Here is a 56,164-nt window from a genome sequence, read left to right on the forward strand (position 1 = left end):
CCCGATCTGCTGCTGGAGGCCGAGCCCGCGCCCGTACCACCACCCGCGGCGCCATCGCCCGCCTTGCCGCCAGCGCCGCTGCCCGAACCACGCCAGGCCGAGCCCGCGCCCGCGCCCGAGCCCGCGCCGGCCGGCATGGCCAGGCGCTTGGGTCTGACGCTGCTGCTGGCCGGCCTGGCCGCGACGGCCGGCTGGATGTGGCTGCCTCGGGGTGCAACGCCGCCACCGGCTGCGGTGCCGGCATCCACGGCAAGCGCCAGCGCCGTGCCCGCCGTGATCACCGAGGCGCGCGACGAGGCCGGCGTGCCGGTGCGCACCGGCACGCCGTTGGCGGCCAGCCAGGCCAGGCCGCGTCCGCCGGCGCGTGCCAATGCGGCGTCGGCGGTCGCGCCGCCACCCCAGGCGGCCAGCCGCACCGAATCGGCTGCCGGCCCGCGCGAGGCCTGCGGCAGCCGCAGCTTCCTGGCGCTGGCCTATTGCATCGACCGCGAATGCGAGAAGCCGGTATTCCAGCAGCACCCTGAATGCCTGCGCCTGCGCGAGCTGCGCGAAAACCGGCAGCGCAACCGCCAGTAAGGTGGGGGGCAGGGCTCAGGGCCGTACGGCCGTGACCTCGATCTCCACCAGCCAGCCCGGCAGCACCAGCCCGGCCACCTGCATCACCGAGCGCGCCGGCAGGCGCGGCTGTGCGGCGCTGCCGAAATGCTCGCGGTAGGCGCTCATGAAGCCGTCGAAATCCATCTTGCCGCCCTTGGCCGGGTCGCCCACCAGAAACACCTGCATCTTCACCACGTCGCCCATGGTGAGCCCCAGGCTCTTGAGGCTGCGCTCGATGCCGGCCAGCGTGCCGGCGGTCTGGGTGCGGGTGTCGCCATAGGCGGCCAGGCTGCCGCGCTCGGCCTTCTCGTCCACCACCGGCGGCACCGCGCCGCTCAGATAGACCAGGGTCTTGCCGGCCGGCACCTCCACCGCACTGGCGATCGGGAAGCTGGAGCCGGGCGGGCGGTGGCGCAGCACCTCGTCGGCGTGGCCGAGGCTGCAGCAGCCCAGCAGCAGGGCCAGGGTGGCGATGGTCTTCATGGGGTTTGGCTCCTCTGCTCTTGCTGGATGGCGGCGCGCATGGCGGCCACCTCGTCGTTGGTGATGGCGACGCCGGACTGGCCGGGCGGGCCGAAGCGCCGCAGCACCTCGCCGGCCACCGCGCCGACCTGGCCATCGTCGAGCACGCCGGCAAAGGCCGGCATGGCCTTGCCGCCCTTCAGGATCATGCGCAGCAGATAGGGCGTGGCGGCCAGGCGTGCATTGCCCGCCAGCGCCGGGTAGGCGGCCGCGCCACGGGCACCGCGGCCGTCGGGCATGTGGCAGCCGGCGCAGATCGCGGCGTAGAGGGCCGGGCCGCTGCGCTGGTCGAAGCCCCAGCCGGCCGAGAAGCGTGGCTCATCCATCGCCAGCGCGGGCAGGCCGACCAGGCCGAGCAGCAGCAGCGCCGATCTCATGCGCTGGCCTTGGCGTGCAGCTGCGTCACCGCATGCTGGGCCGAGAGCACTGCGCCCTCCTGCCAGGCCGGCAGCAGCGAGGCATGCTCGCCGGCCAGGATCAGGCGCCCGTCCATCCGCAGCAGCTGCGCGTAATGGCGCTCGCGCGCCGCCTGCGTCCACCAGGCAAAGCAGCCCAGCGTGGCCGGGTGGCGATGCCAGGCCACCGCCATGCCATGCTCGAACTCGGCCGGGTATTGCGGATGGATCTGCGCGCCCAGGCGCAGCGCCTCGCGCACGCGCTCGGCCGGGGCCAGCGCGCTGAACTCGTAGGCATTGGCGCCAAAGGCATAGGCGCCCAGCAGCACGCCCTTGCGCGCGTGGAAATGGTGGCTGGGATAGCCGATCGTGCGTATCGCCAGATCGGTGCTGCTGATGCCGCCGTAGATGCCCTCGTCCTCTTCCCAGAAGCGGCGCCCGAACTGCAGGCCCACCTTGACCGCGGCGAAATAGCTCACCGCATCGATGGCGGCGCGCAGCGCCGGGCTGATGCGCATCTCCACTTGCGAGAGCACCGACAGCGGCAGGGTGCAGATGCACCAGTCGGCGCTCACGCTCAGCGGCGTGCCGGGACGGGCGAGGTCTTCGTATTGCGCCGTCACGCCGCGCTCGTCCTGCTGGATCTCGGTGACGCGCGCCCGGTAGCGGATGCGCGGGCCCACCGCCTTGGCCAGGGCCCGCGCGATCGCGTCCATGCCGCCCACCGGCTGGAACAGCGGCATCTGGTATTCGAAGCCGCTGCCGAGATCGAGCCGCCCGGCCAGGCCGCTGGCCAGCACATCATGCAGGCCCAGCGGCTGATCATGTGGCGGCGCGGCAGACACGCCGCCTCCCGGCTGCGGGCCGAAGCCGCGCCGCTCGGCGGCGATCTCGCCGGCCCGGTAGCGCCCCTGGGCATCCAGGGCGCCATGGCTGCGCAGGGCCTCCAGCAGGCGTGCCTGGTCCTCGCTGCTGAGGGTCTCGTCGAGCTGATGCTGCTGCACCACCTTGGCCAGCAGCTCGCTCACCTGGCCCTGGAAATCGGCCTGCAGCTCGCGCCAGCGCTGCGGCTTGCCGCCGAAGGCCTGCTGGCCATGCACATAGGCGTTGTGGTTGACCTGGATGAAGGGCTGCAGCGCCACGCCCAGGCGCTTGCAATAGCCCAGCACGCCATGGTGGTGGTAGGGGATGCGCCAGGGGCCGGGGTTGAAATACTCGCCCGGCGCGAACTCGCAATGCTGGCTGGCGCCGCCCAGCTCGGTGTAGCGGTCGCCGCCGCGCAGGGTCCAGCAGCGGCCGCCGGGGCGTGCCTGGTATTCCAGCAGCTGCACCTGGTAGCCGGCGCGCTGCAGCTCATAGGCCGATACCAGGCCGGCAAGACCTGCCCCCAGCACCAGCACGCGGGCCCCCTTGGGCGCGCGGCCCAGGCCGAAATCGGCGCGCGCCGGCGAGGCCTGCACCAGGCCAAGCTGGGTCAGCGCCGCATAGACCGCGCCGCTGCCGGCCACGCGGCCCAGCTGCTGCAGCCAGGCGCGGCGGCTCGTGGATGGGCGGGTTTGCCTGCTCATGCGGCCCACCATAGCAAGCCGCCCGGCTTCCGACCAGAGGGCGATTGCCGAGGCAGGGGGCGCGGCGCAGAATCGCCGCATAACAACATGATGGCGGGGGCGCGCTGGGGCGGGTGTGGACGGTCGCCCGCGTCCCTGCGCATGCGCCGGGCCGAACTCGCCGTTGCCTCAGGGAGTTCAGCATATGCAAGCATTGAGAAACCGTTCCATCGCGACACGGCTGCGGCTGGGGTTTGCGCTCCTGATACTCGTCAGCATGGCGGTGGCCCTGTTCGGACGCCTGGCGCTCAGCCAGGTGGGGCTGCGGATGCAGGCGCTGACCGAGCAGCATCTGGTGGTCGTCGGCCTGCTTGGCCAGATCAAGGACAACGTCAACGTCACCGCCCGTGCCGCGCGCAATATCGCCCTGCTCAGCGACGCCGCGGCCAAGCAGGCCGAGAAGGCGGTGATCGACGCCAACCGCAACGACACCCGGGGCCTGCTCAAGCAACTGGAGGATCGCCTCGCGGCGGAGGCCGGCGGGGCCTTGCTGAAGCAGGTCACAGCGACGCGCCAAGCCTATGTGAAGGTGATGGACCAGGCCATCAGCGAAGGCCTGGCCGGGCACAATGAGGCCGCGCGCGACCTGCTGGTGGGTGAGGTCTCGCAGACGCAGACGGCCTACTTCGGCAGCCTCAACGAGCTGGTCAAGTTGCAGCGCCAGCGCATGGATGAGGCCAAGCAGGAGGCCGACGCCACCATCGCGCGCGCCGGCTTGGCGATGCTGGGCCTGCTGGGCTTGGCGGCCATGTGCGGGCTGGTGATCGCCAACTGGCTGGCGCGCAGCGTCACCCGGCCCTTGCTGGCGGCGGTGCAGGTGACCCAGCGCATCGCGCGTGGCGACCTCAGCTCGCGCATCGTGGCCGAGTCGGACGACGAGGTGGGCCAGCTGAGCCGTTCCCTGCATGCCATGCAGGAGGCCTTGCGCAGCCTGGTGGGCGTGGTGCGTGCCAGCAGCGACTCGGTGGCCACCGGCGCCGGCCAGATCGCGGTGGGCAATGGCGATCTCTCGCAACGCACCGAACGCCAGGCCAGCAGCCTGCAGCAGACCGCCGCCTCGATGGAGCAGCTCTCCGGCACGGTACTGGGCAGCGCCGAGACGGCGCGCCAGGCGAATGCCTTTGCCGCCGTCGCGAGTGGCGCGGCCGAGCGCGGCGCGGCGGTGGTGGGGCAGGTCATCAGCACCATGGATGGCATCAACGCGGCCTCGCGCCGCATCGGCGACATCGTCGGCGTGATCGACGGCATCGCTTTCCAGACCAATATCCTGGCCCTGAACGCCGCGGTGGAGGCGGCCCGTGCCGGCGAGCAGGGGCGCGGCTTTGCGGTGGTGGCCGCAGAGGTGCGCAATCTGGCGCAGCGCTCGGCCAGCGCGGCGCGCGAGATCAAGTCGCTGATCGCCACCAACGAAAGCACGGTGGAGGCCGGCTCGCGCCTGGTGGGCGAGGCCGGCCACAGCATGCGCGACATCCACGCGCAGGTGGCGCGCGTGGTGGGCCTGATCGGCGAGCTGGGCGCGGCGGCCGAGGCACAGAGCCGCGACATTGTGCAGATCAACCAGGCGGTGGCGCAGCTGGACGAGTCGACCCAGCAGAACGCGGCGCTGGTGGAGCAATCCGCCGCCGCGGCCGACAGCCTGAGCCAGCAGGCGCGCGTGCTGGTGGATGCGGTGAGCGCCTTCAGGCTGGAGCTGGCTTAGACTGCCGGCGATGTTGCGCCACGGTCTGATCGCTACCCTGTTGCTGGCCGGCTGCGCCGCGATGGCGCAGACCCCGCCCTGCCTGATCGTCTACGGCCATGGCCGCAACCTCGGCAGCGAGGCGGAGAACCTGGCCTGGGACCGCCTCAATCTGCGCTTCAACCAGCAGGTGGCGGCCAGCCTGGATGCGGCCGGACGGCGCGTCGTGCCGATGCTGTTGCGCGTCGGCAGCAGCGATCTCGCCGCCACCCTGGAGGCGGTGCTGGGCGAGGCGCAGCGCCAGGGCTGCGAGTTGGTGGTGGACACCGCCGTGTTTGCCGACGATGCGAACGCCGCCCTGGTATTGCGCCTGCGCGTGCACCCGTTGCTGCCGGCCCTGGGGCCGCGCGCCGGCGCGCGCCTGCCGCGCGTGGGCGAGGCCATCTACACCAGCCAGCGCGATTTCGATTTCAGCCCGCGCGTGCTGGAGCGGCTGAAGCTGGATCAGCTGGCGCAGGAAATGACGGCCGCCTACCTGGCCGACACGGCCGCCAAGCCCTGATCCGCCAGGCCCTCCAGATGGGCCGCGTCGGCCCAGCCGAGGATCTCGAAGCGCGCGGCGCCGGCATCGTCCAGGCGCACGCGTACGCGGTTGATGCCGGTATTCGGAATGGCGCATTCGCGCGCGCCGTGCAGGGGCAGGGCCTGGGCGTGGCGCCACACCATGTCGAGCACGCCGCCATGGGTGACCACGGCCAGGGTCTGGCGCGGGTGCGCCACCGCCAGCTGGCCCAGCGCGGCGATGACGCGCTGGAAGAAATGCTGGCGGCTTTCGGCGCCACCCGGCAGCGCGTAATCGGGCTCATGGCGGGCCCATTGCGCGAACTCCTCGGGATGGGCGCGGCGGATGTCGTCGAAGCTCATGCCTTCCAGAATGCCGAAGCCCTGCTCGCGCAGCGCCGCCTGCCGCTCGGTCTGCAGGCCCAGGGCCTGCGCCAGCGGCGCGGCGGTCTGCAGCGCGCGGCTCAGGTCGCTGGCCACCAGGGCCTGGATGGGCTCGGCGCGCAGGCGCGCCGCCAGGCGCTCGGCCTGGGCCAGGCCATGGGCGTTCAGCGGCACGTCGATCTGGCCCTGGAAACATTGGCGGCGGTTCCAGTCGGTCTCGCCATGGCGTATCAGCAGCAGCTCGGTCATATGACTTCCATTGTGCGACATTGGTTCTTTCTGCTGAAATGCGGCCCATGCAGACACTCACCATCAGCGACGACAAGGCAGCCCTGGACCTGGACCTGCTGCACCGCTTTCTGAGCCAGGAATCCAGCTGGGCGCTGGGCCTGCCGCGCGCCACCATGGAGCGATCGATCGCCAACTCGCTGTGCTTTGGCGCCTATCTGGAGGGCGCGCAGATCGGCTTTGCCCGCGTCGTCACCGATGGCGCCAGCTTCGCCTATCTGTGCGATGTGTTCGTGCTGGCCGAGCATCGCGGCCGTGGCCACAGCAAGGCGCTGATGCGGGCGGTGCTGGCGCACCCGCAGCTGCAAGGCCTGCGCCGCTTCATGCTCGCCACCAGCACCGCGCCCTGGCTCTATGCGCAGTTCGGCTTCACGCCGGTGGCCAAGCCGGAGGCGCTGATGGAGCGGCTGGACCGGGACGTCTACAGCCGGCCGGCCTGAGCTAAATCCAGGGCTGCGGCAGCTGTTCGGTGGCGATGGCGCGCTGCACCGCGGGCCGCGCCAGCATGCGCTGCAGAAAGGCGCCCAGCGCCGGCCAGCTGCGCGCCGGGCGCGCGAAGCCGCGCGTCCAGCGGCACAGCATGAAGCTGAAGGGGTCCAGTGCGCTGTAGCTTGCGCCCAGCGTCCAGGGACCCTGGTGGCGCTGGAACTCGGCTTCCAGGAGGTCCAGCAGGCCGCCGGGCGCGCTGATCTGCGCCTCGGCATGGGCCTTCACCTGGGCCACGCCGGCGGCGTTGCCCTCGTCCACCCAGCGCTCCGGGTAGTAGTAGGCCATCAGCAGCGGCTGCAGGGTGTTGGTGAGCCACATCAGCCATTTGTAGGCCTGCGCGCGTTCGGCCGTGCCCAATGCCGGCAGCAGCCCGGCCGCCGGGTGGGTGTCGGCCAGGTGCAGCAGGATGGCGGCGGTTTCCGACAGCACCAGCTCGCCATCCACCAGGGTCGGGATCAGGCCCATGGGGTTGAGCTTCAGGTACGCGGGCGACTTGTGTGCGCCCTGGTCGCGGTCCACCAGCTTGAGTTCGAAGGGCAGGCCCAGTTCTTCCAGCAGCACATGCGGCGCGAAGCTGGCATTGCTGGGGTAGTAGTGCAAATGGATCATGGTGGCGCCATCCTAGCCTGGACGCGCCGGCATTGCGGCGCCTCAATATGGTGACCATGGCCCGACCTATATTGAATCTGGACCCGCGTCCGGGTCCATGCCCGAAAGGTGGCGACCATGAGAACGCAGATCGCAATTGCCGCATTGATGCTGGTACCCGCATTGGCCATGGCGCAGGCCGCACCGGCCCAGCTGGAGCCCGTGAAGGTCAGTGGCACGGTGGCCAAGATCGTGTTGCCGGGCAAGGCCTACAAGCTGCAGGCGAGCGAATTCAAGAGCCTGGCCGGCCAGTACGAGCTGGCCGACGGCAAGACCCTGACCATGTCCGGCACGGCCAAGCATATGTTTGCGCAGATCGACGGCATGCCGCGCGCCGAGCTGGTGGCGGCCTCGCCCGAGACCCTGGTGGCCAAGAACAAGCAGATGCGCATCGAGTTCGGCACCACCGCCAACGGCATCGTCAGCGAGGTGGTGGTGACCTATATCGCCCCCACCGAAACCAAGGGCAGGCGCAAGGCTTCCTAGAGGCTGCAGCCCGCCTCCGCGCCCGAGCCGGCCGACGAACTGCTGAGCGTGACGCCGTAGCGTTCGGCGGTCATGTGCGCCAGGATGGACAGCGCGATCTCGGGTGGCGTGCGTGCGCCGATGTGCAGGCCCACCGGGCCGTGCAGGCGCGCCAGCTCGGCCTCGCTGAGGCCGAAATGCTCGGCCAGGCGGGCGCGGCGCTTGGCTTGGTTGAGGCGTGAGCCGATCGCGCCGACATAGAAGGCCGGGCTCTTGAGCGCTTCCATCAGCGCCAGGTCGTCGAGCTTGGGGTCGTGGGTCAGGGCCACGATGGCGCTGTGGCCATCCGGGGCAAAGGCCAGCACGCAGTCGTCGGGCATCTCGCGGGTGATGCGGGCGCCGGGGATCTCGGGCTGGTATTCGTCGCGCGGGTCGCACACCAGCACCTGGTAGTCGAGCGCCAGCGCGAAGTTGGCGAGGTACTGGGTGAGCTGGCCGGCGCCGATGACGAGCAGGCGCCATTGCGGGCCGTGGTGGGTGATGAGGGTGGTGGCGCTGAGTTGCACCACATCGGCACCGGCCTCGGGCGCATGCAGGCTGACGGCGCCGCTGTGCATGTCCAGCACGCGCCGCACGCGAGCGCCGGCGGCCAGCTTGGCGAGCAGGGCCTGCACCTGCGAGGCCGGCCCCAGCGGCTCCAGCACCAGTTCCAGCGTGCCGCCGCAGGGCAGGCCGAAGCGCGTGGCCTCCTCGGCGCCCACGCCATAGCGGATCAGCTCGGGCTTGCTAAGCCGCAGCGCGCCCTCGCGCAGCTTGGCGACCAGGTCGTCCTCGATGCAGCCGCCCGAGACCGAGCCGGCGATCTGGCCATCGTCGCGCACCGCCACCAGCGAACCCACCGGCCGCGGTGCCGAGCCCCAGGTGCGCGTGATGGTGCCCAGCACCACGCCGCGCTTTTCATCATCCAGCCATTGCGCCACCTGGCGCAGCACCTGCAGATCCACGTTGTCCATTGCAGCCAACCCCTTGCTATCGCAGCAGTGTGCCAGCTTGACGCACAACCCAGGGGTGGCGGGCTCTATGGATGGGCATACAGGAGGGATAACGGTAGCTGTTCGGGCAGTGAATCCCCGCGAGCATGGGGCTTGTCCGCTGACCCCTACAAGGAGACATCATGAGCCAGAAAACGACGCTCAAGGTCAACGGCAAGACGGTGACGCGCGAGATCGCGCCCGACCGCTTGCTGGTGCAATTCCTGCGCGAGGATCTCGCGCTCACCGGCACCCATGTGGGTTGCGACACCAGCCAGTGCGGCGCCTGCACGGTGCATGTGAACGGCCGCGCGGTGAAGTCCTGCAATGTGCTGGCGGTGCAGCTGAACGGCGCCGAGATCACCACCATCGAGGGGCTCGCGGCCGCGAATGGTGAACTGCATCCCATGCAGGCCGCCTTCAAGGAATGCCATGGCCTGCAATGCGGCTTCTGCACCCCCGGCATGGTGATGAGCGCGGTGGACCTGGTGCAGCACCATGGCTGCAGCAGCGAGGCGCAGATCCGCGAGGGCCTGGAGGGCAATTTCTGCCGCTGCACCGGCTACCAGAACATCGTGCGCGCCGTGCAGCTCGGCGCCCAGGGAATGAAGTGAGGAGCCAGCCACCATGAACGCACCCCAGCAAGGCCTGATCGGCCAAAGCGTGCGCCGTCGTGAAGACGCGCGTTTCCTCACCGGCCGTGGCCAGTACACCGACGACATCGTGCTGCCGCGCCAGACGTATGCCTACTTCCTGCGCAGCCCCTATGCGCATGCGCGCATCAAGAGCATCAACACCGCCGCGGCCAAGGCGGCCAGCGGCGTGCTGGATGTCTACACCGGCGAGCATTTCCGCAGCATCGGCGGCCTGCCCTGCGGCTGGCTTATCAACAGCCTCGATGGCTCGCCGATGAAGGAGCCCAAGCACCCCATCCTGGCCGATGGCAAGGTGCGCTATGTGGGCGACCAGCTGGCGCTGGTGGTGGCCGAGAGCTATGCCGAGGCCAAGGCCGCGGCCCAGCTGATCGAGGTCGACTACGAGGACCTGAGCCCGGTGGTGGATGCGGCGGCGGCCAAGGGCGCGCCGGCCAGTGTGCACGACGAGGCGCCGGACAACGTCTGCTACACCTGGGGCTGCGGCGACAAGGCCGCCACCGATGCGGTGTTTGCCAGCGCGCCGCACATCACCAAGCTGGAGTTCCGCAACAACCGGCTGATCCCCAACGCGATCGAGCCGCGCGCCGCCAACGCCAGCTACAACCCGGGCGACGAGAGCTGGACGCTTTATGTGGCGAACCAGAACCCGCATGTGGAGCGCCTGCTGATGTGCGCCTTCGTGCTGGGCATCCCCGAGCACAAGGTGCGCGTGGTGGCGCCCGATGTAGGCGGCGGCTTCGGCTCCAAGATCTTTCTCTATGCCGAGGAGACCGCGCTCACCTGGGCCAGCAAGCAGCTGGGCCGGCCCATCAAGTGGACCGCCGAGCGCAGCGAGAGCTTTCTGAGCGACGCCCATGGCCGCGACCATGCCACCGTGGCCGAGCTTGCCACCGACAAGGATGGCCATTTCCTGGCCATGCGCGTGCACACCACCGCCAATCTGGGGGCCTACCTCTCCACCTTTGCGTCCAGCGTGCCGACGATTCTGTACGCCACCCTGCTGGCCGGCCAGTACACCACGCCCAAGATCTATGCCGAGGTGACGGGGGTGTTCACCAACACCGCGCCGGTGGACGCCTACCGCGGTGCCGGCCGCCCCGAGGCTACCTATGTGGTGGAGCGGCTGGTGGAAACCGCGGCCCATGAGCTGGGCCTGGACCCGGCCGAGATCCGCCGCCGCAACTTCATCCACAGCTTCCCCTACGCCACCCCGGTGGGCCTGACCTACGACACCGGCGACTACGACGCCACGCTGAATGGCGTGATCGAACTCGCCGACGTGGCTGGCTTTGCGGCGCGCAAGGCGGTCAGCGAGGCCAAGGGCCTGAAGCGCGGCATCGGCTACTCCACCTATATCGAGGCCTGCGGCCTGGCGCCATCGAACATCGCCGGTGCCCTGGGCGCGCGCGCCGGCCTGTTCGAGGCCGGCGAGGTGCGGGTCCATCCGACCGGCAAGGTCACCATCTTCACCGGCTCGCATTCGCATGGCCAGGGCCATGAGACGACCTTCGCGCAGGTGGTGGCCGACAAGCTGGGCATCCCGATCGACGATGTCGACATCCAGCATGGCGACACCGGCAAGGTGCTGTTCGGCATGGGCACCTATGGCAGCCGCTCGCTCTCGGTGGGCGGCACCGCCATCGTCAAGGCGGTGGACAAGGTGATCGCCAAGGGCAAGAAGATCGCCGCGCATCTGCTGGAGGCGGCCGACACCGACATCGAGTTCGAGAACGGCGTGTTCAAGGTGGCCGGCACCGACAAGAGTGTGCCCTTCGCCTCGGTCTCGCTCACCGCCTACGTGCCGCACAACTACCCGCTCGACAAGCTCGAGCCCGGTCTGAACGAGAACGCCTTCTACGACCCCACCAACTTCACCTACCCGGCCGGCAGCTATGTCTGCGAGGTCGAGGTGGACCCGGCCACCGGCCAGGTGCGGGTGGACCGCTTCAGCGCGGTGGACGACTTCGGCAACATCGTCAACCCGATGATCGTCGAGGGCCAGGTGCAGGGCGGCATCGCGCAGGGCATCGGCCAGGCGCTGCTGGAGCATGGCATCTACGACGTGGAGAGCGGCCAGCTGCTCACCGGCAGCTATATGGACTACGCCATGCCGCGCGCCGACGACCTGCCCAGCTTCCAGATCAGGACCGCCAAGGGCACGCCCTGCACGCACAACCCGCTGGGCGTGAAGGGCTGCGGCGAGGCCGGCGCGATCGGCTCGCCACCGGCGGTGATCAACGCCATCTGCAACGCCATCGGCGTCAAGGATGTGCCCATGCCCGCCACGCCGCATGCCGTCTGGCAAGCCATCCAAGCATCGCGTTGAAGGAAAGGGGATCACTCATGAGCTTCAACTACACCCAAGCCGCCACCCTGGCCGATGCGGCGCGCGCCGCCGCCGCCCTGGATGCCAAGATCATTGCCGGGGGTCAGTCCTTGCTGGGCGCCATCAAGCTGGGCCTGGCCGCACCGGCCTCGCTGGTGGACCTGAGTGCGCTGGCCGATCTCAAGGGCATACGCGTGGACAACGGCCGCGTCGTGATCGGTGCGATGAGCACCCATGCCACCGTGGCCGCGTCCAAGGAGGTACAGCAGGCTATTCCCGCGCTGGCCGATCTGGCCGGCCATATCGGCGATCGCCAGGTGCGCAACCGCGGCACCCTGGGCGGCAGCCTGGCCAACAACGATCCGGCGGCCTGCTACCCGGCGGCCGTGCTGGCCCTGGGCGCCACCATCCACACCGACAGGCGCAGCATCGCCGCGGATGACTTCTTCAAGGGCCTGTACGAGACGGCGCTGCAGGAGGGCGAGATCATCAGCTCGGTGAGCTTCCCGGTGCCGCTCAAGGCGGCCTGGCAGAAGTTCAAGCAGCCGGCCTCGCGCTTTTCCATCGTCGGCGTGTTCGTGGCCAAGACGGCAGCGGGCGTGCGGGTGGCTGTCACCGGGGCCGGGCCCTGCGTGTTCCGCGCCAGCACCATCGAGGCGGCGCTCGCCAGCAGCTGGAGCGAGACCTCGGCCAAGCTGGTGTCCATCAAGCCCGACGGCCTCAACAGCGATCTGCATGGCTCGGCCGCCTACCGCGCCGCGCTGATCCCGGTGCTGGCCGGTCGCGCCGTGGCCGCCGCAGGCTGATGGCGGCGCTGCCCTCCAGCATTGATGACTGCGCGGCCGGCCTGCTCGCCCACGACTATGTGGCCGAGCGCGAGCTGGCCTGCGCGGTCTTCCTGGCCTTGCGCCTGCAGCGCCCGCTGTTCCTGGAGGGCGAGCCCGGCACCGGCAAGACCGAGATCGCCAAGACCCTGGCGGCGCTGCTGGACCGGCCCCTCATCCGCCTGCAGTGCTACGAGGGCCTGGACATGGCCAGCGCCGCCTACGAGTGGAACTACGCGCGCCAGATGCTGGAGATCCAGGCGGCCAAGGAGGGGCAGCCGCTGCATGCCGACGAGCTCTTCACCCGCCACTTCCTGATCCCGCGCGCCCTGCTGCAGGCGCTGGAGATGCCCGGCCCGCCGGTGCTGCTGATCGACGAGCTGGACCGCGCCGACGAGCCCTTCGAGGCCTTTCTGCTGGAGCTGCTGAGCGATTTCCAGCTCACCATTCCCGAGCTCGGCACGGTCAGCGCGGTCGCGCCGCCCATCGTCGTCATCACCTCCAACCGCACGCGCGAGATCCACGACGCGGTGAAGCGGCGCTGCCTCTACCACTGGGTGGGCTTTCCGGATGCGGCGCGCGAGCTGGCGATCCTGCAGCGCCGCGTGCCCGGTGCGGGCGAGACGCTGGCGCGCCAGATCGTCGGCTTCATCCAGGGCTTGCGCGGCATCGATCTCTACAAGCTGCCCGGCATCGCCGAGACCATCGAATGGTCGCGCGCGCTGCTGGAACTCAACGCCCTGGTGCTGGACCCCGAGACCGTGCACATGACCCTGGGCGTGCTGCTCAAGTACCAGGACGATATCGCCAAGGTGCAGGGCTCGGAGGCAGCGCGCCTGCTGGAGCAGGTGCGCGTGGCGACGCATGGCTGACCATCTGGCAACAAACGTCGTGCACTTCTCGCGCGTGCTGCGCGATGCGGGCCTGCGCGTGGGCACCGATCGCATCGAGCTCTGCCTGCAGGCCCTGCAGCTCGGCGGCATCGCCTCGCGGCGGGATTTCAAGGCCACGCTGGCGGCCTGCCTGCTGGACCGCCAGGAGCACCGCGCCCTGTTCGAGCAGGCCTTTCACATCTTCTGGCGCGACCCCGACCTGATGGGCCGGGTGATGGCGATGCTGTTGCCGCGCGCCCAGGCCAAGCCGGGCACACCGCCACCGCCCGAGAACCGCCGCCTCGCCGACGCGCTGTTCCCGCAGGCGGCGAAACTGCCGCAGCCACCGGCGGCGGAACAAGCACGCATCGAGCTCGACGCCACGCTCACCTGGAGCCAGCGCGAGCTGCTGCGCCAGCGCGATTTCGAGACCATGACGGTTGCCGAATGGGCCCATGCCAAGCGGCTGTTGGCCCAGCTGCAGACCCTGTTTCCGCGCCGCCCCACGCGCCGCTGGGCACCGGCCGCGCAGGGCCGGGTGGCCTGGCGCGCCAGCCTGCGCGCTTCGGCCCGGGGGCCGGGTCTTGCCCTGCGGCGTGAGCGGCCGCGCCTGCGTGTGGCGCCGCTGCTGATCCTGGCCGATATCTCGGGCTCGATGAGCCGCTATTCGCGCATGCTGCTGCACCTGGCCCATGGCCTGGCCAACCCGCAGCAACAGCGCCATGCGCCGCGCGTCGCGAGCTTTGTGTTCGGCACCCGGCTCACGCCCATCACCCGCCTATTGCGCCAGCGCGACCCCGATCTGGCGGTGGCCGCGGTGTCGCGCCGGGTGGCGGACTGGTCGGGCGGCACGCGCATCAGCGCCTGCCTGCACGAGTTCAACCAGCATTGGGCGCGGCGCGTGCTGCCCGCCGATGCCACCGTGCTGTTGATCACCGACGGGCTGGAGCAGGGCGCTGACGACGACCCGCGCTGCGAGGCCCTGGCCCGGGAGGCAGCGCGCCTGCGCCTGCGCTGCCGCCAGCTGATCTGGTTGAATCCGCTGCTGCGCTATGAGGGCTTCGAACCCAAGGCCGCCGGCATCAAGGCGCTGCTGCCCGAGGTCAGCCTGCATGTGCCGGCCCACAATCTCGCCAGCCTGGAACAACTCGCACGCCTGCTCAGCGCCTCATCTTCGTCATCCTCATCATCATGCATTTGACCGGACAAGAAACCCTCCCAGTCACCCAGGCCCAGGCCTGGGAGGCGCTCAACAACACCGAGATGCTGAAGGCCGCCATCAGCGGCTGCGAGGCGCTCACACCCGTCAATGTCGAGGGTGGCGAGCATGAGTACGAGGCCCTGGTGGCGGTGTCCATCGGCCCGGTGAAGGCCAAGTTCAAGGGCAAGTTGAGGCTCTCCGATCTACAACCGCCCAACAGCTACCAGCTCGCCTTCGAGGGCTCGGGCGGCGCCGCCGGCCATGGCAAGGGGCAGGCCCAGGTACGGCTGGAGGCCCAGGGCCCGGCGCAGACGCTGCTGCACTACGAGGTGCAGGCCAGCGTGGGCGGCAAGATCGCGCAGATCGGCTCGCGCCTGGTGGACATGGCGGCGCAGAAGATGGCGGGCGACTTCTTTGCCGCCTTCAACGCCGCGCTGCAGGCGCGCTACGGTGTCGCGGTGGCTGTTGAAGCGGCAGCGCCGCCCAGAAGCCGCTTCCAGCGCCTGCTGGACTGGTACCTGGGCTGGCTGGGCCGCATCTTCACCGGCAAGCTCTGAGAAAGGCTCAGGGCAGCCGCTCGCGCAGCACCGGCGTGGCCTGCTCGATCGGTGCCAGCAGCAGCGGCCAGATGCGTTCGCCCAGCTCGCGCCTGAACATGCCGAAGTGGCCGATCGCGCGTAGGCCCAGGCTGCGTGGGTCCAGGGTGTGGCGTTGCACCGCGGCGCTGCGGAACTGGCGCGCCAGATGGTCCACCGCGGGGGCGGGGCCGAACAGGCTGTCGTCGCTGACGTTCCACAAATGCACCGGGCCGGTGTAGCGGTGGTGGCCCAGCTGGCCCTGCAGGCTCGGGTCGCTGAACATATAGCCGCGGCGCCGGCCCCAGCGCGCCCAGTCCAGCGCCGCCGCCTTCGGCAATGCCTGGGCGCGCGCGCCCAGCAGCCAGGCCGGGCCATGGCCCAGCAGATGGCTCAGGCCGGGCAGCAGGGCGTGGAAGAACAGCATGGCCTTGGCGCGCTGCAGGCCCGACCAGAAGCGCCAGTCGGCCGCCTGCGCCGCCACGCCCAGCAAGGCATCGGCGCACTCGAAGCCGGGCGCCATGCCCACCGCGTTGCCACCGAAGGAATGGCCGATCGCCAGCAGCCCCAGCGCCTGGCCCTGGCTCTGCTGCGCCTGCTGGCGGCGCTTGTCGGCGGCGCGCAGCGCGGCGGCCATGTCCAGGCCGGCCCAGTCGCGCAGGCCGGCGGCCTCGTCCCTGACGCGGCCCTGCAGATTCGTGCCGATGCCGCGGTAGTCATAGCTCAGCACCGCATAGCCGCGCCGGGCCAGCCATTCGGCAAAGCCGCGGTAATAGGGGCTGGCCACCGCCATCGCCGGGCTTACCACCGCCACCGCGCGCAGCGGGCCGGCCGGTTCATGCCAGGTGGCTTGCAGCAGGCGGCCGTCGCTGCAGCGCAGCTGGGTGGGGGTGGTGCTGATTTCCGTTTCATTGCGCATGCAGACAGTCTAGGTTGGTGACAATCAAAGGAATAGACTCGCATCCGACGACACATTGATTCCGGATTGTTGACAGTGGCCACCCAACTCTCGCCCCATCGCCGCCGCAGCGCCGCCGACCAGGCCCTGGACGCCAACGCCCTGGAACTGTTTGCCCGCATCGCCCAGGCCGGCAGCTTTGCACGCGCCGCGCGCGAGCTGGGCCTGACGCGCGCCGCGGTGAGCCGGCGCGTCGCCGCCATCGAGGCGGCCGTGGGCATGGCGCTGTTCGCGCGCAGCACCCGCAGCCTGAGCCTCACCGAGCCCGGCCGGCGCCTGCTGGCGCGCGCCCGCACCGTGCACGAGGCGGCCGAGGGCGCACGCCTGGCGCTGCGCAGCGAGCGCGACCAGCTCGGCGGCACCCTGCGCATCAGCGCCGCGCCGGTGTTCGGCGTGCATGTGCTGGCGCCGCTGCTGGCGCGCTTCCAGACCCTGCATCCCGACCTGCGCTACGAGCTGATCTTCAACTACCGGCGCGTGGACCTGCTGCGCGAGGGCGTGGACCTGGCCTTTCGCGCCACCGCGCGCCCGCCCGAGGACTGGGTGGCCCAGCCGGTGCTGCGCTATGCGGTGCGCCTGTATGGCCGCGCCGGGCGCGCGCCGCTGGAGGGGCCGCAGGCCCTGGCGGCGCTGCCCTGCCTGCTGGTGGGCCAGCACGAGGATCCCACCGAGGCCTGCTGGCTGCACGAGAGCAGCGGCGCGCGCCATGAGATGGCCCTGCGATCCGCCGCCTGGGGCAACGATCTCGACGCCTTGCTGCAGATGGCGCGCCATGGCGATGGCCTGGTGCTGAGCCCGGATTTCTGCGTCGGCCCCGAGGATGGGCTGGTGGATCTGTTGCCCGGCTGGCGCCTGCAGCTCAGCGAGGGCGAGGCCATCCAGGCGCTCACCCTGCCGATGCCGGCCGGCTCCGAGACCGCGCGCGCGCTGGTGCGCTTTGTGCGCGAGGCGCTGGGCAGCGCCGCGCCCTAGCGGGCGGGGTCAGGTCTTGCGTCGCGCCTCCCTCCCTAATGCTGGGGATCCGGGCGGCTCTTGAAAGGGCCATGGACGCTCCTATTTCAGGCATCGACCAGCCGGTCATTCATCTCAAACATCCTGAACGGAGCTCAAGCCATGTACCAATCATTGCTGAACTATCCGAGCAGCCTGTTCGGTCAATTCGAAAGGCTGCGCCGCGACCTTGACGACGCCTTCGGCATCTCGACCCTGCCCAGCAGCATTCGCTCGGTGGCCGCAGGTAGCTTGCCGATGATCAACGTCGGCCGCACCCGCAACAGCGTGGAGGTCTATGCCTTCGCGCCGGGCCTGGACCCGGCCAAGATCGAGGTCACCGTCGATCGCGGCGTGCTGCACATCGCGGGCGAGCGCGCCAGCGCGATTCCCGGCGACGGGGCCGTTCGCCTGAATGTCTACACGCGTGAACGTGTCTGCGGCCGCTTTGACCGCGCGGTGGCGCTGCCCGAGGACATCGATCCCGAGCATGTGCGTGCCAATTACCGCGACGGCGTGCTGCAGGTCAGCATCGCGCGCCGCGAGTCCGCGCAGGCCAAGCGCATCGCGGTGCAGTAAGGCCATCCAACTGCCAGACATAGGAGTAGTGATCATGAGCCAATCCCCCATGAATCAGACGCAGCAGCGGGATGATGCGCAGCGCGACGAGCGTGCCGTGCAGCCGCAGGTCGACGTGTTCGAGGACGAAGGCGGCATCACCTTGCTGGCCGATATGCCCGGCGTGCCCAAGGAGTTGCTGGAGGTGCGCGTCGAAGGCGACGCCCTGACGATAGAGGGCCGTGTGCAGCCGCAGACGCCGAAGGATCTGGAGGCCGTCTATGCAGAGCTGCGCGTGCCCTGCTACCGCCGCAGCTTCACCCTCAGTGGCGAACTCGACAGCGCGGGCATCGATGCCAAGCTGAAGGACGGCGTGCTGACCCTGCGCATTCCCAAGCAGGCCTATGCCCAACCGCGTCGCATCGCGGTGACGGCGGGCTGAGTCGGAGGCCGAAACCATGAGCAAACTCGCAGAGCAGTTGAAGCATGGTGCCGGCCAGGCCTGGGAATCGCTGTCGGAGGGCTGGCGTGAGCTGGGCGCGCGCGCCAGCGGCGCGCTGACCCGGTTCTGGTCCGTCGCGGAGTCACCGGCCGAAGGCGCTGCCGCCGCGCAGCCCAAGCCGGCGGCCGCCTTCGACGAACGCTGGCCGCCACCGGCGCGCTGGACCTTCATGGCGGTGGACATCTATGCCGACGAGCAGCAGCTCAGCGTGCGCATCGAGGCACCTGGCATGTGCCGTGAGGACTTCCGCATCGAGATGAGTTCGCCGCAGGTGCTCAGCGTGTCGGGGCACAAGCGCTGCGACGCGGAGTTCGATCGTGGCCACTACCGCCTGGTGCAATGCGCCTACGGCAGCTTCCGTCGCGACATCCATCTGCCCGCTGCCGTGGACGTGAACCAGGCACAGGCCCGCTACGAGAACGGGGTCCTGCGCATTGCCCTGCCGCGCCAGCAGGGCTACAGGCGCCAGGTCGAGGTGCGCGGCTGAACGCCAATGGCCGCGCCGCTTCAGCGATTCAAACCCGGCCGCGCCCAGCGCTCCAGCGCATCGAACAGCCACTGCACCAGCAGGGCCAGTGCGGCCGCGGGCAGGGCGCCGGCCAGCATCAGATCGCTGTCGTTCACCGCTAGGCCGGCGACGATGCGCTCGCCCAGGCCGCCGGCACCGACAAAGGCCGCCACCGTGGCGGTGCCCACGTTCAGCACCGCGGCGGTCTTGATGCCGGCCAGCAGCACCGGCAGGGCCAGCGGCAGCTCGATGCTGCGCAGCAGCTGGCCACGCCGCAGGCCCAGCGCCCGGCCGGCCTCGCGCAGCCCCGCCGGCACGCCCTGCAGGCCGGCATGCGTCATGCGCACGATGGGCAGCAGGGCATAGAGGAACAGCGCCAGCAGCGCCGGCACGAAGCCGATGCGGCCCAGCAGGGCGATCAGAAAGGCCAGCAGGGCCAGCGAGGGCAGGGTCTGCAGCAGCCCCACCGCCGCCATCAGCAGGCCGGCCAGGCGCGGGTTGAGCCAGGCCCAGATGCCCAGCGGCACGCCCAGGGCCACGCCCAGCGCCAGCGAGCCCAGCACCAGGGTCAGGTGTTGCCCGAGCAGGCGCCACAGATCGGGCGCCAGCAGGCGCTGCCACAGGCCGGCGCGGCCCTCGGTCGTTGCTGCCGCTGCTGCCTGGCCCTCGGTCAGGAAGCCCGCTGCCACCGCGGCGAAGCTGCGCCCGTCCAGCTCCACCTGGGCGTTCAGCTCCATCATGCGGCGCGCGTCGATGCGGCCGGCCAGCGCGGCGGCCAAGGGGCGCTCATCGAGCGAGGCGCGCATCAGCAGCAGGGCGTCGTAGCGCGGGAAGAAGTGGCGGTCGTCGCGCAGCACGCGCAGCGGCAGGCGCGCCAGCTTGGCGTCGGTGGTGTAGACGTCGATCAGGTCCACCTGGCTGCCCGCCAGGGCCTCATAGGCCAGGCCATGGTCGATGCCGGCCGGCGCCGCCAACCGCAGGCCGTAGGCACGCGCCAGGCCGGGCCAGCCGTCGGCGCGTTGCAGGAACTCGTGCGAGAGTCCCAGGCGCAGGCGCGCCGCCTCGGCCGGCGCCAGCCGCGCCAGCGCCGAGATCGAGTCCACGCCCAGGCGCGCCGCATCGGCCTCGCGCATCGCCAGCGCATAGCTGTTGTTGAAGCCCAGCGGCACCGCCGCCTTCAGGCCGCGCGCCGCCAGCGCCCGGTTGAGCGCGGGCAGGTCCGGCGGGCTGCCCTCGAGCTTCAGCAGCTCGCGCGCGATCGTGCCCGTGTATTCCGGATAGACGTCGATGCTGCCGGACTGCAGCGCCTGCGCCAGGATGGCGGTGTTGCCCAGGCCCTGCCGGTGCTCGGCGGCGACGCCGGCGCGCTGCAGGCTCTGCCGCACCAGCTCGCCCAGCACATAGCTTTCGGTGAAGCGCTTGGAGCCCACCTGCACGGCGGGTTGGGCACCGGCAGAGCCGATCAGAAGGCAGGCCAGCAGGCAGCAGAGCAGGGGGCGGCGCATGCGGAGATTCTGCGCCAAGGCAGGTGGGCAGCTATGCTTGCCGCCATCCCTGACGCACCGCTGCACCATGACAAACGCCGCCACCACGCCCCCCAGCACCCCGCTCGACGAACCCCGCCTGACCTCGCTCTCGCATGGCGGCGGCTGCGGCTGCAAGATCGCGCCGGGCCTGCTGTCGGAGATCCTCAAGGGCACGTCCAGCATGCCGATTCCGAAGGAGCTGCTGGTGGGCATCGAGACCGCCGACGACGCCGCGGTCTACCAGCTCAACGACGAGCAGGCCCTCGTCGCCACCACCGATTTCTTCATGCCCATCGTCGACGATCCGTTCGACTTCGGGCGCATCGCCGCCACCAACGCGATCAGCGATGTCTACGCGATGGGCGGCCGCCCCATCATGGCGCTGGCCCTGGTGGGCATGCCGATCAACCGGCTCTCCACCGCCACCATCGGCCGGGTGCTGGAGGGCGGCGCCGCGGTGTGCCGTCAGGCGGGCATCCCGATCGCCGGCGGCCACACCATCGATTCGGTGGAGGCCATCTACGGCCTGGTGGCGCTGGGCCTGGTGCACCCCAAGCGCGTCAAGCGCAATGCCGATGCGCGCAGCGGCGACCTGCTGGTGCTGGGCAAGCCGGTGGGCGTGGGCGTGATGAGCGCGGCGCTCAAGAAGGGGCAGCTGGGCGAGGCCGGCTATGCGCAGATGATCGCTAACACCACCCGGCTCAACACCCCCGGCCCCGACTTGGCCGAGTTGCCGGGCGTGCATGCGATCACCGACGTCACCGGCTTCGGCCTGGCCGGCCATGCGCTGGAGATGGCGCGTGGCGCCGGCTGCGCGCTCGAGCTCGACTGGGCGCGCGTGCCCCTGCTGGACGGCGTGCGCGCACTCGCCGGCCAGGGCTACGTCACCGGCGCCTCGGGCCGCAACTGGGCCGGCTACGGTGCCGAGGTGGAGTTGCCCGCCGGCTTCGCGCCCGAGGACCAGGCCCTGCTGAGCGACCCGCAGACCAGCGGCGGCCTGCTGGTGGCCTGCGCGCCGGACGCGCTGGACGCCGTGCTGGCGGTGTTCGCGCGCCATGGTTTCGCGCAGGCGGCGCTGGTCGGGCGCATGGGCGAGGCCATGGAGCGGCCCCGCTTAAGGGTGCGCTGACGGTGCGCTAGGCCGCGTTGATGCAGCCGCGATCCTCGGGATAGGCAGGGCGGCGGGCCGCCCGCAGAATCCGGCCCAGGGAGTCACCGCCAATGAAGATTTACCTGTCTTCGACCCTGGACGATCTGCGCGACTACCGGGCCGGCGTGATGGACGCGCTGCGCAAGGATGGCCATGTGGTGGTGGACAGCTACCTCGCCACCCCGCAGCCGACGCTGCAGCAATGCGTGGACGATGTGCGCGGCTGCGACATCTATGTGGGTGTGTTTGCATGGCGTTATGGCTGGCTGCCGCCCGGCCAGAGCCAGTCCATCACCGAGCTGGAATACCGCGCCGCGCTCGACGCCGGCAAGCCGCGGCTGATCTTTCTGCGCCCGCGCAAGGGCTGGCCGGGCGAGTATTTCGAGGAAGACAGCGAGGCCCATGCGCACATCGTCAAGCTGCGCCAGGAGCTGGGCGACGGCACGGCCCAGACCAGCAACCAGTTCAGCGACCCGAGCGACCTGGCCCTCAAGGTCAGCCAGGCCCTGCACGAGCAGGAGCGCCGGCAGGCCGGTGCGGGCGAGGCGGTGCGGCGCGAGCAGGCGGCCGGGCGCGGCAACTCGCTGATGGAGCCCTCGGCGCCGCCGCATCCGCAGCGCCTGGCCTGTGGCCTGCTGCTGCTGGGCGTGCGCGGCAGCGACGACGCCGCCCTGCAGCGCCTGCGCGACGCCATGCCGCCGGCCTGGCATTGCCAGGCGCGCGCCTGGACACCCGAGTCCGACGCCGAGCTGGCGACGCTCGATGCGCTGGCGGCGCGCGCGCGCTCGGTGGCGCTGCTGCTGAGCCCGGCCTCGCTGGCGCGCCTGCAGGCCTCGGCCGCCGGCGCGGAGCTGATGCGCTGGCTGGGCGAGCGCCTGGGCGGCGCCTTCGTGCTGAACGCCGGCGTGGATGCCGCCGCGCTGCCGCCGGCCTGGCCGGTGCGGCGCGTGCTGCCGGTGGCGCAATGGCTGGCCAGCCCGGCCGGCAGCCTGGGCGGCGAGCTCGCCGATCTGCAGGCCGCCCTGCCGGCCGATGAACTGGATCTCGACGACGAGGCCCTGGTGGGCCTGGCCTGCACCACCATCGCGATGACCGCCGCCGAGGCGCGCGCCCTGGCCGACGCGCCCGAGCAGGTGCGCGATCGCCTGGGCGCCGACGCCTATGCCTATTTCCAGGATGTCACGGCCCGGCTCGCCGGCGCCGGCAGCGACTGGACCGCGCGCTACGGCGCGCAGCGCGGCCAATGGCGGCCCTTCGGCGCGCGCAGCGCCGACGAGCTGCTGGCCGATGCCGTCACGCGCCTCAACAGCCAGCCCTTCCTGGCGCGCCAGGAGCATGCGGCGCTGGCCGGCAACCGCGTGCGCCTGCGGCCCTATCCCTTCGACCCGCTGCGCCTGCAGGAGGGCATGCCCGCCGCCAGCGCCTACGAGGCGGCGCGCGCGCGCGGCTGCCTGGTGCTGATCGACGAGCTCTCGATGCTGCATCCCGATCTGCGGCCCTATGCCTCGATGTTCGTCAGCGATGCCAACGTCAGCGTGGCCACGCTCTCGCCGCTGGACCCGGCCGCCACCGCGCTCGACAAGCTCGTCAGCGTGGCCGGCCCCTTCAATGTCGGCGCGCTGGTGGACCGCTTCGGCAGCAAGCTCGACCCGCGCTGCGAGCTGTCCATCAACAGCAGCGCAAGGCTGCGGCGCTGGCTGCGCCTGGCCATCCCCGAGACCCTGGCCGTCACCGACGCCCAGGCCGCCGACCCCGAGCGCCGCGCCGCCTTCAAGCGCCTGGCCTTCGGCGCCCCATGATCTACACCTTCTATTCCTTCAAGGGCGGGGTGGGCCGCTCGATGGCGCTGGCCAATGTGGCGGACCGCCTGGCGCGCCGCGGCATGCGCGTGCTGGCGATCGACTTCGACCTCGAAGCGCCGGGCCTCGAGCGCTACTACCCGATCGACAAGGACGCCGCGCTCGCCAACCCCGGCCTGATCGATCTGCTGCGCGCCTTCAAGGACAGCCTGGCGGGCCGCGGCGAGTCGCTCGAGGCGGGCGCCTTCCGCAATCTGGCGCGCTTCGTGTTCCCGATCTACGAGCGCGTCGGCGAGGGCGGGCGGCTGGACCTGCTGACCGCCGGCTGCCGCAGCCCGGGCGAGGGCCTGCGGCGTTATGCGCTGGAGGTGCGCACCTTCGACTGGCAGGACTTCTACTACAACTGGGAGGGCGAGGCCTTCTTCGAATGGCTGCGCCGCGAGCTCACCGGCCCGCAGGGGCGCTACGACGCGGTGCTGGTGGACTCGCGCACCGGCGTTACCGAGATGGGCGGGGTGTGCGCCTACCAGCTCGCCGACGTGGTGGTGATGATGAGCGCCGCCAACCACCAGAACCTGCAGGGCACGCTCGACGTGGCGCGCGACTTCTGCTCGGCGCCGGTGATGGCGCTGCGCCATGGCCGGCCGCTCGAGCTGCTGGTGGTGCCGGCGCGCATCGAGCAGCGCGACCCGGCCCTGCTGAAGGCCTTCTACCAGCGCTTCCAGGAAACCTTCGAGGGCCAGATCCCGGCCGTGCTGGCGGGCGTGTCGGCCGAGTCGCTGGCGATTCCCTACGAGCCCGAGTACGCCTTCGAGGAAGTGGTGGTGACCGACCCGGCGCGGCGCGAGCGCCTGGCCAGCATCGGCGCGGCCTATGAATGCCTGGCCGACGCGCTGGTGATGCTGGGCGATGGCGCGATGCTGCGCCTGCAGCCGGCGGCGCGCGCGGCGCTGTGGCCGGCGCGGCCCGAGCCGGGCGATGACGCGGCCGCCGCCGCGCCGCCGGCGCCCGGCGCCGAGACCACGCTGCGCTACGACCCGACGCGCCGCTTCGCCGACTACGACGCCTTCATCTCGCGCGGCAGCGCCGCGCCGCTGGCCGAGGCGCTGGAGCAGGCGCTGCGGCGCTGCGGCGTGCGCGTCTATCTCGACAACTCGGCCCTGGTGCCGGGCGAGAGCTGGTCGCAGGCCACCGCCCAGGCCCTGCACCACAGCCGCCATCTGCTGCTGTGCCTGGACGCCGGCGGGCTCTCGCCCTGGCAGAAGCGCGAGGTCGAGCAGGCGCGCACCGCCGCCCAGGCCGTGCATGTGCTGCCGGTGCTGCTGCCCGGCGCCGAGCCCGAACTGCTGGCGCTGGCGCTGCGCGGCATGGCCGATCTGCAGCCGGTGGACCTGCGCGGCTGGCCCGAGCGACAGGTGGAATTCGACCTGCTGGTGCAGCAGCTGAACCAGCGCGTGGGCGCCGAGGCCGCCGCGGCCGCGCCCACCGCCAGCTTCAATCCCTATGCCGGCCTGGCGCCGGGCGGCGAGGCCCATGCCGGCCTGCTCGACCTGCCCGAGGCGGCGCTGCAGGCCTTGCTGCAGGGCCTGGGCGAGCTGTACGGCATGCAGCTGCTGGGCCCATCGGGCGTGGGCAAGACCACGCTGGTGGCCAGCGGCCTGCTGCCGGCGCTGCGGCGCGGCGCGCTGGGCCTGCCGGCCCCCGAGCTGCTGTGGATCGATGCGCGCCTGCAGCCTGACTGGCTGGCGCAGTGGCAGGCTCCTGAAGCCGAGGCGCCGCCGCGCATCACCATCGTCGATCACGCCGACGAGCTGCCGGCCGGCCTGAGCATGGACGACGGGCGTGCCGATCTGCCGCGCGCCGCCTGGCTGGCCGAGCTGCAGCGCGTGATGGCCGGTGCCGGGCCGGCCGCGCGCCTGCTGCTGATCGGCCGCCATGGCCTGCCGGCCTGGCCCGGCCGCAGCGTCGAGCTGCATGCCGCCGCCGCGCCGCCCGAACGTCCGCGCCTGGACGTGCCGGCGCTGCGCACCGGCATGGCCTTCGAGCCCGGCCTGCTGGAGCGCCTGGAGGCCGATCTGCAGCTGGGCTGCGAGCCGCTCAGCCTGGGCCAGCTGCTGCTGCCGGGCCTGTGGGACAGCGCGCGCCACGGCTTTCTGGCCAATGAAAGCTATGCCGCGCGCGGCGGCGTGCCCGCCGCCTATGCCGCCCATGTGGACGCGGCGCTGGCGCGCAACCCGGCGCCGCTGCGCGCGCGCGCCGAGGGCCTGCTGCTGTGGCTGTTGCAGCTGGGCGGGGAGGCCGCCTGGGCCTGGCGCAGCAGCAGCTGGCAGCGCGTCAGCCAGCTGCGCGGGCATGATGCGAACGCCGCGCCGGCGCTGTTCTGGCTGGTGCGCGAGCGCGTGCTGCATCTCGAGCAGCGCGACGGCGAACTGCAGCTGCAGCTGCTGTGGCCGCTGCCGCCGGCTTCCTGCCCGGCCCTGCAGCGCCTGCTGGATGAGCATGGCCCGCAGCTGCGCCTGCGCGGTGCGCTCGCCTTCGCGCAGGAGCGCTGGCAGCGCGCCGAGCGCGACCCGGCCTCGCTGCTCACCGGCCAGGCGCTGCGCGATGCCCAGGGCCTGGTGGACGGCTGGGATGCCCATCTGACCCAGGACATGGTCGACTATGTGCAGGCCAGCCAGCAAAGCCTGCTGGAGGCCGGCCGGCAGGCGGCCGCGCAGGCGGTGGCCCAGGTGCGGCAGCGCCGCCATGTGCTGGTGGGGGTGCTGGTGGCCGCGCTGGGCGTGGGCGGCTTTGTCTGGACGCGCGGCCGCAGCCATGACGCGGAGCTCGCCCAGACCACCATGCAGGCGGCCGAACGCGTGCAGGAAAGCAAGACCGAGGGCGCGCGCGCCGCGGTGGCGATCGCCCAGGTCACCAGCGATGGCTCGGCGCGCCAGGCCGCCGAGTCGCTGCGCGGGCGGCGCGTGGCGATCCAGTACAGCGGTGCCTGCGAGCTGGGCCTGATGAACACGCTGGCGACGGCGCTCACCGCGCTGGGCGCGAATGTCGATGCGCCGCAGTATGTCGAGGCGCCGCTGCCCGGCGAGCTGCGCTACACCAGCGGCCACCAGGTGGCGCGCGATCTGCAGACCGTGCTGGGCGATCTGCTCGGCTCGATGGGGCTGAGCTTCCGCCCGGCGCTGAAGGAGCTGCCGGGCGAGCGGGGCGCGCCGCTGCTGTTGGCCCTGCCAGAACTCAGCCGCCTGCCCAATCCGCGCAGCGGCGAGGCGCGCGAGGGCCGCGATGGCAACACCCTGCTGCTGGTGCCGGCCGGCTGCGCCACGCTGGGCTCGGAGCGCGCGGCGCGCGAGTTGCTGATGCGCAGCCTGGGGGTGCGCTACATCAGCCTGTTCGACAACGACAAGCCGCTCGCGCACCGCTGGCTGGACGCCTTCTATGTGCAGCGCACCGAGGTCACGAACGCGCAGTTCGGCCGCTATGTCGCGCAGGCCTGCGCCGAGCAGCCGGCCAGCTCGGCCTGCCCCGCGGCCTGGAACGCGCGCGGCAAGCCCGATGAACCGGCGCGTTACCTCAGCTGGCAGGCCGCCGACGCCTATTGCCGCTGGATCGGCGGCCGCCTGCCCAGCGAGGAGGAATGGGAGAAGGCGGCGCGCGGCGTCGATGGCCGCCAATGGCCCTGGGGCAACGAGCCCGACGCCAAGCGCTTCCATGGCGAGCGCAATGCGCGCCGCCTGCTCGCCGCGGTGGGCAGCTACCCGGCCGGCAACAGCCCCTATGGCGCGGCCGACATGGCCGGCAATCTCTGGGAGCTCACTGCCTCGCCCTGGGGCGAAGGCTCGCATGTGATGAAGGGCGGCTCCTACCTGAACGACCTGGCCGAGGCGCGCGCCTCGCTGCGCTGGTCCAGCAGCGACGAGGCGCGCGGCGCCGACTACCTGGGTTTCCGCTGCGTGGTCGACTACCGCAGCCTGCGCTGAGCTGTTGATTCGTCTCGACGGTTGTCTATCCGTCGCCCGGTGGCGGCGACCGGGCGACTCGTTTCCTATCGTGCTCCCATGTTCAACAAGGAGCACGACATGAGCAGCCACCTCAGCCTGGAGGCGCAGCGCGCCGAATTCGCGCAGCGCCGCTTTCTCGCCATGCCTCTGGCCGGCACCCTGGCCTGGGCGCTGATCGCTGTGGTGGGTGCCACCTGCAGCATGCGAACCGCGGTGCTGACCCTCTACCTCGCCACCGGCGCGATCTTCTACCTGGGCCTGCTGATCGCGCGCTTCACCGGCGAGGACCTGCTGGGCCGGCGGCGGCCCGGCAACAGCTTCGACCGCCTCTTCATGTTCGGCATGCTGCAGGCGCTGCTGGTGTTCGCGATTGCGCTGCCCTTCGGCATGCAGGACGCCAGCTCCCTGCCGCTCAGCATCGGCATCCTGGCCGGGCTGATGTGGCTGCCCTTCTCCTGGATCATCCAGCACTGGATCGGCGTGGCCCACACGCTGGCGCGCACCGCGCTGATCCTGCTCGCCTGGCTGTGCTTCCCCGGCCAGCGCTTCGTGCTGATCCCGGCCCTGGTGGTGCTGGTCTACCTCGCCACCATGCTGGTGCTGGAAGCACGCTGGCGGCGCCGGCTGCCATCCATCCCGCCGCAGCCACAGTTCGCCGCATGACCAAGGCCACCGGGGTGGCGCGCCGCTATCGTGCGCCCACCTTGTTCATTGCATTGCTGCGACCATGACAAAACCTCTGATGACCACCCTGTCCGCCGGCCTGGTGCTGGCCTCTCTTGCCGCGGGCGCACAGACGCCAGGCCCGGCCGCCACCCAGCTCGCGCCGCAGGCCGAGCGCCAGGTGGTGACCCGCGCCGACCAGCTGCCGCGCCGCAGCCGCACGCTGGAGCAGCTGCCCAGCGACTACCTGGCGGCGCCGCTGAGCGCCCTGCAGGCGCTGGGTGCCAAGCTCGAGGCCGATGTGCAGGCCGACCTGGCCGGCTACGACATCCGCGATGCCGCGACGCTGCGCGAGTACTACGGCGCCATGGCCACGCTGGCGCAGCTGCGCGGCGACTGGGCCGCCGTGCCGGCCTGGACGGCCAAGGCGCGTGCGTTGCAGGAAAAGGCCGGCGCCTGCCTCAGCAGCGGCGTGCTGACCGAGCTGCTGGCCCAGCAGAAGCTGCAGCGGCAGGACAGCGCCTGGCTGCGCGCCGAGGTGCAGCGCCGCTTCGCGGCCATGCCCTGGGCCGATGTGCAGGACAACCTGAAGAGCACCAAGGGCGGCATCGAGACCTACAACCCGGAGCTGGTGCGCGGCGCCTTCAAGAGCCAGCTGGATGCGATGGCCAAGAACGGCAATCTGGTGCTGCCCGACCAGATGGTGCTGGCCATCATCGGCGCGCGGCTGCAGCTGGAACTGCTGCCGCCCAACCAGGCGGCCATCGTGGCCGGCCTGCAGGCGGTGCTGGACGCCAACAGCCAGGCCCAGGCCAAGGCCGACCTCTGGACGCCGCGCACCTTTGCGATCCCCGCCGATGCCAAGGCGCAGCCGGTGGTGCTGGCGGTGTGGGACTCGGGCGTGGATCTGAACCTCTTCAAGCCCGCCGCCGCGCGCGGCATGGCCTTCGATGCCGAGGGGCAGCCGGCCAAGGATCTGCTGCGCCCGCTGGGCGAGGCGGCGCCGCGCTGGCCGCAGCTGCGCAGCCTCATCAAGGGCTCGATGGACCAGCGCGCGGCGCTCGACACCCCCGACTCGCGCCAGTTCCGCGGCACCATGGCCGGCCTCAAGGCCGATCAGGTGAAGGGCTTCAGCGAGGACATGGCGCTCGCCGGCCTGTATGTGCACGGCACCCATGTGGCCGGCATCGCGGTGGAGGGCAACCCCTTCGCCCAGGTCTATGCCGGCACCATGTTGTGGAGCGCCGAGAGCGTGCCGCCCAAGCTCAGCGAGCCGCGCGCGCAGGCCGTGGCCGCCTCCTACCGGGCGATGGTGGCGGGCTTCAAGCAGGCCGGCGTGCGCGTCGTCAACATGAGCTGGCGCTACGGCCCGACCGCCTATGAGGCCGCGCTGGCCTATCACAACCTGGGCGGCGCGCCCGAGGCGCGCAAGCAGGAGGCGCTGCGCCTGTTCAAGATCGAGCGCGATGCGCTGCGCGAGGCCATCGCCGGGGCGCCCGAGATCTTCTTCGTGGCCGGCGCCGGCAACGAGGACAACAGCGCCGACTTCCAGGAATACATCCCGGCCGGCCTGGAACTGCCCAATCTGATCACCGCCGGCGCGGTCGATCACAGCGGCAGCGAGACCAGCTTCTCCACCTTCGGCAAGACGGTGGTGGTGCATGCTAATGGCTTCGAGGTGGACAGCCCGGTGCCCGGCGGCGAGCGCCTCAAGCTCAGCGGCACCAGCATGGCCAGCCCGCAGGTGGCCAATCTGGCCGCCAAGCTGCTCGCGCTCAAGCCCGCGCTGACGCCGGTGCAGCTGAAGGCGCTGATCCTGCAGGGCGCCGAGCGCCTGCCCGATGCCGAGGGCAAGCCCGGTCGGGTCAACCTGATCAACCCGCGCAAGAGCGCGGCGCTGGCCGGCATCCAGCTCTGAGCGGGCGGCTTACAAGTGGATGCAGGGCTCGGGGGGCGGGGCGGCTAGAATCGCGGGTTCGCCTGTGCTGCCGGCGCTCCCCCTCCCGTAGCAATCCGGCCCGTCGCCGCTCCCCGGCCCGGGCCCTGGGTCCATGTCAGTCTCGTCCAATCGTCTGTTCCACGTCGATGCCCTCAAGGCGCTCGCCGCCCAGGTCATCGTCCTGCACCACCTGTCCGTCTACGGGCCGGTGGCGCAAGCCATGCAGGCCCTGCTGCCCGATCTGAGCGCGCTGCTGTTCCATTACGGCCGCATGGCGGTGCAGGTGTTCCTGGTGGTGGGCGGCTATTTGTCGGCGCGCGGCCTGTCGGCACGCGGCGGCCTGGTGAGCGGCCATCCGCTCGAGCTGATCTGGCGTCGCTATCTGCGCCTGGCGCTGCCCTTCATGGCGGCCGTGCTGCTGACCCTGCTGTGTTCCGAGCTGGTGGAGGACGCCCTGCCCGAGCTGGTGCCGCAAAGCCTGAGCCTGGCGCAGCTGCTCTCGCATGCCCTGCTGCTGCACGGCGTGCTGGGCCACGAGGCGCTCACCGTGGGTGCCTGGTATGTGGCGATCGACTTCCAGCTCTTCGGCCTGCTCCTGGGCCTGCTGTGGCTGGCGCGCTCGGCCGTGGGCCTGCCGCGTGCCTGGCGCATGGTGCTGGGCCCCTGCCTGGTGCTGCTGCTGTGCGCGGCCTCGCTGTACGCCTTCAATCTGATGCCGGAGCTGGACCATCTGGCGCTCTATTTCTTCGGCGCCTATGGCCTGGGCGCGATGGTGCACTGGCTGAGCCTGTCGCGCGCGCCGCGCCTGGCGCTGGCCGTGCTCGGGCTGCTGGCCCTGGGCGCCCTGGCCCTGGCCTTCCGCGAACGCCTGCTGCTGGCGCTGCTGACCGCCGCGGCGCTGGCGGTCTGGACGCAGCGCCCCAGCCAGGGTCTGCGCCTGCCCGACTGGCTGAGCCGCCTGCTGGCCCACCATGGCCAGCATTCCTATGCGCTGTTCCTGGTGCACTTTCCGGTCGTGCTGCTGCTGAACGCCTGGGTCGAGCCCCAGGCCGAGCCGCTGGGCGCCTGGGCCGCCGTCTACCTGCTGGCGGCCTGGCTGCTCAGCAATGTGGCGGCGCTGCCCTTCTACCGCTGGATCGAGGCGCCGGCCGCGCGCCTGCGTCTGAAGGCGGCTCCGGCCATCACCGCGCTTCAGCGCTGATCGGATTCGGTGCGCTGCAGATCGGCCAGGGTCTTGCCCGCCTCGTCGCGGAAGCGTTCGTCCAGCACCTCCAGCTGCTGGATGCGGTCGACGCGGAAGTTGCGAAAACCTTCGCGCAGCTCGCACCAGGCGGCAATCGTCCAGACCGGGCCCCAGAACAAGCAGGCCAGGGGCCGCAGCACGCGCTCGCTGCTGACGCCGCTGAGGTCCAGGTACTGCACGCGCAGCTTGTGGCGCGTCTCGGTGGCCTGGCGCAGCTGACCCAGGCGCGCGCGCGTGGCGTCGTCCAGACCGCGCAGCGGCGCGTAGACCGCCAGCCGTTCGGCCGCGGCCCGCGCGGCGGGGGGGAGCACGGCCAGGATCTTGGAAAGGGCGTCCTCGGCCTGGCGGGCCAGCGCTTCATCGAGCTGGCCCTGCGCCAGCCGCACCACCGCCACCAGGGCCTGGGCCTCCTCGGCGCTGAACATCAGCGGCGGCAGGTCGAAGCCCGCGCGCATGCGATAGCCCACCCCGGCCTCGCCCTCGATCGGCACGCCCTGCTGCTGCAGGGCGGCGATGTCGCGGTAAATCGTGCGTGCCGACACCTCCAGCCGGGTGGCCAGGAAGTCGGCCTTGGTGAGGCGGCGTCCACGGATGTGCTGGACGATCTGGAACAGGCGGTCGGCGCGGCGCATGGGCGGCATTCTCCACTGCCGCTACAGTGCAGCGCATGCAAAGCAAGGAACTGCCTCACGTCATCATCATCGGTTGCGGTTTCGGTGGCCTGGAAGCCGCCCGCAGCCTGGCCGGTGCGCCGGTGCGCATCACCCTGCTGGACCGCAGCAACCACCATCTGTTCCAGCCTCTGCTCTACCAGGTGGCCACGGCAGGCCTGTCGGCGCCCTCGATTGCCGCGCCGATCCGCCACATGCTCAGGCGCCAGCGCAACTGCACCGTGCTGATGGCCGAGGTCACGGGCATCGCCAAGGCCGCGCGCCGCGTCAGCCTGGCGGATGGCCAGCAACTGACTTACGACGCGCTGATCGTGGCCAGCGGCGCCACCCACAGCTACTTCGGGCGCGACGAATGGGCCGAGCATGCGCCGGGCCTGAAGACCCTGGCCGATGCCTTCAAGCTGCGCGCCAGGCTGCTCAGCGCCTTCGAGCGCGCCGAGACCCTGGCCAGCCCGGCCGAGCGCGAGCCCTGGCTCAACTTCGTCGTCATCGGCGCCGGCCCCACCGGCGTGGAAATGGCCGGCACGCTGGCCGAGATCGCCCGCCACACCTTGCGCGACGAGTTTCGCCGCATCGATCCGGCGGCCGCCAGGGTGCTGCTGCTGGAGGGCTCGGAGCGCGTGCTGCAGGCCTTCCAGCCGGCGCTGTCGGCCAAGGCGCAGCAGCAGCTCGAAGGCCTGGGCGTGCAGGTGCGCACGCGCTGCAAGGTGGTGGCCATCGACGCCAGCGGCGTCGAACTGGAGGCGCAGGGCGGCGAGCGCCAGCGCATTCCCACCCACACGGTGGTATGGGCGGCCGGCGTGGCGGCCTCCCCGCTGGGCCGCGCCCTGGAGGTGCCGCTGGACCGCGCCGGCCGCGTCATCGTCGACGGCAGCCTCAACATCCCTGGCCACCCCGAGGTCTATGTGATCGGCGATCTGGCGGCGGCGCAAAGCCATGAAAAGGATGGCAGCAGCAGGCCGGTGCCGGGCGTCAGCCCGGGCGCCAAGCAGATGGGCCGGCACGCGGCGCGCCAGATCATGGCGCGCCTGATCCTGAACCGGCCCGGGGGTCAGACCTTGCCCCCCTTCCGCTACCGCGACTACGGCTCGCTCGCCACCATCGGCCGCAAGGCCGCGGTGGCGGATGTGGGGCGGCTGCAGTTCTCGGGCTATTTCGCCTGGCTGTTCTGGCTCTTCATCCACATCTACTTCCTGATCGGCTTCCGCAACCGCCTGGTGGTGCTGATGGACTGGGCCTGGGCCTACTGGAGCTTCCAGCGCTACGCGCGCATCGTGGTGGACGACAGCAAGAGCTGAGCCCGCGAACCCCTCAGCCCATCGGCGTGCACAGCTCCACCAGCGTGCCGTCCGGGCAGCGCAGATAAGCCACGGTCTGGCCCCAGGGCTTGGTGGCCGGGGCGGCCAGGCTGGTGGCGCCGGCGGCCACGGCGCGCGCATGGGCGGCGGGCACGTCGGCGCAGGCCAGGCCGATCTCCATGCCCAGCGGCGCGGCGGCGGCATCGGCGGCCAGGTAGTCGTGGCCCAGGTTGCCGCGTGCCACCGCGTGTTGCGCGAAGGCCAGCGCGGTGGCCCCGGTCTCCAACTCGCCGTAGGCGCCGGACTCGTGCAGAAAACGGCGTTCCAGGCCGAAGGCGCGCTCGAAGAACTGCAGCGAGGCCGCGACATCGGCGACATAGACGATGGTGTAGGCGAATTTCATGGGTGACACTCCTTCTGAAGGGCACATCATCATGCGCCCCGGGTACTGACACGAGATGGCAGCAGCATGAACAGCAGCATGGGGGCAATCGGCAGGCGGCGGTTCTGCGCCAGCCTGCTCGCGGTGCCAGGTCTTGCCTGGTCGCAGCCGGAGCCGGCCGCCTTCCCCATATTTCCGCCACTGCAATGGCAGCGCCGCCGCCTGGCCAACGGGCTGGAACTGCTGGCCCTGGCCCAGCCGGGCGCTTCGGTGAGCGTGCAGCTCTGGTACCGGGTGGGTGGCCGCGACGACCCGCCGGGCCGCTCCGGCTTTGCCCATCTGTTCGAGCACCTGATGTTCAAGCGCACGCGCTACCTCGCCAGCGAGCAGTTTGACCGCATGACCGAGGATGTGGGCGGCAGCAACAATGCCAGCACCGCCGAGGACTACACCGCCTACCAGAGCGTGGTGCCGGCCGAGCACCTGGAGCCGATGCTGTGGGCCGAGGCCGAGCGCATGTCCAATCTGCAGCTGGACCAGGCCAGTTTCGAGAGCGAGCGCGAGGTGGTGAAGGAGGAGTACCGCCAGCGCGTGCTGGCCGAGCCCTATGGCGCGCTGTTCGATGCCGTGCCGCGTTATGGCTTTTCGCAGCATGCCTACCGGCGCGGCGTGATCGGCAGCATCGCCGATCTGGACGCCGCCACGCTGGCCGATGTGCGCGCCTTCCACGCCAGCTACTACCGCCCCGACAACGCCCTGCTGATCGTCTGCGGCGAGTTCGATGCCGCCCAGCTCGACCGCTGGGTGGACTATTACTTCGGCAGCATCCGTGCGCTCGCCACGCCGGTGCCGCGCCAGCCCAGTGCCGAGCCCAGGCGCCAGCTGGGCGCGGTGCACGAGCTCAGCGCGCCGCAGGCGCCGCTGCCGGCCGCCGCGCTGATCTGGCCCGGGCCGCCCGCCGCCAGCCGCGATGCCGCCGCCCTGCAGGTCGCGCTGGGCCTGCTGGCGCTGGGCAACTCGGCGCGGCTGGACGAGGCGCTGGTGTACCGCGACGGCGTGGCCAGCAGCATCGGCTTCGAGGCCCAGCTGCATGCCGAGGCCGGCCTGCTGGTGGCGCATGCGATTGCCGCCCAGGGCGAGTCGGCCGCCGGCCTGGCCGCGCGGCTGCGGCGCGAGGTGCACAAGCTGGCCGAGGAGCCGATCAGCCCGCCCGAGCTCGACAAGGTCAAGACCCTGCTGCTGACCGCCGCGCTGGTGCAGCGCCAGACCCCGCTGGGCCTGGGTGAGCTGCTGGGCCGCGCCTGCCTGCTCCAGGGCGGGCCCGAGCTGGTGGGGCGCGAGCTGCAGGCGCTGCGCGCCGTCAGCGTGGCGGACGTGCAGCGGCTCTGGCGCCGCGACATCGTGCAGGCCCCGCATGTGACCCTGCTGTATGGCCGCGATGGCATGCGCCAGCCGGGTCGCGGCAAGCGGGGCCTGGCATGAAGCGCCGGCAATGCCTGCAGCTTGGCGCGCTGGCCAGCCTGCCGGCCTGGGCGCAGCGCGGCTTCGACACGCCACCACCGCCCGGGCCCGCGCGCGCGCTGCGCTGGCCGGCGCTGGAGCGCGCCAGCCTGCCCAACGGGCTGGAAATATGGGTGGCGCGCAAGCCCGGTGGCCTGCCCCTGGTGACGGCGCTGCTGCAGGTCGGCGCCGGCAGCCTGCACGATCCGGCCGGCAAGGCCGGCCTCGCCGAGCTGACGCTGGCGGTGATGGCCAAGGGTGCGCGCCGCGGCGACGAGACCATGGACGCCGCCGATCTGGCCTATGCGGCCGAATCGCTGGGCTCCGCGCTGGACATCGAGGTGTTGCCCGATTGCGCCCGCCTGGCGCTGACGGTGGGCACGGCCCGGCTGGAGGAGGCTGTCAACCTGCTGGCCGATGTGGCCTGCCGGCCCACCCTGCTGGCGGCCGAGCTGGAGCGCAGCCGCGCCCAGGCCCTGGATGCCCTGACCCTGAGCCTGGCCGATGCGCCGCTGCTGGCCGGCGAGCTGGCGCAGCGCCTGTTCTGGGGCGAGACGCCGCGCGGCCGCCTGGCGACGCGCGCCAGCCTGGCGCGGCTGCGGCGCGACGATCTGCTGGCCTGCCATCGCCAGCTGCTGCGGCCTGACAGCAGCCGCCTGATCCTGGCGGGCGATGTCGAGCTCGCTGAGGCGGTCGAGCTGGCCGAAGCCTTCTTCGCCGACTGGCCGGCAGCCCGGCAGCCGCTGCCGGCCCTGCCGATGCTGAGCCCGCAGCCGCTCGCGCCGGCGCTGCTGCTGGATCTGCCCGAGGCCGGCCATTGCGCGGTGCTGCTGGCCGCGCCCGGCCCGGCCCTGGGCGTGGACGCGGCGCCTGCCCTGGTGGCGCAGGCGGTGCTGGGCCAGGGCTATTCCTCGCGCCTGAACCAGGAGCTGCGCATCAAGCGCGGCCTCAGCTATGGCAGCAGCAGCCAGGCCGAGGCCCTGCCGGGCGCCGGCTGCTGGCGCCTGGGCGCGCAGACGCGCCCTGAGCGCGCCGCCGAGGTGGCCCAGCTGATGCGCGCCGAGCTGCTGCGTCTGGCGCGCGAGCCGGTGCCGGAGGCCGAACTGGCGGCGCGCCAGGCGGCGCTGCTGGGCGAGCTGGGCCGCGCCCCCGACACCAGCGCCGGCCTGGCCCTGCTGGTGGCTGAGCAGGCGCGCCAGGGCCGCGGCCAGCAGGACCTGGCCGATTGGCCGGCCGCGCTGCGCGCCGTGCGGCCGGCCCAACTCCAGGCCCTGGCGGGCGCGCTGTGGCGGCCCGAGGCGCTGCGCTGTGTGGTGGTGGGCGATCTGAAGGGCGCGCGCGTGGAGGAGGAACTGCGCCGCCAATGGCCGGGCGCCTGGCTGCTGCGCGCCCAGGAGCTGGACCTGGGCAGCCGCACGCTGCGCAAGGGCGCTTGAGCGGGGCGGTTAGAATCCGCTCCGTCATTGGGGAGTAGCCGCCGTGCCGCACTGGTTTGCGAGCACGGGCCCGCGTCAACACACTTGGTCTCGCAGCGGACCATGGCGCGCGCAGCCCCCGGGAAGCGCCTTCGCGGGTCCCGGATGCCTGGCAAGACCTTTGACCATGCAGCGCTCGGATCGGCCGGGAGCCTGTGTGGTCAATGGTTTCTTGCACCGGCCGTGGAGTCATTCTCAATGGAAGCCTTTCTCGTCTCCACCGGTCTGGTGGCCCTCGCCGAAATCGGCGACAAGACCCAGTTGCTGGCCTTTTTGCTGGCCGCGCGCTTTCGCAAGCCGCTGCCGATCTGCCTGGGCATCCTGATCGCCACCCTCGTCAACCATGCCGGTGCCGGCGCCCTGGGCAGCTGGATCACCGCCCTGCTGAGCCCCGGCACGCTGCGCTGGGTGCTGGGCCTGGGCTTTGTGGCGATGGCGATCTGGACCCTCGTCCCGGATCAGATCGACGACGAGGTGGAGGGCGGCAAGGGGCTCAAGCTGGGCGTGCTAGGCACCACCATCGTGGCCTTCTTCCTGGCCGAGATGGGCGACAAGACGCAGGTCGCCACGGTCGCGCTGGCGGCCCGTTTCGACGCCCTGGTGGCGGTGGTGGCGGGCACCACGCTGGGCATGATGATCGCCAACGTGCCGGCGGTGCTGCTGGGCGATCGCATCGCCCACAAGATCCCGCTGCGCCTGGTGCACGGGCTGGCGGCCATGATCTTCGGCATCCTCGGTGTGGCCACCCTGCTGGGTGCGGGCGCGAGCCTGGGTTTCTGAAACAAAAAAGTCTGATGCCTGCTGGCACGCCGGCATGACCAGCGGCATCTGTGCATCGGCGCCTGGTTTTCGGGCCTGTCCCTCACAAGGCCGATGCCTACTGCTCAAACCCGCGATCGAGGAGTGTCAAAAGATTGCGGTGCGGGCGCAACTTCGGGGGATTTCCCAGGCTTTCTGCGCCTTGTGGGCGATCGAAGAATGGTGCTTCACCGTCCCTCGCAAGGAGTCGTCCACATGAACATCAGCAAGTCCACCCGGCTGTGCAGCGCGCTGGCGCTGGCTTATTCGGGTCTCGCCGGCCTGTGGGCCCTGCCGGCCCAGGCCCAGCAAACCACCATGGAGCGCGTCACCGTCACGGGCTCCTCGATCAAGCGCCTGGAGGCCGAGACCGCGCTGCCGGTCTCGGTGATCACGCGCGACCAGATCGAGAAGAGCGGCGCCACCAGCGTCGAAGACATTCTGCGCCGCGTATCGGCCAGCACCGCGATGTTCTCGGATGGCACGCAGGGTGCGGGTTATGCCACCAGCAATGCCAATCTGCGCGGCCTGGGCGCCAACTCCACCCTGGTGCTGCTGAACGGCCGGCGCCTGGCCAACCATCCCTTCGGTTCGATCGGCGGCGCGGCGGCGGTGGACCTCAACAGCATTCCCTTCGCCGCCATCGAGCGCATCGAGGTGCTGCGCGATGGCGCCTCGGCGATCTATGGCACCGACGCGGTGGGCGGGGTGATCAATTTCATCACCCGCAAGGACTACAACAAGGGCGAGCTGACGCTGCGCTATGGCGATACCGAGAAGGGCGTAGGCGGGCGCGAGACCGGCGCCAGCCTGGCCTTCGGCATGGGCAATCTGGGCGCCGATGGCTACAACCTGCTGGTCACCGGCAATGTGAAGAAGCAGACCAAGCTGAGCGCCATCGACCAGAAGCTCTATCTGCGCAATGCCGACGAGGTGCCGGGCTCCGACCCGCCGACCTCGGGCCGGGCCTTCCCCGGCCGGCTGGTGGACTTCGACATCTCGCCGGGCGCCTATGCCAACGCCGGCGCCAACTTCAGCGCCTGCGATCCGGACTACACCATCGTGCAGGTGCGCAGCACCACTACCCCCAATGGCACGGCGAAGAAGCGCTGCCGCTTCATCTACCCGGCCATGCAGGAGAACGTGCCCGACTCCGACAAGGCCGATCTGTTCGGCCGCCTGACCTTCGCGCTGAACGCCGACCACCAGCTCTTCGTCGAGGCCTCGTTCGCGCGCAACCACAGCATTGGCCGCACCGCCGCGGTGCCGATCGACTCCACCGCCGGCCATGTGAAGGCCGACGGCACCTACCCCTCGTTCGCGCTGCCGGTGAACAGCAAGTACTTCCCGCGCGATCTGCTGCTGAGCCTGGGCTACACGCCGGCGCAGTTCGACACCCTGGGCAACGGCATGACTGAGATCGCGATGCGCTCGGTGAACGTGGGCCCGCGCATCAACGACAACACCAACGAGCAGATGCGCCTGGTGGTGGGGGCGAGCGGCCTGTGGGCCGGCTGGGACTACGACACCGCCGTCAATCTCTCGCAGGCCAAGGGCTCGCTGGACTACTTCAACTACCTGCACGAGGGCCGCTTCATCACCGCCCTGGCCAGCGGCAAGGTCAACCCCTTCGGCCCCACCGATGCCGACGGCACGGCCCTGCTCGACGCGGCGCGCATGGAAGGGCGCATGCGCGAATCCAAGGGCACGACGATCGCCTGGGACGGCAAGATCAGCAAGGAGCTGATGCCCATGGCCGGCGGCAATATGGCGGTGGCCCTGGGCGCCGATCTGCGCAAGGAGAAGGCCAACGACAACCCGGTCAACCCGGACTACGAGCAGGGCCTGCACATCGGCGGCGAGGGCTCGGTGCCGCGCACCGTGGCCTCGCGCAATATCTACGCGGTGTTCGGCGAACTCTCGATGCCTTTTGCCAAGGGCTGGGAGGGCACGGTGGCGCTGCGCTATGACAAGTACAGCGACTTCGGCAAGACCTTCAACCCGCGCGCCGCGCTGCGCTTCCAGCCGATGAAGGAGCTGCTGCTGCGCACCAGCGTGGGCACCGGCTTCCGCGCGCCCACGCTGTGGGACGTGCACAGCCCCACCGCCTTCACCAACACCGCCAACTCGCTGGTCGACCCCGACTGCCCGGCCGGCTTTGCGGGCGACCCGCGCTGCGAGACCCAGTTCAATGTGCGCCTGTTCTCCGACCCGAACCTGAAGCCGGAGAAGTCGCGCCAGTACGCCTTCGGCATGGTGCTGGAGCCGATGCGCAACCTCACCGTGGCGCTGGACTACTGGCATATCCAGAAGCGCGACCAGATCGGCACCATCGGCGGCGACGCCATCATGGCCAGCACCGATCTGTACAACAAGTACAAGGGCCGCATCCACCGCCTCGCCAACGGCTTCATCAGCTATATCGAGACCCCGGTGGAGAACCTCGGCGAGCTCAAGACCTCGGGCCTGGACCTGGATGTGCGCAGCAGCTGGGCGCTGGGCGAGATGGGCAAGCTCTCGGCCAGCTTCAACGGCACCTATATCGCCGAGTGGAAGCAGCAGAACGGCAAGGGCACGCCCTTCGTCAGCTACGAGGGCACGGCGGGCGATGGCGCCGGCGTGCAACCGGTGCCGCGCTGGCAGCACACCCTGGCCTTCGACTATGCGCTGGGCAACTGGGGCGTGACGCTGGAGAACAACTTCGTGAAGGGCTGGACCGAATCGGCCGGCCTGGTGGAGGCCAACGTGGGCGTGGCCGCCGAGCACAAGGTCAAGGACAGCAGCCGCTGGAACCTGGCCGTGAGCTGGAAACCGATGGCCAGCCTGAACCTGCGCCTGGGCGCGCGCAACATCTTCGACCAGGCTGCGCCGTTCACCGCGGTGTCCAGCTACGGCTCGCACGCCACCGGCTTTGCCGGCTCCTTCACCGACCCGCGCGGCCGCTTCTGGTACGCCACCGCGAACTACCAGTTCAAGTAGCGTCCGGCGCGCCGCATCCGGGCGGCAACCCATGCCGTTCGACACCCCCTAGCACCCCAGGTGTTAGGGGGTTTTTTCATGGGGCGGCACCGTCCGGCGGCGGACTGCGGCATTGGCGCAACTTTGAAGGGTTTTCCTAGGGGCTTGCTGCACTGCAGCGGGCCAAAAATCCGGGCTCCCTCGCCGCGGGAGCTTTCCCTAATGGCCGCGTCAGAACGGCGTCCCGCAGCGAACCCCAATCTCATTCGCAGGAGTGAAGTACATGTTGAAATCAACCCGCCTTTGCAGCGCATTGGCCCTGGCCTATGCGGGCATGCTGGCCCTGCCGGCACATGCCCAGGACAGCTCGCTTGAGCGCGTCACCATCACCGGTTCGTCCATCAAGCGCATCGATGCCGAGACCTCGGTGCCCGTCACGGTCATCAGCCGCGAGACCATCGACAAGTCCGGCGCATCCAATGTGCAGGAGCTGGTGGATCGCCTGAGCTCCAACAACGGCGGCGGCCGCTCGATGGGCGAGTCGATCGGCGACTCGAACGCCACCGGCCAGACCGGCGCCTCGATGCGCGGCCTGGGCCGCGAGCGCACGCTGGTGCTGCTGAACGGCCGTCGGCTGACGCCTTACCCGTTTGCCGGCCAGGGCGTGGATCTGAACGCCATCCCGCTGGCAGCGATCGAGCGCATCGAAGTGCTGCGCGACGGCGCCTCGGCGACCTATGGCTCCGACGCCATCGGCGGCGTGATCAACTTCATCACGCGCAAGGACTACCAGGGCGGCGACATCACCGCTTCCTATGAGTCTCCGCAACACACCGGCGGCAAGGTCACGGGCTTCCAGGGCGGTTTCGGCTTTGGCGACATGGCCAAGGACAAGTTCAACATCCTGGGCACCTTCAGCTACCAGAAGTACGACGTCATCCGGGCCAGCGACCGCGAGTTCTCCAAGACCGGCAATCGCCCCGACATCGGTGTGGTGAAGTCCTCGGGCAACACCTTCCCGGCCAATGCCTATACCGCGGACGAAGGCAACTTCGTGCCGGGCGTCCCGGGCTTCCCGAACTGCGCACCGCCCGACAGCTTCAAGGGCGGCTCCAACTGCCGTTACGACTACAGCGCCAAGATCGACATCTCGCCGGCCTCCGAGCGTACCGGCGCGCTGGCACGTGCCACGCTGGCACTGAACAACGACCACATGTTGTTCACCGAGTTTGCCTACTCGAAGAACGAGATCACCTTCGGTTCGTCGCAAACGCCGTCCAGCACCACCGGTCGCCCCGACTACCTGTACCCCGCCGGCGGCAAGTACTACCCCACCGCGGCGGTGGAAGCTGCCCAGCCCGGCTACCGCGGTGACCTGATCATCGCCTGGCGTATGGTGGACGGCGGTCAGCGCCTGACCAAGACCACCAACGACATGACCCGCTTCCTGGTCGGTGCCGAGGGTACCGTGGCGGGCTTCGACTACAAGCTGGGTCTGATGAAGGCCAAGTCGAAGGCGGTCGAGACCTTCCTGACCGGCAACTTCTCCGACACCAAGCTGGTGGAAGTGCTGAAGACCGGCAATGTGAACCCGTTCGGCCCCAACGACGAAGCCGGCCTCAAGCTGCTGAAGTCGGCCGAGCTCTCGGGTGAGAACCGCCGTTCGCACACCGACACCGATGGCTTTGACTTCTCGGTGACGCGCGAGCTGTTCGCCCTGGCCGGCGGCAACGCCGCCGTCGCGGTGGGCCTGGATCTGCGCAAGGAAAAGTACCTCGACGGCTACTCCGAGATTGCCGGCTCCGGCGACATCGTCGGTGGCTCGGGCAATGCCGGCAAGGTGCAGGGTCAGCGCAAGACGCAGGGCTTCTACGGCGAGCTGAACATGCCCGTGCTGAAGGACGTGGAGCTGAACCTGGCGGTGCGTACCGACCGCTACAGCGGTGCCTCGGGCGAGTCGCGTGACGGCAAGTTCTCGTCGCCCGACATGTCGGCCACCAGCCCCAAGGTGAGCCTGCGCTGGACCCCCAGCAAGACGCTGCTGCTGCGCGCCTCGGTGGGCAAGGGCTTCCGCGCTCCGGCGCTGGACAATATGTACGCCCCGGCGGCCGGCACCAACCTGGCCGGCAACTTCAACGACCCGTACTACAACACGCTGGTCGGTTGCGCCAACAAGCCCAACCCCAACTATTGCGATACGCAGCTGACGGCCATCAACCACAGCAACCCCAACCTGAAGCCCGAGAAGTCGCGCACCACCGCCCTGGGCATGGTGTTCGAGCCGATGAAGGATCTGTCCCTGGAAGTGGACTACTTCGACATCAAGCTGACGGATGGCATCGATTCGCTGACGGGCGACGACATCATGAAGGACTGGTACAAGAACCAGACCGGCCCGACCACCAGCTCCTCGGTCTACGCGAACCGCCTGATCCTGAATGCCCAGGGCTATCTGGACTACGTGAACGCGTCGCTGGAGAACCTCAGCAAGCAGCAGGCATCCGGTTTCGACCTGAGCGCCAAGTACCGCTTCCGTTCCTCCATGGGCACCTTCACGCCGGGTTGGGAAGGTACTTACCTGACCAAGAGCACGAAGACCAATGTCGTGACCGGCGCGCTGGAAGACAACCTGGGCAAGTATGACCAGGGCGGTCCGGTGGTGCGTCTGAAGCAGGTCTACACCCTGGACTGGGATTCCGGTGCCTGGGCGGCCGGCGTGCGCTACTTCCGCCAGAGCGGCTACGAGGACTACGACAAGGTCAAGCAGGTCGATCATTACGACCTGTGGGATCTGCAAGGCCAGTACAAGGGCATCAAGAACCTGGCCATCACCGTGGGCGTGCGCAACCTGTTCGACAAGAAGCCGCCGGTCACTGTCCAGGAAGACTACTTCCAGGTCGGCTTCGACCCGACCTATGCCGACGTCAAGGGCCGTACCTACTACCTGCGCGCGAACTACAAGTTCTGAGCAGGCTGATGTGAGAGCACAGGGCAGGCCTTCGGGCCTGCCCTTTTTTACAGGCGAGCAAGGCAATGCAGTACATCAACCCCCAACTCGATATCGAGCAACTCGGACGCGCCTTCCAGCGCGACGGGCGCTTGCTGATTCGCGACTTCTTCGAACCCGCGGTGGTTGAGGCGCTCAGCCGGGCCGTCGACGAGATCGACTGGGCGCTGACCTATCGCGACGTGAATGGCGACCGCGTGCTGAGCGGCGAGCAGCTGCGTTCGTTGAGCGCCGAACAGCGCGCCATGCTGGTGGAGGGCATCAACCTGGTGGCCAGCCAGGAATTCCAGTTCTCCTTCTGCACCGACTCGCTGGTGGCCGCCGCCAAGCGCGGCGAGAGCCATCTGCTGGCGCGCTTCATGCGATGGATGGCCGACGAAGAGTTCCTGGCGTCAATACGCCGGATCACCGGTGTCACCGACATCAACCGGGTCTATGCGCAGGCCACCATGTACACGCGCGGCAACTTCCTGGTCGTGCATGACGACCATGTGGACGCCGAGAACCGGCGCCTGGCCTATGTGATCAATCTGACGCGCAACTGGCGCGCCGACTGGGGCGGCCTGCTGCACTTCACGGGGCCACAGGGCGATGTGCTGGAGACCTACTTCCCGCACTTCAATTCGCTTTCGCTGTTCCGCGTGCCGCAGCAGCACTTCGTTTCCTACGTGCCGCCGTTTGCGCAAGGCGAACGCACCGCCATCACCGGCTGGCTGATCGCGGCCTGAGCGCGCCGCTCAGCGCCGGCCTTGCAGATAGGGCAGCGCCTCCACCAGCTTCCAGCCGGGTTGTTCCTGCACGCATTGGCGCAGCCAGTAGCTGTGGCCGGCGCCGAAGAGCACGAGCAGGCGATCGCCCGGCTGGCTCAGCTGCACGATGCGGGCGCAGATGCGCGCATTGCGCAGCGCCCATTGGCCATAGAGCTCGGCGCCGGGCTGCTCGGCCGCGCGCCCATAGCGCAGCGCGATGCTGTTGAACTGGTGGTCTGCCAGGATCGCCTGCGGGCGGTTGAACGCGGCCAGCAACTGGCTGATGCTGGCATGGGCCAGGCTTTGCTCGACGGCCTTGTTGCGCCGTTGCAGCGCGTCCAGCTGGGCCTGCAGCTGCGCCTCCTGCCCATGCTGCTTGGCAAAGGTCTGCACCGCCTCGAAGGGGAAGTCGCCGTCGGCATCCACGCCGTAGACGGCCTCGTGCCCCAGTTGCTCGGCCAGCCGGTAGCCGACTTGCTCGACCTCGTTGCGCACCTCGCGGCGCTGGCCGGCGCGCCAGGCGGCATAGGCGGGCAGTTGCTGGCCCGGAAACTGATCGGCCTCGCGCTCCACCATCAGCTTGGTGGGCCGGAAGCGCGCGAGCTGGCGCGTCAGCGCCTGCAGCTCGGCCTGGCGGCGTGGGCTCAGCACGTCGTCGACCTGGGTGTTGACGATGTCCTGGCCGGGGTTGCCGAAGTGGTAACTGCCCAGCACCATGACCTCAACCTCGGGCTTGGCGGCGGCCTGGCTGCAGAGGGGCAGGCAGGCCAGTGCCAGCGTGCCGAGGGCAAACACGATCTTGTTCATGGGCGGCTCCTGTCGATGCGGTGCCGCATTCTTGGTGTATCGGCCACGCCGCGCAGCCCGCCTGCGATCAGGCGTCGAATCGGCGGGATGAGGTGTTCAAGCCGCGGTGGCCTGGCGCACCGCGCGCTCCCAGGCGGCCATGCGTTCGGCGGCGCGCTCGCGTGCCAGCGTGGGATGGAAGACGCGCTCGGTCTGCCAATGGCCGGCCAGTTCCTCCAGCCCCTGGTAGACGCCCGTGCCCAGGCCGGCCAGATAGGCGGCACCCAGCGCGGTGGTCTCGATCACCTTGGGCCGCAGCACCGGGATGCCCAGCAGATCGGCCTGGAACTGCATCAGCAGATCGTTCACGCAGGCGCCGCCATCCACGCGCAGCTCGGACACCGGCGCGCCGCCCGCGGCCACCGCATCGGCGCTCATGGCCTGCAGCAGGGCGGCACTCTGGAAGGCGATGCTTTCCAGCGCGGCGCGCGCGATATGCGCCATGCTGCTGCCGCGCGTCAGGCCGACGATGGCGCCGCGCGCCTCGGCGTTCCAGTAGGGCGCGCCCAGGCCGGTGAAGGCGGGCACGAACATCACGCCGCCGGCGTCGGGCACGCTCTCGGCCAGGGCCTGGACATCGCCGCTGGCGGGGAAGGCATGCAGGCCGTCGCGCAGCCACTGCACCACCGCGCCGCCGATGAAGACGCTGCCCTCCAGCGCGTAGGCGGGCTGCGCGTCCACCTGGGCGGCGGCGGTGCTGATGAGGCCGTTGCGCGAGTGCTGCAGCTGGCCGCCGGTGTGCATCAGCATGAAGCAGCCGGTGCCATAGGTGTTCTTGGCCATGCCGGCCTTGAAGCAGGCCTGACCGAACAGGGCGGCCTGCTGGTCGCCGGCGATGCCGCCGATCGGGATCGCGGCGCCGAGGTGCTCGGCGGCGACCTGGCCGTATGGGTGCGCGGAGGGGAACACGTCGGGCAACAAGGCAAGAGGAATTTCCAGGGCCTCGCAGAGGCCCTGGTCCCACCGGTTGCTGCGCACGTCGAACAGCATGGTGCGCGCGGCATTGCTGACGTCGGTGGCATGCACGCGGCCCTGCGTGAGCTTCCAGACCAGCCAGCTGTCCACGGTGCCGAAGGCCAGCTCGCCGCGCTCGGCGCGCGCCCGCGCACCCGGCACATGGTCCAGCAGCCAGCGCAGCTTGGTGCCCGAGAAATAGGGGTCGATCACCAGGCCGGTGTGCGCGCTCACCAGCGGGGTCAGGCCTTGCGCGCGCAGCTCGGCGCACAGGGGCTCGGTGCGGCGGTCCTGCCAGACGATCGCATGGTGCAGGGGCGCGCCGGTGCGGCGGTCCCACAAGAGGGTGGTCTCGCGCTGGTTGGTGATGCCCAGGGCCAGCACCTCGCCGGCGGCGATGCCGGCTTTGGCCAGGGCCTCGCGCGCGGTGGCCAGCTGGCTGGCCCAGATCTCCTCGGCGTCGTGCTCCACCCAACCCGGCTGCGGGTAGATCTGGCGGAACTCGCGCTGTGCCATTGCCACCACATGACCGCGTGTATCGAACACGATGCTGCGCGAACTGGAGGTGCCTTGGTCAAGGGCAAGCAAATAGCTCATGGCAATGACTTAGAGTTAGGCGATGGACCATTTTGACGCACTGGTGGTGGGCGGTGGCATCAATGGCGCGGGCATTGCACGCGATCTCGCCGGGCGCGGCTGGAAGGTGCTGCTGGCCGAGGCGCAGGACCTGGCCGCGCACACCTCCTCATCCAGCACCAAGCTGATCCACGGCGGGCTGCGCTACCTCGAGTACTACGAGTTTTCGCTGGTACGCAAGGCGCTGCAGGAACGCGAGGTGCTGCTGCGGAGCGCGCCCCACATCATCTGGCCGCTGCGCTTCGTGATGCCGCACGACCCGGCGATGCGGCCGGCCTGGATGATTCGCATCGGCCTGTTCCTCTACGACCACCTGGCGCGCCGGCGCGTGCTGCCCGGCTCCAAGGGCGTGAAGCTGCGCAAGTCCAAGCTGGGCGAGCCGCTCAAGCCCGAGTTCACGCGCGGCTTCGTCTATTCGGATGGCTGGGTGGACGATGCCCGCCTGGTGCTGCTGAATGCGCTGGACGCGCGCGACAAGGGTGCCGAGGTGCTGACGCGCAGCCCTGTCACCGCGGTGCAGCGCAGCGCCGAGGGCTGGAGCGCTCGCATCGCCACGCCGCAGGGCGAGCGCGTGGTGCATGCGCGCGCGCTGGTGAACGCCGCCGGCCCTTGGGCCGAGAGCTTTCTGCGCGAGGTGGCGCGGCCGGCCCAGGGCGAGCAGCTCGCCACCAAGAGCCTGCGCCTGGTGAAGGGCAGCCATATCGTGGTGCGGCGCCGCTTCCCGCACGACCACGCCTACATCTTCCAGAACCCCGACAAGCGCATCATCTTCGCCATCCCCTACGAGCACGAGTTCACCCTCATCGGCACCACCGACGTGGAGTTGCCGGACGAGGCGCTGGTCAGCCAGGCCAAGGCGCAGATCAGCCATGCCGAGATCGACTACCTCTGCGCCCAGGCCAGCCGCTACCTGGCCGAGCCGGTGCGGCCGGCCGACGTGGTGTGGAGTTATGCGGGCGTGCGGCCGCTGCTGGACGACGCCTCGGGCGACCCCTCGGCGGTGACGCGCGACTACCTGCTGGAAACCCATACCGAGGGCGGCGCGCCGCTGCTCAGCGTGTGGGGCGGCAAGATCACCACCTTCCGCAAGCTCGCCGAGGATGCCGCGGATCTGATCGGGCAGATGCTGGGCGAGCGCCGCAAGCCCTGGACCGCCAAGGCCAGCCTGCCCGGCGGCGACCTCAGCGCCTGGATCGGTACGCCGCGCCGCCCGGACCGGGATTTCGAGCAATTGCAGCAGGCCGTGTTTGCGCGCCACCCCTATCTGTCGATGCCCCTGCTGCACCGCCTCTGCCGCGCCTATGGCTCGCGCATCGCGCGCGTGCTGGGCGCTTCGGTGCGGCCGGACGACCTGGGGCAAGAGGTGGCCCCCGGCCTGTACGAGATCGAGCTGCGCTACCTGATGCGCGAGGAATGGGCCTGCAGCGCCGAGGACGTGCTGTGGCGGCGCAGCAAGCTGGGCCTGCATTACAGCGAGGCCGAGCGCGCGGCCGTTGCCGCGTGGATCGCGGCCCATCCTTGTCAGTGATGCAGCTTTGCGTGCAGCTTCCGGGTGGCGCGCCACACCGCCCATAGCACCAGCGGGATCAGGGCGCCCGCCAGCAGCTCGGGGTTGAGCGGCAGGCCCAGCGACTTGAGCGCCTTGCCGCCGTACAGCAGCAGGCTGATCACGTAGTAGGAGATCGCCGCGATCGAGAGCCCCTCCACGGTGGTCTGCAGCTTGAGCTGCAGTTCCTGGCCGCGCGTCAGCTTGGCCAGCAGCTGCTGGTTCTGGGTCTCGCGCGCGATGTCCACGCGCGTGCGCAGCAGGGCGCTGGCGCGCTCGGTGCGCGCCGACAGCGAGGCCAGGCGCTGCGCGGTGGCGGCCACCGTGGCGATCGCCGGCGAGAGCCGGCGCTGCATGAATTCGCCCAGCGTCTGCGTGCCCGGGATCGGGCGCTCGCGCAGCTCGGCAATGCGCTGCTGCACCAGGCCGTGATAGGCCTGGGTGGCCGAGAAGCGGTAGGCGTTCTGCGCGGTGGCGCGTTCCACCTTGGCGGCGATGGCGATCAGCGCATCCAGCAGATCCTGCTCCGAGCTCTGCTTCACCACCAACTGGTCGGTCACCTGCACCAGCGCGGCCTCGGCCTCGCCCAGCACCGGCGCCAGCGCCTTGGCGGCGGGCAGGCCGCGCAGCGCCATCAGGCGGTAGGTCTCCAGCTCGAGCAGGCGCTGCGAGATGCGGCCGGCGCGCGTCTCGGTGGTGCCGGGGGCGAACACCACCAGCATGCGTTCGAAGCCGCAGGGGCGCAGCTGCAGATCGGTCACCACCATCGAATGGCCCATGCCGCCGCGGCCCGCTCCCGTCCTTCCACCCATTTGCGAAGCCAGCACATCGCCGCCGCCCAGCCAGCGCTGCGCGCGCGCCAGCACCTCGGCGGGCGCGTCGATCTCATGCTCCAGCATCGCCAGCTTCACCGCCGCCACCGTGCGGCCCGGAATGCCGGCCAGCCAGGCGGGCTCCACCTGCAGGGCCGGCGCCAGGTGCGGGCGCTCGGCGTCCAGGCCGGCCTCGGCGGGCAGGGGCTGGACGATCGAGTAGCGCGTGAATTCGCTGTGGCGCTCCCACTTCACCGTGAAGCCGCCCTCCATGTGCAGGCGCAGGAAGTTGCCCTGCAGCGCCTCCAGGGCCAGGTCTTGCTGGCCGGGCAGCAGGCGCAGCTGCGCGAGCTCCTGCTCGCGGCTCACGCCCTCGTTGAGCACCGCCACATAGACCACCAGGGCCGGCAGGCGGATATGGGCCTGCGGGCGCGCGTGCACCTCGTTGTGCAGCTGATGGCGCAGGGCGTCGTCGGTGGGCAGTACGGGCGCCAGGGTGGGTGTCATAGCGGGCAAGTATCGGTCAGGCCACCGGAAGCCCTTGCCAGGCCAGCAGCAGGTTGTTGGCGGGCATGGCGATGCGCTGCTGCAACTGCAGGCCCGCGGCTGCGGCCTCGCCACGCACCGCGTCCAGGCTGCGCAGGCCCCAGGTCGCATCGCGTGCGCGGAGGTCGGCATCGAAGGCCAGGTTGCTGGCCGCGGTCGGCACGTCGGTCTCCAGATAGGGCCCGTAGGTCACCAACAGCCCCGCCGGCGCGAGGTGGCGGGCCGCGCCCCGCATCAGGGCGGCGCAGCAGGGCCAGGGCGCGATGTGCAGCATATTGGCGCAGAAGATCAGCTCGTAGCGCCGCCCGTCCAGGGGCCAGGGCTCGGCCAGCACGTCCAGCCGCAGCGGCGCCGGCAGCCGCGCGCGCACGTCGGCGGGCGCCAGCTCGGCCCAGGCGGCGATGGCCTCCAGGCGGCTCGGCTCCAGGTCCGTGGCCTGCCAGGTCCAGGCCGGCAAGCCGGCCATGAAGTGAGGGCCATGCTGGCCGGTGCCGGCGGCGATCTCCAGCGCCCGGCCCTGGGCGGGCAGCAGGCCCTGCAGGGCATCCAGGATCGGCTGCTTGTTGCGCTCGGCGGCGGGGGAATGCAGGGGCGGGGTGATGGGCATGCGGCCAGTCTAAGCGCAGGCTTCAGGGCTGATACCGATGAGGGCGAAAGAGCGGCCCGCCTAAACTGCCCGCACAAGAAGTAAAGCGAGCATCCCGCGCGCCAGCCCTTCGAGGGCGCGGCGTTTGAACGGGGTCAGGGAGGGTCAGTGGTGCATGCATGTTTGCGTCTCGCGGCGCGCCGTGCGGGTGCGCCCGTGGCCGTTCATGGCCCCGGGATGTCCTCCAGCCCAGCGCCCCCTGTCAGCCATGCCCATCCTGCGCCGCCTACCGTCCCTGCCCGCCCTTGTCCTGGCCCTGGGCCAACTCACCGCCTGTGGTGGCGGGGGCGGCTCGGAAGCGCCGCCGGTGCCGCCCGCGCCGCCGCCGGCACCGGCGGTAGCGCCCAGCATCGGTACGCAGCCGCAGGATGCACGGGTCATCGATGGCGGCACGGCCAGCTTCACCGTCACGGCCAGCGGTACGGCGCCGCTGAGCTACCAATGGCAGCGCAACGGCAGCAATATCGTCGGCGCCAACCAGGCCAGCTACACCACGCCGGCGCTGAGCCTGACCGACAGCGGCGCCAAGTACCAGGTGCTGGTGAGCGGCCCGGGCGGCAGTGCCAGCAGCAACATGGCTGCGCTGACGGTGACGCCGATCGCGCTGAGCATCAGCAGCCAGCCCAAGGCCACCAGCGTGGCCGATGGCGGCACGCTGAGCCTCGCGGTGGTGGCCGGTGGCAGCGGCCCGATCAGCTACCAGTGGCTGCGCGACGGCAGCGTCATTGCCGGCGCCACCGAGGCCAGCTACACGACGCCGCAGCTGAACCTGAAGGACGACCAGGCGCGCTACCAGGTCATGCTCAGCAACCCGGCCGGCACGCTCGGCAGCGAGGTGCTGACACTGCAGGTCACGCCGGTGCCGGTGACCATCACCAGCGCGCCCGCCTCCACCAGCGTCAGCGACCTGGCAGCGGTGACGCTGCGGGTGACGGCGAGCGGGAGTGCGCCCTACAGCTACCAGTGGAAGCGCAACGGCCAGCCGATCGCCAACGCCAACGGCGCCAGCTACGGCCTGCAAGCCAGCTACGCGGCCAGCGGCGATCGTTACAGCGTGGTGGTGGGCAACCAGCTGGGCGCGGTGGAAAGCCAGCCCGCGGTGCTGACCGTCGATCCGCTGCTGGCCAGCATCGCGGCGCAGCCGCAGGCGGCCAGCATCAGCAACGGTGCGGCGGCCATGTTCGGCGTTAGCGCCAACGGCACGGCGCCGCTGGCCTATCAATGGCAACGCAGCATCGACGGCGGCCTGAGCTGGGCGAACGTGCCGGGTGCCGGCGCCAGCAGCCTCAGGCTGCCCAGCACGACCCTGGCCGATGCGGATGCGCGCTACCGCGTGCAGATTAGTAACCCGGCGGGCAGCACCACCAGCGAGGCGGCCGTCCTGAAGATCGCGGCCAATGTGCGCATCATCGCGGGCGCGCCGGGTGGGCCAGGCTATGCGGAGGGGCAGGGCGCCAGCGCGCGCTTCAACATGCCCTGGGCGGTGGCGGCTGGTCGCCAGGGGCAGTACTTCGTGTTGGACACGGGCAATGCGGTGATACGCCGCGTCGACGCGGATGGCCGGACCTCGGTCTATGCCGGCAAGCCCAACAGTCATGGCGTCGTGAATGGCAGCCTTGCCGAGGCTCGTTTCCAGTACATGTACCAGATGGTTGGCGACGCGGATGGCAATCTGTACGTCGGCGAGTCGTGCCAGGTCCGCAAGATCTCGGCGGCTGGTGTCGTCGAGACGCTGGCCGGCAGTGTCTTTTGTCAGGCCAAGGACGGGGCGGGTGCGGAGGCAGGCTTCTCCTTCATCCGCGGCCTGGCGCTGGACGCTGCGGGTACGCTTTATGTGAGCGATGGCAACGCGAGCCAGGCCCTGCGCAAGGTGCTGCCGAACGGGCAGGTCAGCACGTTGGCGGGCAGCATTGGCCAATTGGGCAAGGCCGACGGCGTGGGCGCCGCGGCGCGATTTTCAAACATCGGCCCCATGACCCTTGATGCGGCTGGCAACCTGCTGGTCGTCGACGGCTCGGCGATCCGCCTGGTGACGCCCGCCGGCAAGGTAAGTCTGTTCGCTGGTCAGATCGATGTGGCGGGCACGGCCGAGGGCGATCGCCTCACGGAGGCGCGTTTCAATGCGCCCAATGCCCTGGCCTTTGACAACCGCGGCAATCTGTTTGTGCTGGAGTTCAGCCGCTTGGTGCGCATCAACAGCGCCGGCATGGCCGTGACCGCCGTGAGCGGGCCGGACTACTCGGGGCTTTATGCCCTCAGCCGTGACGGCAACGGGCGTGCGGCAACGATCTATGGTGGCATGGGCATGATAGGCATGCCCAACGGCAATCTGGTGTTCGTGGAATATGCCTCCGCCACGTTGCGGCAGTTTGCCGGCAATGGTGATGTCAGCACCTTGGCGGGTCGCGGCCCGCAGTCAGGCAAGATCGACGGTGATGCCAGCCAAGCGCGCTTCTACTTGGGCCAAACGGGCCTGAGCAGCGACGCCAGCGGCGCTGTTTATGTGGCGGATCAGAGCAACTCACGCATCAGACGGGTTGGCAGCGATGGCACGGTCAGTACCTGGGCCGGCGACGTCTCGGGCTTCGTCAACGGCGCCGCTCGCGCGGCCCTGTTCTCCGGGCCCGCGGCGGTGGCGCGCGATCTTGCCGGCAACCTCTACGTTGCGGACGCCTACAACCAGTTGATACGCAAGATCAGCCCCGCCGGCATCGTCAGTACCCTGGCTGGTGCGCCCGGGCAGTCGGGCAGTGCCGATGGCCAGGGCAGTGAGGCGCGCTTCTTCCAGCCCAGTGGCATCGCAGTGGATGCCAACGGCACGGTCTATGTGGCCGACACCTTCAACCAGACGATTCGCAAGATCACCCCGGATGGCCGGGTCAGCACGCTGGCCGGCAAAGCCAGCAACCAGGGCGGCGCCGCAGATGGCCAAGGTGAGCAAGCACGCTTCAGCTATCCGCTCGGTCTGGCCCTGGACGCCAAGGGCAATCTCTATGTGGCCGACCAGTACAACCATGCGATTCGGATGGTCATGCCGGATGGCAAGGTCAGCACCTTCGCGGGCGCCTTGAACTCACCCGCCTACGCCGACGATCAGATCCCCTACGCGCGTTTCAACCGTCCGGTCGGCTTGGCCTTCGATCAGCAGGGCAATCTCTTCGTGGCCGACCAGGAGAATCACGCGATCCGACGCATCAATGCCGCCGGCATCGTGAGCACGGTGGTCGGGCAGCGCGGCATTGCCGCGCTCAGGCCGGGCGCGGGCGGGGCCATCAACGCGCCCAGTGCCGTGACGGTATTGCCCAATGGCCGCCTGGTGTTCACCTCTGAACAGGCAGTGGTGAGCGACTGAGGCACGCGGCCCGCAAGGCTCAGTCGGCTGCGGCCTCCAGGGCCGGCAAGGGTGGGGCCGGCGCGGCGGTTGGCGGCGCCGCGCCATGCTGGCGCACAAAGGTGCTGCGCACGCGTGCCGAGCGTTTCAGGTAGGCCGTCCAGAGCGCCAGAAGCAGCGCGCTGCGCGCCAGCTCGGTGATCTCTTTGTCATGCTTCGTCTGGTCGAGCACCGGGATCTGCGACGCGAGCAGGTGATCGCCGACGGTGAGTGCCAGGAGGGTCCACATCAACCCGATGTACAGAGGGACAAAGCTGCGGCGCTTCCGGTAGAACAGCAGGGCCAGCAGCAGGAAGAAGACCAGCTTCGCCGTCATCAGCGCCATTTCGCCCATCAGGGTCGCGGCCAACCAGGGGTGGTAGGCCGCGCCGCCCGGTACGGTCAATTCCGCCCAGCGTTCGACGCCGAAGGCTGGCAGTGCGTTCAGCAGGTTGCGCAGGGCAATGAGCGGTTGCAGACACAGCGACAGCGCCAACAGCAGCAGCCAGCCTGCCATGCCGGCCAGGGCGGGATCCGCCGCCTGCGCGGCCGACGCAGGGTCCCAGGCCCACAAGCGCCGCGCGATCCAGATCCACAAGCCGGTCAACATCAGGCCGGTCATTGCCAGCGGCAGGTTGAAACTGCCAGCGGCGGCGTCGCTCACTGGCGGCAGGGTGTCGCCCTTGTAGACCACGTAGTTGACCAGATTGCGTGCACGATCCAGTGCCGCCACATAGTCCGCCACCTGGGCCGGCTCCACGTGATCGCGCAAGGAACGGAAGCCATCGACGATTTTGAGCGTGCGCCCCTCGGCCTTGATCTCGCGCTTGAGCACGAAGGCAGGATCCTCGATGAGCTCGGTCTCGCTCTTGATCGTCCAGTCTTCCGGAAGCCGGAGCTCGACCTCGTGCGTCAGGTCCTGCGGGTGGGCGAGCGCCAGTGGCGTGTCGCGCTTGCTCTCTTGTGGCGCGCGCAGATAGCTCAGCAGCTCGGGCACTTCGATGCTGGCTTCCCGGCGCTTGCGTTTGGCTTCGTGGACCCAGAAGTCGTCGATGCGATAGTGCTCGACGAGTTCCAGCCGATTGCTATCCGCGTCATCCTTGACCTCGAAGGGTGCCAGCATCGCGATGCCCGGGTAATGACGCGCGTAGAAGTTCAGGTAGCGCTGCTGCAATTCTTGGCGGTTCTCACTCGCCAGGGCGCTACGCTGCTGCTCGGCGCTCTGGCCTTGCAGCGTGGTGGTGACCGTCATGGTTGCGGCCTCACCCACGCCGGCCTGCGCATCCAGCAGCACATGTACGTTGCGCTGCACGGTCATGGCCGGGCTCAATGCCATGTCCTGCAGGTCGCGCTGCTGCGGCGCGAGCACCAGGGCCAGCCCGAAGCTCGTCTGGCCCATGTTTTCCAGCGGCCCTGGCTGGGTGTTGCGCGTTGCATCGAGCCAATAGGGCCGGCCGTCGATCTTGGCCCGTACCAGCACATGGTTGAAAGCCGATGGCCGCGCCAGGCCGGCGGCAATGCCCTGGCGTAGCTGCGTGTTCACCAGCGCAGCATCGGCTTGCACATCGAGTGCGCGCAACAACGTGAGCAGAAGCAGGGTCTTGTCTTTGCAGTCACCAAAGCGGCGTGCGTACACCAGGGCCGGTGCATTCGGTGCATGCGAGTTCGCACCTACCTCCACGCCGAGGTAGCGGATCTCGCGCTGCACCAGGCGCAGCGCTTCCGCCGTGCGTTCGCGCGGCCCCGCATGCCGTGCGGCGATGCGTTCCACCTCGGCCCGCAATTTGGACGGCAGGTTGGCAGGCGTCCGATACAGGGGGAGGGCCCATTGCACGACTTCGCCCCATTGCGCGTACTCGCTCCACTGCACCGCAGGGTAGGGGTCGTACCAGGCGGGCGTGTCGGCGTCCAGGCGGCGGGCGGTCTGACCGTTCAACAGCCACTCGTACTCGCTGTATTCGGTACCAGCCTGGTGGCGCGGTTGCAGGTCGGTGTTGAGTGCCTTGATGGCGAGCGGCCGCGCGCTGGGCCAGATCAGGCGGGCATACAGCTTGGCTACTGGTGCCGACCATTGCAGATCGAACTGGCCGAACTGCTTGCCCGCGAACACCGGGTTGCTGCCGGTGATTGAATAGGCGTACTCCACCGTATCGCCGACGCGCACGTCGTCCAGGAACACATGGGCGGTCTTGCTGCCGTCGAAGATCAGGTAGTCCAACTCCTTTTCTCGCTGCAGGATGCGCAGCTTGGCGCTGGCCAGCTTGGGAATGCGCACGCCGCCGCGCTGGATGGTGATGCCGTGCAGCTTCAGGCTTTCAAAGGCGGGGTCGAAGCGGATCTCCAGATTCGCAATGTTCTCCAGCCCCTTCTCGTTGAGCGCCCGCATCGCGTAATGGCGGAATTGCTGACGGCCCTGCGCATCGACGCGTACCTGTACATCCGACAGCAGGTACTCCACGCCCTGGCGAACCTGCGCGATCGGCTCGGCATCGGCTGCCGGCGGCTCGACGACCTTCACCCAGGCCGGCGTGGGGGCCTGAAATTCGGCGTTGGCGGACTGTGCCGGGACGGCAATGCCGGCCAGCAGCCCGAACAGGCAGTATTGGAAACAGCGGCGCAGGCCGTCGTTGACACCTCGAAGCATGGTCTATCCCTCCCTCTCGCAATCCTCTGACGGGCTTGACGTTGAAGCATCGTCATTCTCGATCCTGAGTCGGACGAAACACCCTGGGGATAACGTGGCGCGTCAACGCACGGCGCTGCAAACCGGGTGGCGCATCAGATCTTGCCGGCGCGGCGCCCGGCGGCGGGGGGCGGAATGACTCAAGTCGCTGGCGCAGACGCCGATAAGCACGTATGCCGCAACTTCATGGGCGCTGCCATGTCAGACCCGGTCGATGGCCCGTTGGAGGCACAGCCCGCTGAACCAGCGGCCGCGCTGGATGCGTTGAGCTGGCTGGATCCGGCCACGCGCGTGCCACCGGCGCTGGCCCTGCAGCACATCAAGACCCTGTGCG

The 56,164-nt window shown here is 70.1% G+C and carries 45 protein-coding genes, 1 pseudogene and 1 riboswitch (1 of these 47 cut by a window edge); of the genes and pseudogenes, 31 read left to right on the forward strand and 15 right to left on the reverse strand.

The genetic code is table 11. The features are described from left to right. A pseudogene (locus AC3WQY_RS10880) lies at positions 1-576 on the forward strand (hypothetical protein); the annotation flags it as partial. A gap of 15 nt (positions 577-591) precedes the next feature. Here AC3WQY_RS10880 and AC3WQY_RS10885 read toward each other — a convergent pair. From AC3WQY_RS10885 to AC3WQY_RS10895, 3 genes are read right to left on the reverse strand one after another with little or no spacing between them, the layout of a single operon-like run. Beyond that, positions 592-1,080 (reverse strand): RidA family protein, encoded by a 489-nt coding sequence (locus AC3WQY_RS10885; RefSeq protein ID WP_285234809.1) that lies wholly within the window; start codon positions 1,078-1,080, stop codon positions 592-594. Next, the gene (locus AC3WQY_RS10890; protein WP_492708233.1) at positions 1,077-1,496 is read right to left on the reverse strand and encodes a c-type cytochrome; all 420 of its coding nucleotides are present in this window, start codon (positions 1,494-1,496) and stop codon (positions 1,077-1,079) included. Before AC3WQY_RS10890 ends, AC3WQY_RS10885 begins: the two co-directional genes overlap by 4 nt. Next, positions 1,493-3,082, reverse strand: coding sequence for a flavin monoamine oxidase family protein (locus AC3WQY_RS10895; protein WP_492708235.1), 1,590 nt, complete (start codon positions 3,080-3,082; stop codon positions 1,493-1,495). The genes AC3WQY_RS10890 and AC3WQY_RS10895 overlap by 4 nt, the downstream gene beginning before the upstream one ends. A gap of 184 nt (positions 3,083-3,266) precedes the next feature. Between AC3WQY_RS10895 and AC3WQY_RS10900 the strand changes: the two genes are divergently transcribed. Then, on the forward strand, positions 3,267-4,820 hold the full coding sequence (locus AC3WQY_RS10900; RefSeq protein WP_492708237.1) for a methyl-accepting chemotaxis protein: 1,554 nt from the start codon (positions 3,267-3,269) through the stop codon (positions 4,818-4,820). Positions 4,821-4,830: 10 nt separating this feature from the next. Beyond that, positions 4,831-5,361, forward strand: coding sequence for a hypothetical protein (locus AC3WQY_RS10905; RefSeq protein ID WP_492708239.1), 531 nt, complete (start codon positions 4,831-4,833; stop codon positions 5,359-5,361). On the opposite strand, the gene AC3WQY_RS10910 is transcribed toward AC3WQY_RS10905, so the two are convergent. Beyond that, the gene (locus AC3WQY_RS10910) at positions 5,331-5,993 is read right to left on the reverse strand and encodes a histidine phosphatase family protein (protein WP_492708241.1); all 663 of its coding nucleotides are present in this window, start codon (positions 5,991-5,993) and stop codon (positions 5,331-5,333) included. The two genes, AC3WQY_RS10905 and AC3WQY_RS10910, sit on opposite strands and share 31 nt — an antisense overlap. 47 nt (positions 5,994-6,040) lie before the next feature. Here AC3WQY_RS10910 and AC3WQY_RS10915 point away from each other — a divergent pair, with 47 nt between their 5' ends. Continuing rightward, positions 6,041-6,472, forward strand: a complete 432-nt coding sequence (locus AC3WQY_RS10915) for a GNAT family N-acetyltransferase (RefSeq protein WP_492708243.1) — start codon at positions 6,041-6,043, stop codon at positions 6,470-6,472. A 1-nt stretch (position 6,473) separates the two neighbouring features. Here the strand turns inward: AC3WQY_RS10915 and AC3WQY_RS10920 are convergent, their stop codons facing one another. Continuing rightward, the gene (locus AC3WQY_RS10920) at positions 6,474-7,130 is read right to left on the reverse strand and encodes a glutathione S-transferase family protein (RefSeq protein WP_285234816.1); all 657 of its coding nucleotides are present in this window, start codon (positions 7,128-7,130) and stop codon (positions 6,474-6,476) included. 117 nt (positions 7,131-7,247) lie between these two features. Here AC3WQY_RS10920 and AC3WQY_RS10925 point away from each other — a divergent pair, with 117 nt between their 5' ends. After that, positions 7,248-7,655: a hypothetical protein gene (locus AC3WQY_RS10925; protein WP_285234817.1), complete on the forward strand. Its 408-nt coding sequence runs from the start codon at positions 7,248-7,250 to the stop codon at positions 7,653-7,655. Here AC3WQY_RS10925 and AC3WQY_RS10930 read toward each other — a convergent pair. Beyond that, positions 7,652-8,647, reverse strand: a complete 996-nt coding sequence (locus AC3WQY_RS10930) for an XdhC family protein (RefSeq protein WP_285234818.1) — start codon at positions 8,645-8,647, stop codon at positions 7,652-7,654. The two genes, AC3WQY_RS10925 and AC3WQY_RS10930, sit on opposite strands and share 4 nt — an antisense overlap. Before the next feature lie 161 nt (positions 8,648-8,808). Here AC3WQY_RS10930 and AC3WQY_RS10935 point away from each other — a divergent pair, with 161 nt between their 5' ends. The 6 genes from AC3WQY_RS10935 to AC3WQY_RS10960 are packed head-to-tail and all read left to right on the forward strand — an operon-like array spanning position 8,809 to position 15,101. Then, positions 8,809-9,279: a (2Fe-2S)-binding protein gene (locus tag AC3WQY_RS10935; protein WP_285234819.1), complete on the forward strand. Its 471-nt coding sequence runs from the start codon at positions 8,809-8,811 to the stop codon at positions 9,277-9,279. Between the two features lie 13 nt (positions 9,280-9,292). After that, a complete protein-coding gene (locus tag AC3WQY_RS10940; protein ID WP_492708248.1) occupies positions 9,293-11,647 on the forward strand; it encodes a xanthine dehydrogenase family protein molybdopterin-binding subunit in 2,355 nt (784 codons plus the stop codon). Between the two features lie 17 nt (positions 11,648-11,664). Beyond that, positions 11,665-12,453 carry an FAD binding domain-containing protein gene (locus AC3WQY_RS10945; RefSeq protein WP_285234821.1) on the forward strand — a complete coding sequence of 263 codons (789 nt, stop codon included), beginning with the start codon at positions 11,665-11,667 and terminating at the stop codon, positions 12,451-12,453. Continuing rightward, the gene (locus AC3WQY_RS10950) at positions 12,453-13,343 is read left to right on the forward strand and encodes an AAA family ATPase (RefSeq protein ID WP_492708253.1); all 891 of its coding nucleotides are present in this window, start codon (positions 12,453-12,455) and stop codon (positions 13,341-13,343) included. Before AC3WQY_RS10945 ends, AC3WQY_RS10950 begins: the two co-directional genes overlap by 1 nt. Beyond that, a complete protein-coding gene (locus tag AC3WQY_RS10955; RefSeq protein ID WP_492708255.1) occupies positions 13,336-14,544 on the forward strand; it encodes a vWA domain-containing protein in 1,209 nt (402 codons plus the stop codon). Before AC3WQY_RS10950 ends, AC3WQY_RS10955 begins: the two co-directional genes overlap by 8 nt. Further along, positions 14,535-15,101 carry an SRPBCC family protein gene (locus AC3WQY_RS10960; RefSeq protein ID WP_492708257.1) on the forward strand — a complete coding sequence of 189 codons (567 nt, stop codon included), beginning with the start codon at positions 14,535-14,537 and terminating at the stop codon, positions 15,099-15,101. Before AC3WQY_RS10955 ends, AC3WQY_RS10960 begins: the two co-directional genes overlap by 10 nt. 7 nt (positions 15,102-15,108) lie before the next feature. Here the strand turns inward: AC3WQY_RS10960 and AC3WQY_RS10965 are convergent, their stop codons facing one another. Then, on the reverse strand, positions 15,109-16,038 hold the full coding sequence (locus AC3WQY_RS10965) for an alpha/beta hydrolase family protein (RefSeq protein WP_492708259.1): 930 nt from the start codon (positions 16,036-16,038) through the stop codon (positions 15,109-15,111). A gap of 75 nt (positions 16,039-16,113) precedes the next feature. Between AC3WQY_RS10965 and AC3WQY_RS10970 the strand changes: the two genes are divergently transcribed. The 4 genes from AC3WQY_RS10970 (at position 16,114) to AC3WQY_RS10985 (ending at position 18,614) form a co-directional block, all read left to right on the forward strand. Then, positions 16,114-17,049 carry a LysR family transcriptional regulator gene (locus AC3WQY_RS10970; RefSeq protein WP_285234825.1) on the forward strand — a complete coding sequence of 312 codons (936 nt, stop codon included), beginning with the start codon at positions 16,114-16,116 and terminating at the stop codon, positions 17,047-17,049. Between the two features lie 141 nt (positions 17,050-17,190). Next, positions 17,191-17,646 carry an Hsp20/alpha crystallin family protein gene (locus AC3WQY_RS10975; RefSeq protein ID WP_285234826.1) on the forward strand — a complete coding sequence of 152 codons (456 nt, stop codon included), beginning with the start codon at positions 17,191-17,193 and terminating at the stop codon, positions 17,644-17,646. A 34-nt stretch (positions 17,647-17,680) separates the two neighbouring features. After that, positions 17,681-18,067, forward strand: coding sequence for an Hsp20/alpha crystallin family protein (locus AC3WQY_RS10980; protein WP_285234827.1), 387 nt, complete (start codon positions 17,681-17,683; stop codon positions 18,065-18,067). 16 nt (positions 18,068-18,083) lie between these two features. Then, positions 18,084-18,614: an Hsp20/alpha crystallin family protein gene (locus AC3WQY_RS10985; RefSeq protein WP_492708262.1), complete on the forward strand. Its 531-nt coding sequence runs from the start codon at positions 18,084-18,086 to the stop codon at positions 18,612-18,614. A 20-nt stretch (positions 18,615-18,634) separates the two neighbouring features. On the opposite strand, the gene AC3WQY_RS10990 is transcribed toward AC3WQY_RS10985, so the two are convergent. Beyond that, positions 18,635-20,140 carry a glycine betaine ABC transporter substrate-binding protein gene (locus tag AC3WQY_RS10990; RefSeq protein WP_492708264.1) on the reverse strand — a complete coding sequence of 502 codons (1,506 nt, stop codon included), beginning with the start codon at positions 20,138-20,140 and terminating at the stop codon, positions 18,635-18,637. A gap of 67 nt (positions 20,141-20,207) precedes the next feature. Between AC3WQY_RS10990 and selD the strand changes: the two genes are divergently transcribed. The 6 genes from selD to AC3WQY_RS11020 all read left to right on the forward strand — a co-directional run bounded on the left by selD (position 20,208) and on the right by AC3WQY_RS11020 (position 30,911). Further along, entirely contained in the window at positions 20,208-21,290 is a 1,083-nt protein-coding gene (selD, locus tag AC3WQY_RS10995; protein ID WP_492708266.1) for a selenide, water dikinase SelD, read from the forward strand. 92 nt (positions 21,291-21,382) lie between these two features. Further along, positions 21,383-23,110, forward strand: a complete 1,728-nt coding sequence (locus AC3WQY_RS11000; RefSeq protein ID WP_285234831.1) for a DUF4062 domain-containing protein — start codon at positions 21,383-21,385, stop codon at positions 23,108-23,110. Next, the gene (locus tag AC3WQY_RS11005; RefSeq protein WP_492708268.1) at positions 23,107-27,087 is read left to right on the forward strand and encodes an SUMF1/EgtB/PvdO family nonheme iron enzyme; all 3,981 of its coding nucleotides are present in this window, start codon (positions 23,107-23,109) and stop codon (positions 27,085-27,087) included. The genes AC3WQY_RS11000 and AC3WQY_RS11005 overlap by 4 nt, the downstream gene beginning before the upstream one ends. 99 nt (positions 27,088-27,186) lie before the next feature. Continuing rightward, complete coding sequence (locus AC3WQY_RS11010) at positions 27,187-27,771, forward strand: DUF7010 family protein (RefSeq protein ID WP_492708270.1); 585 nt, start codon at positions 27,187-27,189, stop codon at positions 27,769-27,771. Between the two features lie 64 nt (positions 27,772-27,835). Further along, positions 27,836-29,689, forward strand: coding sequence for a S8 family serine peptidase (locus AC3WQY_RS11015; protein WP_492708272.1), 1,854 nt, complete (start codon positions 27,836-27,838; stop codon positions 29,687-29,689). Positions 29,690-29,822: 133 nt separating this feature from the next. Next, positions 29,823-30,911, forward strand: coding sequence for an acyltransferase family protein (locus AC3WQY_RS11020; protein ID WP_492708274.1), 1,089 nt, complete (start codon positions 29,823-29,825; stop codon positions 30,909-30,911). On the opposite strand, the gene AC3WQY_RS11025 is transcribed toward AC3WQY_RS11020, so the two are convergent. Further along, complete coding sequence (locus AC3WQY_RS11025; protein WP_285234836.1) at positions 30,902-31,585, reverse strand: helix-turn-helix transcriptional regulator; 684 nt, start codon at positions 31,583-31,585, stop codon at positions 30,902-30,904. The genes AC3WQY_RS11020 and AC3WQY_RS11025 overlap by 10 nt on opposite strands. A gap of 35 nt (positions 31,586-31,620) precedes the next feature. On the opposite strand from AC3WQY_RS11025, the gene AC3WQY_RS11030 reads away from it, so the two are divergent. Then, positions 31,621-32,922, forward strand: a complete 1,302-nt coding sequence (locus tag AC3WQY_RS11030; protein WP_492708277.1) for an NAD(P)/FAD-dependent oxidoreductase — start codon at positions 31,621-31,623, stop codon at positions 32,920-32,922. 13 nt (positions 32,923-32,935) lie between these two features. Here AC3WQY_RS11030 and AC3WQY_RS11035 read toward each other — a convergent pair whose 3' ends face one another. Then, a complete protein-coding gene (locus tag AC3WQY_RS11035) occupies positions 32,936-33,325 on the reverse strand; it encodes a VOC family protein (RefSeq protein ID WP_492708279.1) in 390 nt (129 codons plus the stop codon). A gap of 66 nt (positions 33,326-33,391) precedes the next feature. On the opposite strand from AC3WQY_RS11035, the gene AC3WQY_RS11040 reads away from it, so the two are divergent. The 6 genes from AC3WQY_RS11040 to AC3WQY_RS11065 all read left to right on the forward strand — a co-directional run bounded on the left by AC3WQY_RS11040 (position 33,392) and on the right by AC3WQY_RS11065 (position 43,770). Beyond that, on the forward strand, positions 33,392-34,786 hold the full coding sequence (locus tag AC3WQY_RS11040; protein WP_492708281.1) for a M16 family metallopeptidase: 1,395 nt from the start codon (positions 33,392-33,394) through the stop codon (positions 34,784-34,786). After that, positions 34,783-36,240 (forward strand): M16 family metallopeptidase, encoded by a 1,458-nt coding sequence (locus AC3WQY_RS11045; protein ID WP_492708283.1) that lies wholly within the window; start codon positions 34,783-34,785, stop codon positions 36,238-36,240. The genes AC3WQY_RS11040 and AC3WQY_RS11045 overlap by 4 nt, the downstream gene beginning before the upstream one ends. Positions 36,241-36,257: 17 nt before the next feature. Beyond that, positions 36,258-36,379, forward strand: a riboswitch (yybP-ykoY riboswitch). Between the two features lie 98 nt (positions 36,380-36,477). Next, positions 36,478-37,059, forward strand: a complete 582-nt coding sequence (locus AC3WQY_RS11050) for a TMEM165/GDT1 family protein (RefSeq protein WP_492708285.1) — start codon at positions 36,478-36,480, stop codon at positions 37,057-37,059. 234 nt (positions 37,060-37,293) lie between these two features. Beyond that, positions 37,294-40,056, forward strand: a complete 2,763-nt coding sequence (locus AC3WQY_RS11055; protein ID WP_492708287.1) for a TonB-dependent receptor — start codon at positions 37,294-37,296, stop codon at positions 40,054-40,056. Positions 40,057-40,318: 262 nt separating this feature from the next. After that, positions 40,319-43,003: a TonB-dependent receptor gene (locus tag AC3WQY_RS11060; protein ID WP_492708289.1), complete on the forward strand. Its 2,685-nt coding sequence runs from the start codon at positions 40,319-40,321 to the stop codon at positions 43,001-43,003. A 65-nt stretch (positions 43,004-43,068) separates the two neighbouring features. Further along, positions 43,069-43,770: a 2OG-Fe(II) oxygenase gene (locus tag AC3WQY_RS11065; protein ID WP_492708291.1), complete on the forward strand. Its 702-nt coding sequence runs from the start codon at positions 43,069-43,071 to the stop codon at positions 43,768-43,770. 9 nt (positions 43,771-43,779) lie between these two features. On the opposite strand, the gene AC3WQY_RS11070 is transcribed toward AC3WQY_RS11065, so the two are convergent. After that, on the reverse strand, positions 43,780-44,598 hold the full coding sequence (locus AC3WQY_RS11070; RefSeq protein ID WP_492708293.1) for a DUF5694 domain-containing protein: 819 nt from the start codon (positions 44,596-44,598) through the stop codon (positions 43,780-43,782). 96 nt (positions 44,599-44,694) lie between these two features. Further along, a complete protein-coding gene (gene glpK, locus AC3WQY_RS11075) occupies positions 44,695-46,188 on the reverse strand; it encodes a glycerol kinase GlpK (RefSeq protein WP_492708295.1) in 1,494 nt (497 codons plus the stop codon). 22 nt (positions 46,189-46,210) lie between these two features. Here glpK and glpD point away from each other — a divergent pair, with 22 nt between their 5' ends. Further along, positions 46,211-47,755 (forward strand): glycerol-3-phosphate dehydrogenase, encoded by a 1,545-nt coding sequence (gene glpD / locus AC3WQY_RS11080; protein WP_492708297.1) that lies wholly within the window; start codon positions 46,211-46,213, stop codon positions 47,753-47,755. Here glpD and AC3WQY_RS11085 read toward each other — a convergent pair. Further along, a complete protein-coding gene (locus AC3WQY_RS11085; protein ID WP_492708299.1) occupies positions 47,749-49,092 on the reverse strand; it encodes a DUF3422 family protein in 1,344 nt (447 codons plus the stop codon). The two genes, glpD and AC3WQY_RS11085, sit on opposite strands and share 7 nt — an antisense overlap. 16 nt (positions 49,093-49,108) lie before the next feature. Beyond that, the gene (locus tag AC3WQY_RS11090; RefSeq protein WP_492708301.1) at positions 49,109-49,738 is read right to left on the reverse strand and encodes a DUF938 domain-containing protein; all 630 of its coding nucleotides are present in this window, start codon (positions 49,736-49,738) and stop codon (positions 49,109-49,111) included. A 247-nt stretch (positions 49,739-49,985) separates the two neighbouring features. Between AC3WQY_RS11090 and AC3WQY_RS11095 the strand changes: the two genes are divergently transcribed. After that, complete coding sequence (locus AC3WQY_RS11095; protein WP_492708303.1) at positions 49,986-53,129, forward strand: hypothetical protein; 3,144 nt, start codon at positions 49,986-49,988, stop codon at positions 53,127-53,129. A 19-nt stretch (positions 53,130-53,148) separates the two neighbouring features. Here AC3WQY_RS11095 and AC3WQY_RS11100 read toward each other — a convergent pair whose 3' ends face one another. Beyond that, positions 53,149-55,791, reverse strand: coding sequence for a DUF3857 domain-containing protein (locus AC3WQY_RS11100; protein WP_492708305.1), 2,643 nt, complete (start codon positions 55,789-55,791; stop codon positions 53,149-53,151). A 237-nt stretch (positions 55,792-56,028) separates the two neighbouring features. Here AC3WQY_RS11100 and AC3WQY_RS11105 point away from each other — a divergent pair, with 237 nt between their 5' ends. After that, positions 56,029-56,164, forward strand: the 5' portion of a protein-coding gene (locus AC3WQY_RS11105) for a hypothetical protein (RefSeq protein ID WP_285234851.1). 257 nt of this gene lie beyond the right edge of the window; only the first 136 of its 393 coding nucleotides appear in the window; the start codon lies at positions 56,029-56,031; its stop codon lies off the right edge, out of view.

Source organism: Roseateles sp. FW301-B2 (assembly GCF_058788955.1).

Excerpts from the sequence above, each read along its gene's own strand:
- AC3WQY_RS10895 (WP_492708235.1), bottom strand. The coding sequence starts at position 3,082 with ATGAGCAGGCAAACCCGCCCATCCACGAGCCGCCGCGCCTGGCTGCAG.
- AC3WQY_RS11030 (WP_492708277.1), top strand. The coding sequence starts at position 31,621 with ATGCAAAGCAAGGAACTGCCTCACGTCATCATCATCGGTTGCGGTTTC.
- AC3WQY_RS10885 (WP_285234809.1), bottom strand. The coding sequence starts at position 1,080 with ATGAAGACCATCGCCACCCTGGCCCTGCTGCTGGGCTGCTGCAGCCTC.
- AC3WQY_RS11015 (WP_492708272.1), top strand. The coding sequence starts at position 27,836 with ATGACAAAACCTCTGATGACCACCCTGTCCGCCGGCCTGGTGCTGGCC.
- AC3WQY_RS10890 (WP_492708233.1), bottom strand. The coding sequence starts at position 1,496 with ATGAGATCGGCGCTGCTGCTGCTCGGCCTGGTCGGCCTGCCCGCGCTG.
- AC3WQY_RS10925 (WP_285234817.1), top strand. The coding sequence starts at position 7,248 with ATGAGAACGCAGATCGCAATTGCCGCATTGATGCTGGTACCCGCATTG.
- AC3WQY_RS10905 (WP_492708239.1), top strand. The coding sequence starts at position 4,831 with ATGTTGCGCCACGGTCTGATCGCTACCCTGTTGCTGGCCGGCTGCGCC.
- AC3WQY_RS10930 (WP_285234818.1), bottom strand. The coding sequence starts at position 8,647 with ATGGACAACGTGGATCTGCAGGTGCTGCGCCAGGTGGCGCAATGGCTG.
- AC3WQY_RS10910 (WP_492708241.1), bottom strand. The coding sequence starts at position 5,993 with ATGACCGAGCTGCTGCTGATACGCCATGGCGAGACCGACTGGAACCGC.
- AC3WQY_RS11050 (WP_492708285.1), top strand. The coding sequence starts at position 36,478 with ATGGAAGCCTTTCTCGTCTCCACCGGTCTGGTGGCCCTCGCCGAAATC.
- AC3WQY_RS10950 (WP_492708253.1), top strand. The coding sequence starts at position 12,453 with ATGGCGGCGCTGCCCTCCAGCATTGATGACTGCGCGGCCGGCCTGCTC.
- AC3WQY_RS10945 (WP_285234821.1), top strand. The coding sequence starts at position 11,665 with ATGAGCTTCAACTACACCCAAGCCGCCACCCTGGCCGATGCGGCGCGC.
- glpD (WP_492708297.1), top strand. The coding sequence starts at position 46,211 with ATGGACCATTTTGACGCACTGGTGGTGGGCGGTGGCATCAATGGCGCG.
- AC3WQY_RS11100 (WP_492708305.1), bottom strand. The coding sequence starts at position 55,791 with ATGCTTCGAGGTGTCAACGACGGCCTGCGCCGCTGTTTCCAATACTGC.
- AC3WQY_RS11045 (WP_492708283.1), top strand. The coding sequence starts at position 34,783 with ATGAAGCGCCGGCAATGCCTGCAGCTTGGCGCGCTGGCCAGCCTGCCG.
- AC3WQY_RS11070 (WP_492708293.1), bottom strand. The coding sequence starts at position 44,598 with ATGAACAAGATCGTGTTTGCCCTCGGCACGCTGGCACTGGCCTGCCTG.
- AC3WQY_RS11000 (WP_285234831.1), top strand. The coding sequence starts at position 21,383 with ATGAAGATTTACCTGTCTTCGACCCTGGACGATCTGCGCGACTACCGG.
- AC3WQY_RS10955 (WP_492708255.1), top strand. The coding sequence starts at position 13,336 with ATGGCTGACCATCTGGCAACAAACGTCGTGCACTTCTCGCGCGTGCTG.
- AC3WQY_RS10920 (WP_285234816.1), bottom strand. The coding sequence starts at position 7,130 with ATGATCCATTTGCACTACTACCCCAGCAATGCCAGCTTCGCGCCGCAT.
- AC3WQY_RS10940 (WP_492708248.1), top strand. The coding sequence starts at position 9,293 with ATGAACGCACCCCAGCAAGGCCTGATCGGCCAAAGCGTGCGCCGTCGT.
- AC3WQY_RS11010 (WP_492708270.1), top strand. The coding sequence starts at position 27,187 with ATGAGCAGCCACCTCAGCCTGGAGGCGCAGCGCGCCGAATTCGCGCAG.
- AC3WQY_RS11085 (WP_492708299.1), bottom strand. The coding sequence starts at position 49,092 with ATGACACCCACCCTGGCGCCCGTACTGCCCACCGACGACGCCCTGCGC.
- AC3WQY_RS11020 (WP_492708274.1), top strand. The coding sequence starts at position 29,823 with ATGTCAGTCTCGTCCAATCGTCTGTTCCACGTCGATGCCCTCAAGGCG.
- AC3WQY_RS11040 (WP_492708281.1), top strand. The coding sequence starts at position 33,392 with ATGAACAGCAGCATGGGGGCAATCGGCAGGCGGCGGTTCTGCGCCAGC.
- AC3WQY_RS10980 (WP_285234827.1), top strand. The coding sequence starts at position 17,681 with ATGAGCCAATCCCCCATGAATCAGACGCAGCAGCGGGATGATGCGCAG.
- AC3WQY_RS10965 (WP_492708259.1), bottom strand. The coding sequence starts at position 16,038 with ATGCGCAATGAAACGGAAATCAGCACCACCCCCACCCAGCTGCGCTGC.
- AC3WQY_RS10985 (WP_492708262.1), top strand. The coding sequence starts at position 18,084 with ATGAGCAAACTCGCAGAGCAGTTGAAGCATGGTGCCGGCCAGGCCTGG.
- AC3WQY_RS10935 (WP_285234819.1), top strand. The coding sequence starts at position 8,809 with ATGAGCCAGAAAACGACGCTCAAGGTCAACGGCAAGACGGTGACGCGC.
- selD (WP_492708266.1), top strand. The coding sequence starts at position 20,208 with ATGACAAACGCCGCCACCACGCCCCCCAGCACCCCGCTCGACGAACCC.
- AC3WQY_RS10915 (WP_492708243.1), top strand. The coding sequence starts at position 6,041 with ATGCAGACACTCACCATCAGCGACGACAAGGCAGCCCTGGACCTGGAC.
- AC3WQY_RS10975 (WP_285234826.1), top strand. The coding sequence starts at position 17,191 with ATGTACCAATCATTGCTGAACTATCCGAGCAGCCTGTTCGGTCAATTC.
- AC3WQY_RS11025 (WP_285234836.1), bottom strand. The coding sequence starts at position 31,585 with ATGCGCCGCGCCGACCGCCTGTTCCAGATCGTCCAGCACATCCGTGGA.
- AC3WQY_RS11035 (WP_492708279.1), bottom strand. The coding sequence starts at position 33,325 with ATGAAATTCGCCTACACCATCGTCTATGTCGCCGATGTCGCGGCCTCG.
- AC3WQY_RS10990 (WP_492708264.1), bottom strand. The coding sequence starts at position 20,140 with ATGCGCCGCCCCCTGCTCTGCTGCCTGCTGGCCTGCCTTCTGATCGGC.
- AC3WQY_RS11095 (WP_492708303.1), top strand. The coding sequence starts at position 49,986 with ATGCCCATCCTGCGCCGCCTACCGTCCCTGCCCGCCCTTGTCCTGGCC.
- AC3WQY_RS11055 (WP_492708287.1), top strand. The coding sequence starts at position 37,294 with ATGAACATCAGCAAGTCCACCCGGCTGTGCAGCGCGCTGGCGCTGGCT.
- AC3WQY_RS11060 (WP_492708289.1), top strand. The coding sequence starts at position 40,319 with ATGTTGAAATCAACCCGCCTTTGCAGCGCATTGGCCCTGGCCTATGCG.
- glpK (WP_492708295.1), bottom strand. The coding sequence starts at position 46,188 with ATGAGCTATTTGCTTGCCCTTGACCAAGGCACCTCCAGTTCGCGCAGC.
- AC3WQY_RS11090 (WP_492708301.1), bottom strand. The coding sequence starts at position 49,738 with ATGCCCATCACCCCGCCCCTGCATTCCCCCGCCGCCGAGCGCAACAAG.
- AC3WQY_RS10900 (WP_492708237.1), top strand. The coding sequence starts at position 3,267 with ATGCAAGCATTGAGAAACCGTTCCATCGCGACACGGCTGCGGCTGGGG.
- AC3WQY_RS11065 (WP_492708291.1), top strand. The coding sequence starts at position 43,069 with ATGCAGTACATCAACCCCCAACTCGATATCGAGCAACTCGGACGCGCC.
- AC3WQY_RS10960 (WP_492708257.1), top strand. The coding sequence starts at position 14,535 with ATGCATTTGACCGGACAAGAAACCCTCCCAGTCACCCAGGCCCAGGCC.
- AC3WQY_RS11005 (WP_492708268.1), top strand. The coding sequence starts at position 23,107 with ATGATCTACACCTTCTATTCCTTCAAGGGCGGGGTGGGCCGCTCGATG.